Source organism: Pseudoalteromonas sp. MM17-2 (genome assembly GCF_022347945.1).
Classification (GTDB): domain Bacteria; phylum Pseudomonadota; class Gammaproteobacteria; order Enterobacterales; family Alteromonadaceae; genus Pseudoalteromonas; species Pseudoalteromonas ruthenica.
The window spans coordinates 57,672-115,342 of record NZ_JAKRFV010000011.1 but is presented as its reverse complement, the minus strand read 5'-3'; the positions used below and the strand labels follow the sequence as shown (position 1 = coordinate 115,342).

Sequence of the window (57,671 nt, the reverse complement as noted above, 5' to 3'; positions counted from 1 at the left end):
CCAAACGGTTTCTAAATTCTGGCGTAAACACCTTGTTGATTTCCGCTAACGCATCATGCGATGAGTCTTGCGTGGCAAAACCAATGGAATTTTTCACCGTTTCTTGTACACCCGCGTTGGTGGTCATCACTAAAATAACATTACGGAAGTCCGCCTTGCGGCCGTTGTTATCGGTTAGTGTGCCGTGATCCATAACCTGCAACAAGATATTGTAAATATCGCTGTGTGCCTTTTCGATTTCATCGAGTAGCACAACGGCATGTGGCTGCTTGATCACCGCATCAGTCAATAGCCCTCCTTGCTCGTAACCAACATACCCAGGCGGTGCGCCTATCAAGCGACTTACGGCATGGCGCTCCATGTACTCAGACATATCAAAGCGAATAAATTCAATCCCCAAGCACTTGGCTAACTGCTTAGTGACTTCGGTTTTCCCTACCCCGGTCGGACCGGCGAACAGGAATGACCCCACGGGTTTATCTTCATTGGCAAGGCCTGAGCGCGACAAACGTATCGCAGAAGATAAAGCCTCAATTGACTGATCTTGACCGAACACCAACATTTTGAGGTTGCGGTCGAGGTTTTTAAGCACTTCTTTGTCGCTTGAAGACACACTTTGCTGCGGAATGCGCGCTATCTTAGCGATAATTTGCTCAATATCGGCAACATTAATGGTTTTCTTGCGCTTAGATACAGGCTGCAAGCGTTGATTTGCACCCGCTTCATCAATGACATCAATGGCTTTATCAGGCAAATGACGCTCATTGATATATTTTGCACTTAGCTCAGCTGCCGCACGCAGTGCCTTTTGCGTGTAGCGTATGCCGTGGTGCTCTTCATAACGTTCTTTCAGACCATTAAGAATCTTTGCAGTGTCTTCAACGCTTGGCTCGCTCACATCTATTTTCTGGAAACGACGCACTAAAGCGCGGTCTTTTTCAAAAATGTTCTTAAACTCGTTATAGGTCGTCGACCCCATGCAGCGAAGCTCGCCACTTGAAAGCAATGGCTTAATTAAATTCGATGCATCCATGACGCCGCCCGATGCTGCGCCGGCACCAATAATGGTGTGAATTTCATCAATAAAGAGAATAGCCCCAGGTTCTTTTTGAAGCTGTTTGAGCAAACTCTTTAGACGTTTTTCAAAATCACCCCGGTACTTAGTACCAGCAAGCAAGGCCCCCATATCAAGGGAGTAAACCACGCCATCGGCGATAACCTCAGGGACCTCATTGTGGATGATACGATAGGCCAGCCCTTCGGCTATGGCCGTTTTACCCACGCCGGCTTCGCCGACCAACAACGGGTTATTCTTTTTGCGCCGGCACAACACTTGAACAGTACGCTCCACTTCTTGATCGCGACCGATCAGCGGGTCTACCTGCCCTTTTTCTGCCTGCACGTTGAGGTTAGTGGTGTATTTGTCGAGAATATTTTGCTCTTCCGACGCTTCACCACCCATCTCTTCGTGAATTTCTTCATGATCACCGAGTTCTTCACCCTCGTCGTCCATGCGCGAAATGCCGTGGGAGATAAAGTTCACTACATCAAGGCGATTAACGTCGTTTTTCTTCAATAAGTAAACGGCTTGGCTCTCTTGCTCAGAGAAAATAGCGACCAGCACGTTGACGCCTGTGACTTCACTTTTCCCAGACGACTGCACATGAAACACGGCACGCTGTAAAACACGCTGAAAACCGAGTGTTGGCTGGGTTTCCCGTTCTTGTTCAAGATCTGAGATGACCGGCGTTGTTTCATCAATAAACTCAGATAATTCGTTACGCAACAAACTCAAGTCAACACCGCAGGCAATGAGGGCTTCATTCGCGGATGGATTATCTAGTAATGCCAGCAGCAAATGCTCCACCGTCATAAACTCATGGCGGCGTGTGCGGGCTTCTTTGAACGCGTTGTTCAAGGTAATCTCTAGATCTTTATTTAGCATTGGCAACCCCCAAAACTTTCAAACTTTTATTCCTGCTCACAACTGCAAAGCAGTGGATGCTCATGGTCACGGGCGTAGCGGTTAACCTGCTCTGTTTTGGTATGGGCAATATCTGCAGGGTAGATACCGCAAACCGCTTTACCCTCGTGATGGACCTTGAGCATCACGTCTGTTGCTCTTTCGCTATCCATATTGAAAAACGTTACTAACACTTCAATAACGAAGTCCATGGGCGTGTAGTCGTCGTTATTTAAGATTACCTTAAACTTGCGCGGTGGCTGCAGCTTCTGCTTTTGCTCGTCACGACTACGTTCTACAACACCTGAATCTTTCATTCCACTCATATCTAAATATAGTCTTGTCTCTAGATCTCAAGCAAACCTGAAATCAAAAATAAATAAACTGTTAAAAAAATGCACAAAAAACTTGACTGAATGACCAAATAAACTACAGTCAAACGTGGACTGGCTATTCATTCGCCAGTCTAACAAACTATCAGGTTTAGATTAACTAAATTAGTCAACTTATAGAAGGATGTAGAAGTATGGCTTGTGGAAAAGTCAAATGGTTCAACAACGCCAAAGGGTTCGGTTTTATCCAGGAAGATGGTAGCGAAGAAGATATCTTTGCCCACTATTCCACTATTCAGATGGACGGATATAAAACACTGAAAGCTGGCCAAGATGTTACGTTTGAACTGCAACAAGGGCCTAAAGGCCTGCACGCAACCAATATTGCACCAACTGATGGCTCTGAACCGCTTTAATGCGGAAAGACCTAAGTGCTTTTGAAGCGTACGCAGACATTAAACAGTACATCGAAGAGCGGGCTTTGCAGTATTTCGGCTCGCTTTGATTTCCCCCTGACCCCTCCCTCATTTTTATTTACCGTAAAATTCGTTCATTTGTGTAAACATTACTTGAATTTTTTCTAATCGCCCTAACGTCTAGGTGAATGGAGCTTTTCTGTTTAGCTTGTTACACTGCCATACAGTAACAGCACGAGTTGGCCGCGCTAAACTAGACTTTAAAAGCGGTCGATACGATACAACGATAAATTAGGACACAAAATGACCTCGAAAATCATTTATACAAAAACTGATGAGGCGCCAGCCCTGGCTACCTACTCACTCCTACCTGTTATTGAAGCCTATTCCAAAGCTGCGGGCGTTGAGGTAGAAACCCGTGATATCTCGCTAGCGGGGCGCATCATTGCGCTATTTCCCGATTTCCTAAACGAAGATCAGCGCATTGGCGATGCACTTGCCGAATTAGGTGAGTTGGCAAAAACACCTGAAGCAAACATTATCAAATTGCCTAACATCAGTGCCTCAATTCCACAGCTGAAAGCGGCTGTTAAAGAGTTACAAGCGCAGGGTTATGCCCTTCCAGATTACCCAGATGAGCCAAAGAACGAGCAAGAACAAGACGTTAAAGCACGTTATGACAAAGTAAAAGGCAGTGCGGTAAACCCTGTATTACGTGAAGGTAACTCAGATCGTCGTGCGCCTTCTTCTGTAAAAGCATACGCTCGCAAAAACCCACATTCAATGGGTGCATGGAGCAAAGATTCACAGTCACGTGTCGCGTCAATGCAAGACGGCGATTTCTTCGGCTCTGAGCAGTCAGTGACCGTTGATAAAGCCACTAGCGTGCGTATCGAGCATGTTGACGGTGCAGGTAACACCACCGTATTGAAGCCGGAAGTAAAATTACTTGATGGCGAAATTATTGATGGCTCACGCATGAGCGCAGCAAAATTACAGGCCTTTATTGGCGAACAAATTGATGCTGCGAAAGAGCAAGGCGTGTTGTTCTCGCTGCACATGAAAGCCACTATGATGAAAGTGTCTGACCCAATTATCTTCGGCCACGCGGTTAAGGTGTTCTACAAAGACGTTTTCGACAAGCACGGTGAGCTCTTCAATGAGTTAGGCGTAGACGTCAAAAACGGTATTGGCGATGTATATGCACGTATCGAAAACCTTGATGAAGCCAAGCGCAAAGAAATTGAAGCGGACATTATGGCCGTGTATGACAAGCGCCCACGCGTAGCCATGGTTGACTCAGACCGAGGCATCACCAACTTACATGTACCCAGCGATGTGATCATTGACGCGTCAATGCCAGCTGCTATTCGTTCGTCAGGCCAAATGTGGAACGCCGATGGCCAGTTGCAAGACGCCGCATTTGTTATCCCAGATCGCAGCTACTCTGGCGTATACGATGCAACCGTTGAGTTTTGTAAAAAGCACGGCGCATTTAACCCAAGCACCATGGGCAGCGTACCTAACGTCGGCTTGATGGCGCAAAAAGCAGAAGAGTATGGCTCACACGATAAAACGTTTGAGATTAAATCAGCCGGTAAAGTACGCGTTGTCGATGCGAACGGTCACACCTTAATCGAGCACGATGTTGAAGCCGGTGATATTTGGCGTATGTGTCAGGTTAAAGACGCGCCTATCCAAGACTGGGTTAAACTAGCAGTGAATCGTTCACGCGCGTCAAACACCCCTGCGGTACTCTGGTTGAATGAAAACCGTGCCCATGACGCAGAGCTAATCAAAAAGGTGAACACCTATTTACCTCAGCACGATACTGACGGCCTAGATATTCGTATCATGGACCCAGTCGCGGCAACGCAGTTCTCATTAGAGCGTATCAAAGACGGTAAAGACACCATTTCCGTTACCGGTAACGTATTGCGTGACTACCTAACTGACCTATTCCCGATTCTAGAGTTGGGAACCAGTGCTAAAATGCTGTCTATCGTTCCATTAATGAATGGCGGCGGTCTGTTTGAAACTGGCGCCGGCGGTAGTGCACCTAAGCACGTGCAGCAATTCCAAAAAGAAAACCACTTACGTTGGGATTCTTTAGGTGAATTCCTTGCGCTGGCAGCATCATACGAGCACCTAAGCGGTCGCTTTGACAATGCCAAGGCACAAGTGCTCGCCGATACGTTAGATGCAGCAACAGCGAAGTTCTTAGATGAAAACAAATCACCGTCTCGTAAAGTGGGTGAAATCGATAACCGTGGTAGCCACTTCTACCTAACGCTGTTCTGGGCCGAAGCGCTTGCAGCTCAAGATGACGATGCTGATCTAAAAGCACGTTTCACAGAAATTGCAGGTGATTTGCGTAGCAACGAGCAGAAGATTATGGATGAGCTTAACGGTGCCCAAGGTAAAGCCATGGACATTGGTGGTTATTACCAGCCAAATGAAAAACTTGCCTTCGGCGCGATGCGTCCAAGCGAGACATTTAACGCGATTCTAGCTAAACTTAAGTAATCGCCATTAATGCATTGGAAGGCACCCATAATGGGTGCCTTTTTTATTGGAAAAACTAACATTGATGAAACAACCACGTGGATTTAAAAGCGCAACCGGCCATGCGCGCACGCGCCCGAAAAAAGCCAGTAAGCCCCCGTTGCCGAAAGAGCAAGTAAAAGTCGTGCTGTTTAATAAGCCTTTCGATGTGCTTAGCCAATTCACCGACGCTGAAAAACGGCAAACCCTGGCGGATTTTATTCCAATTAAACATGTGTATGCCGCTGGTCGCCTAGATAGAGACTCTGAAGGCCTGCTACTGCTGACTAACTGCGGTAAGTTACAACATCAACTGGCCAATCCGAAAAAAAACACCTTTAAAACCTATTGGGCCCAAGTCGAAGGCGCAGTCAGTAAAGAAGCGCTCAAGGCACTACGAACCGGGGTCGAATTAAAAGATGGTCTGACCCGCCCTGCCAAGGTAAGTGTGATAGCCGAGCCACCTCACCTTTGGCCTCGCAACCCGCCTATTCGTGAGCGCAAAAGTGTGCCCACTACCTGGCTGCAAATTGCTATCAGTGAAGGGCGTAACCGCCAAGTAAGGCGTATGACCGCCCATGTGGGCCACCCCACCCTTAGGTTGGTAAGAGCCAGTATAGGTGAGTATCAATTGGGTGAGTTACAACCCGGCCAGTATCAGGAACTGCGCCCTTATGCATAAGCCAAATGTCACGGTCGCCATGATCGTAAAGTGCGCAGAGCGCTATTTACTGGTAGAAGAGCGCGATAAAAGCACCGGCCAGCGTGTATTGAATCAACCAGCGGGCCATTTGGAAGCGAACGAAAGCTTAATTGCAGCAGCGCAGCGCGAGTTATTGGAAGAAACAGGGCTCAACCTCGCGCCGCAAGGCCTGGTGGGTATTTACAGTCTACAAGCGCGCAATGGCACCCATTATTTGCGATTTTGCTTTTTTGCTGAGCTCGATGAAGCAAGTGAAACCGCTCCCCAAGATAGCGATATTATTGCCTGCCACTGGCTGAACATAGCGCAAATCAAGGAGCAGCCATTGCGTTCGAGCATCGTGTTAACATGCATTGATGACGCCCAAAACCGCCCTGTTTTACCCTTAGAATATCTGCGTCATTGTCAAGACTAAGCGCGCAGCAGTACTTCAAGCCCTTATGTAAGCGTGGTATAATCCGCGCCTTAGTAGCAACGTGATAGTTATTTTCAGTTTTTATGACCGATAACAGCCAAATAAAAGTCATCGTCGGCATGTCCGGCGGTGTGGATTCCTCCGTCTCAGCATACCTATTAAAAGAGCAAGGCTACCAAGTGGAAGGCTTGTTTATGAAAAACTGGGAAGAAGACGACAATGACGAATATTGTGCCGCCGCCGAAGATTTAAAAGATGCGGAAATGGTATGTGAAAAGCTGGGAATTGAGCTGCATACGGTCAACTTCGCTGCCGAATACTGGGATAACGTGTTCGAGTACTTCTTAGCCGAATACAAGGCAGGACGTACCCCGAACCCAGATATCATGTGCAATAAAGAAATCAAATTTAAAGCCTTTTTAGAGTTTGCTGCAGAAGCCTTAGGCGCCGATTATATTGCCACAGGTCATTATGTGCGCCGTGAGCAACGCGGTGATAAGTTTGTTATGCTGCGCGGCGAAGACGACAATAAAGACCAAAGCTACTTTTTGTATACGTTGAGTCATGAACATATCGCGCAAACCCTCTTCCCGGTCGGTGATATTCCCAAGCCACAAGTGCGTGCCATCGCTGAGCAACAAGGCCTAGTCACCCACGATAAAAAAGACAGCACCGGTATTTGCTTCATCGGCGAGCGCAAATTTAAAGACTTTCTACAGCGTTACTTGCCCGCCCAACCCGGTAACATTGAAGACACCGAAGGTGAAGTTGTCGGCGAGCATGAAGGGTTGATGTATCACACTCTAGGACAACGTAAAGGTTTGCATATAGGCGGTTTAAAAGAAGGTTCAGGAGAGCCTTGGTATGTGGTCGATAAAGACATTGAGCGCAACGTGCTTATCGTTGGCCAAGGCAAAAATCATCCACGGCTATTTAGCAACGGCTTAAACGCCAATCAACTGCATTGGGTTGATCGCATCGGGCCTAAGGGCACATGCCGACTTACGGTAAAAACCCGCTATCGCCAACAAGATATCCCCTGCACCGTGGTCGCTGGTGAAGACGGCGTCGCACGCGTGCTGTTCGATGAGCCGCAAAAAGCGGTAACACCCGGTCAATCGGCGGTCTTTTATGACGGAGATGTGTGCCTAGGTGGCGGCATTATCGACTCGGTGATTAAATAATATGAATGCCAATCAGATCATGGCCCTAGCCGCTATGTGCCAAGTGGCCATTCAAGTACAAAAGCTCGCTAAGTATGGCCAAGCCCAGCAAAGTGATATCGAACCCCTGCTCAATTCGCTGGTAGTTACCGACCCGGATAACGTCGAAGATGTATACGGCTCTCGTCGCGAGCTATACAGCGGCTATCGCGCCCTGGTGGCTCAGCTAAGTGCCGGCACCGAGAAAAATGTCGAACTCGTAAAATATGTCGGTGGCTTAATTCAGCTCGAGCGCATCTTAGCCTCCAAGCCTGAGGCGTTGAATAAATTGGGTAGTGAAATTCAAACCACTAAAAATAAGCTGACTCACTTAGAGCTAATGGATGAGTCCATTATTGCCGCTTTTGCCGAGACATATGCGACGGTAATAAGCCCCCTTGGGCAACGTATTCAAGTATTTGGTCAGCCTCAACTACTCAAACAAAGCAGCATCCAAAGCCGTATTCGCGCCCTGCTATTAGCCGGTATTCGCGCGGCGGTGTTGTGGCGCCAGTTAGGCGGTAAACGGCGGCATTTTATTTTTGCCAAGCGCAAGATGTTGGCATTGGCCAAAGAACAACTTTAAACCCCAGCGCCGCCCCGGTGGCGTACACATAGACATTATCGTTCAAACGTAAAACTTAGGAGTTAATATGGAGCTTTCAGCGTTAACCGCGATCTCTCCGGTAGATGGGCGCTACGGTAGCAAGACCAGCGAATTACGTAGCATTTTTAGTGAATACGGCCTGATCAAATACCGCGTACAGGTAGAAGTACGTTGGTTACAAGCTCTTGCTGCTGCCGAGCAGATCACTGAAGTTCCGGCTTTAAGTAGCGAAGCCAATGCACTCCTCGATGGCATTGTAGCCAATTTCAACGAGCAAGACGCACAGCGTGTCAAAGATATCGAGCGCACCACCAACCATGATGTTAAAGCCGTTGAATATTTACTAAAAGAAAAAGTGGCTGATAACGCTGAGCTTAACGCCATCAACGAGTTCATCCACTTCGCCTGCACCTCGGAAGACATTAACAACCTATCTCATGGTTTAATGCTGCGTGAAGCCCGCGATACCGTATTACTCCCTTACATGGATCAACTGCTTGAGGCTATTAAAGCCAAAGCGGTTGAGTACAAATCGGTGGCGATGATGACCCGTACTCACGGTCAGCCTGCTTCGCCTTCGACCATGGGTAAAGAGTTTGCCAATGTTTATATGCGCTTAAAACGCCAACGTGATCAGGTTGCGAGCATTGAATTGCTTGGCAAGATCAATGGCGCAGTCGGTAACTATAACGCTCACTTAAGTGCTTACCCTGATTACGATTGGCACAGCCACGCCGAGCGTTTTGTTACAAGCTTAGGCCTAAGCTGGAATGCCTTTACAACACAAATCGAACCGCATGACTATATTGCCGAGCTGTTTGATGCCGTTGCCCGCTTCAACACCATTATCATCGACTTTGACCGTGATGTGTGGGGTTATATTGCTCTAAACCACTTTAAGCAAAAGACCATTGCCGGCGAGATTGGCTCATCAACCATGCCGCATAAAGTGAACCCGATTGATTTTGAAAACTCCGAAGGTAACCTTGGCATCGCCAACGCGATTTTCGCCCACCTAGCGCAAAAACTACCAATTTCTCGTTGGCAGCGTGACCTCACCGACTCAACCGTATTACGTAACTTAGGTGTGGGCATGGGTTATACCTTGATTGCCTACCAAGCAACGTTAAAAGGTGTAAGCAAGCTAGAAGTGAACGAAGAGCGCCTATTGGCTGAGCTCGACCAAAACTGGGAGCTGCTTGCTGAGCCGATTCAAACCGTAATGCGTAAATACGGCATTGAAAAACCGTATGAAAAGCTTAAAGAGCTGACTCGAGGTAAACGTGTAGACCAAGGCGCTATGGCCGAGTTTATCGACACCCTAGCGTTACCTGAGCAAATCAAAGCGCAACTAAAAGAATTAACACCGGCAAATTACATTGGCCGTGCCGTTGAATTTGTAGACAACCTATAAATCCATCGACAGTGATAACATAAAAGCGAAAGGGCTGCCCTTTCGCTTTTTTATTGGGAGAAACTATGTATAGCTTAACAATCAATGAGCTGACTCAAGAACAGTTTTTGCAACACTACTGGCAAAAGAAGCCCTTGCTGATAAAAGCGGGCTTTACTGATTTCAATGACCCACTTTCACCCGAAGAGCTTGCCGGGCTTGCTATGGAAGAAGGGATTGAATCACGGATTGTCACCAATGATGGCAGTTGGCAATGTCAAAATGGTCCTTTTGAAGACTTTAGCGCCCTTGGCGAGTCTGACTCAACCTTGCTAGTGCAGGCGGTGGATCACTGGCATCCTGAGGCAAGTCAATTGCTGGAACCATTTCGATTTATTCCGAACTGGCGTATTGATGACTTAATGGTTAGTTACTCTACCCCAGGCGGCGGTGTTGGTCCGCATTTAGATCAGTATGATGTGTTCATTATTCAAGGGCAAGGGCAACGCCATTGGCGCGTTGGCGAGGTCAATAAGAACCTACGTCAATTCAGTGCTAATAAGGGATTATTACAAGTCGACCCCTTTGAGGCCGTTATTGATGTGCAACTAGAGCCTGGCGATATTCTCTATATTCCCCCGAATGCACCGCACGAAGGCTATGCCGTGGCCCCCTCACTGAACTACTCGGTGGGTTTTCGCGCTCCCAACCAAGTTGATTTAATGAGTGCCTTTGCCGATCACCTTATCGATCACGACCTAGGTCAACATCGCTATGGCGACCCAGAACTGGCAATTCGTAGCAGCCTAGGCCAACTTCAAACACACGAGCTCGACACCCTACGTGCGCTAATGCATCAGGTAATCGATGACGATAAGGTGTTTTTGCGCTTTATTGGCGAAACGTTGAGCCAACCTAAACATGACAAAGACTTACTCCCTGTTGAACCCGCCATGTGCGCAGATACTATTTGCGACTATGTGAGCGATTATCCGCATTTATACAAGGCAGGAGGCTTACGAGCCCTATACATTACTCGCGATAACGCGGTGATATTATTTGTCGAGGGGCACAGCTTTTCCCTTCCAATTGAGCATCTAGGCGTTATACGAGCCTTGTGTGATCAGCAAAGCATCTGCACATCTGTACTTGAGCCTGCGTTAAATTGTTTACTTTTTCGACAAACCTTGTCTACACTGATCAATGAGGGATACTGGTACAGTGAATAGGAGGGTGTATGTCCTATCAGATCCACCAAGTCGACTGGGGATCACAAGACAACCCAATAAGGCAAATTCGCGAAAGGGTTTTTGTGTGTGAGCTGAATATACCAAAGGCCATCGAGTTTGATGGCCGCGATACAACCGCCCTGCACTTTATTGCCTATGCAGATAACGGCGAACCCGTTGCCACTGCGCGGCTATGTAAAGATGGCTTACTTGGCCGAATAGCCGTGCTACCGCCCCATCGGAACCGAGGCATTTACTCGCAAATGCTCACTTTCATACTGAGCAACGCGGCCAGTAATGGTTTAGAGTCGATATGCATTAACTGCTTACTCGATGAAGTCGAGCGCTTTAAGAACAAGGGTTTCTCGCCGTGTGGGTGCGTGTTTATGGAGGCGGGCATTCCAAGGCAACGCCTGCAATGCCCTATTGCACAATGTGATTCAAGCCCTTTTACGATGGTTCATTAACCCATAACGCGTCTTTGTCACACAGCTCATACAAGCCGTGAGCGCGCTTGATTAGCAGTTGTGCAAAGTCGTGTTGGGTTTTATCTAAGTTTTGGCTATTGAGTAGCTGCTCAGCTTGCATTTGCCACTGCAACGAGAAATAGCGCATTGCTTCACGTGCGTTGGTGGCTGCTGTAACCTCAACATGATCAGCAGGCAAGCGCCCTGTGATCACCCAATAGGTTTTGCCGTTTTGCGCTCTAAATTTCCACACTGCACACAAAGGGGCGAGGAATCGACTGTCTTTGTCGACAACCGATTTAGGCATAATGCCCTTCTCTGCTAAGTGCTTTTGCGCACTTTGGAAACAGTGGCGTTGGAATTCGCGAATTTCTTGTTCTTTTTGCTGTTCTTGTTGTTCTGACATGTTACTACTTTTTTATCTGTTAACGCTGGCTTCACTTTACGAATTACCACTGCGTGTTGCAAGAGCTACGACGGATTTTGCCGTTAATTGCCAAGTACTTTAGCTGGGTCCACTTTGCTGGCCTGCCAAGCTGGGTATATAGAGGCTAAAACAGTGATCACAAGGGCAATCACAGCAATAGCAACAATATCCTGCCAATGGATTTGCGAAGGTAAAAAGTCGATAAAGTAGACCCCAGCCAGCTTGTTCTCACCGATAAAGGCACTCCACCAAGCAAAAAGTTCGGTGATGTTCATGGCTAACAGTACGCCGATAACAATACCCACTATAATCGCGAACAGCGCTGACACCACACCTTGCAGCAAAAATGCATGCATAATCACAAAGTCACTGGCCCCCATGGTGCGCAATATAGCGATGGCGCTTTGTTTTTCTTTTACTTCCATAAACAGCGACGAAACGATATTAAAGCTCGCCACCGCGATGATCAAAAAGACGCTTAAATACACAATAGTGCGAACCATTTGAATGTCCGCATAGAGGCTGCCTTGGGTTCTTATCCAGCTATTGACGTACACATAATCACTGAGTGTACGGCCTATGGCCATTGCCTGAGTTTGCGCGGCAAAGACATCATGCAGTGTTACTCTTAGCCCTGTGACCTGATGGTCGGCCATTGAAAAAGCAGACTGCAACCTAGACATAGGCAGGTAAATCAATTGCTTATCAAGCGGCCCATGGCTGTTTAGCATGGCCACTACCCGACCTTGTATGCGGATCGGTGCAGACAGTCCTTTGCTTTTATTCGTCACATCACTCATTAGCAAAGTGATATCATCACCAATATTAACCGCCAGTTGTTTTGCTAGCTGCTGGCCGATAATAAGCTCATTGCCTGCGAGTTGTGCTAAAGGTTTACCATCAATAAAGTCATCGGCGATTGATACTTGGCTTTCAAACTCCGGCACAATCCCCCGAAGCTGAGCGGCGGCAAGTTCACCTCGATATTGCGCCATAGCATTGGCAGCAACAAAAGGCGCCGCGCTGGCTACCGCATCCTGCTCTGCTAGTTGCTTGCGTTTCGCTTGCCAGTTATCAATAGGGGTATCAGCGGCGACATACTCTACATGGGGCACCAAGGCTAGCAGCCGCTCTACCAACTGCAGCTGAAACCCATTAACCACCGAGAGCGCTAATATCAGTACCGCCACACCGAGGATAATGCCAAGACTGGAGCTTTTCGCCATAAAGCCCATAAATCCAGAGTGATGCTGAGATTTACGAAACCGCCGCGCAAGTTGGTAGCTTAGCTGTAGGGCATTCATTGTGCTTTGCCCACCACAGATTCATGAAGCACCCCTTCATCAAGTTCCACCTGGCGACTCAACTTCCCTGCTAACTCCAAATCATGGGTTACCACCACAAAGCTGGTTCCTAAATCTTGTTGTAACTGAGCAATAAGTTCATAAATACGCTGGGCATTATGTTTGTCTAAATTACCTGTGGGCTCATCGGCCAAGACTAAGGCAGGCTCGTTAACGATGGCCCGAGCAATAGCAACTCGTTGGCGCTCTCCGCCGGATAGCTTGGCGGGCTTGTGGCTCAAGCGGTGTGAGAGGCCAACGCGCTCAAGCATAGCTGCTGCCTTTTGCTGGGCTTGTTTAGCGTTGACCCCAGCGATAAGCAGTGGCATAGCGACATTTTCAAGTGCGGTAAACTCCATTAATAGGTGATGAAACTGATAAATAAAACCGAGGTGCTTGTTACGAAATTGGGCCTGTTGCTTACGGCTAAGCGCCGCAACATCGGTATCACAAATACGTAATTGGCCGCTACTTGGTACATCTAAGGTGCCAAGAATATGCAGCAAAGTGCTTTTTCCAGACCCAGAGGCGCCAACAATGGCAACACTTTCGCCGCGCTCTAAAGATAAATCGATGCCTTTTAAAACAGTAATCTCTTCTGCTGCATCGGCATATGTTTTGATTAGGCTTTCACAGCGTAATACTGCATTACTCATATCGTAGAACCTCTGCCGGGCGGACCTGCGCCGCTTTTTTTGCTGGGTATAGCGTTGCTAAAAAGCTCATAAAAATTGCTCCGGCAACAATCGCTAATAAATTAATAGAGGATACCACCACGGGCAGCTCCTGCTGCCCTAGAAGCTGGATTCCTATACTCGTTAAAAGGGTATTCAAATTACTCACCACCAACAGTGCCAATACGGCGCCGATAATGCTACCCACTACACCGTTGTACATACCCTGAACCATAAACACGCGAGCCACTTGACGATAGTTAAGCCCTAATGTTTGCAAAATAGCGACTTCACCTTGTTTTTCTCGCACCATCATGGTCAACGACGAAACAATGTTAAACACTGCCACCAATATAATCAGTCCTAGCAGTAGGCTCATAATACGCTTTTCCATTGCCACTGCTGAAAACAGGCTTCCCTGACTTTGCCGCCAGTCGGTTATGCCTTCACGCTGGTCGATGGGGAGTTTACGTAGCACCTCATCCACTAAGAAAGGGTCCTTGAGCATCACTTCTAATGGCGCGTGCGCTTGCTCTCGGATGCGCATCACGCGTTGTAATGATTCGCCGGAGGTAAATAAGGTATGCATATCAAGCTCAGATCCGGTGCGATAGATGGCGTTAATGGTAAACAATCGCTGTGCGGGAATGCGCCCCATGGGGGTATAGGTCGAGACACTGGGAATGGTCACGCGCAACGTGTCTCCTAGCCCCACTTGTAAAGAACGAGCAAGGTAACGGCTAATGGCGATGGTGTAGCGCTGGGCAAAAACCTGCCTACTATCGCCTACTTCAACATGTTCAGTGACATGCTCGGGAAGCGCTTCATAGGGAGCTTGCAGCAATACACCTTGGATATCGGCGCCACTTTGCACAATCGCCTGCGCTTGATGGTAACGGTTGATAGCCTTAACTTCAGGCATTTGCTGCAACCTTGTCAGCAGTGCTTGTTGCTGCGCTTCATTGCGTTGCTGCATATCGATTTGCAGATGAGGGATCATCGATAACATTGAGCGTTTGAGGTTGTTTTCAAAGCCATCCATCACCGACATAACCGTAAACAAGGCGGTGATCCCTAAGGCGATGCCAGCGATGGAGAAAAACGACACAAAAGACACAAAGGCACTGCCTTTGGAGAGTCGCGAATATCGCAGGCCAATAAATAAACTGACAGGCTTATACATCAACAGGTTAACAGTCCAATTGCAAAGCGATGATGCTAACACAGGGGCCAGCGAATAGGTATCCCAACGCGGCCATCGCCTGTGTTTACACAGAGCTGGGCTTAAAAATTAGGCTTGAGCGTTTCACTGAGGTGATCGGCAAAGTAGTCTAGCAAGGTTTTGGTGGCATTCGCCAAGTAAAGGTTAGCCGGGGTGACGGCCCAAATGGGCTCTTTGCGTATCGCAAATGGTTGCAGTACCTCATGCAAACGCCCCTGTTGTAAATCGCTGCGCACGTAGTAATCAGGCAGTTGCACCAATCCTAGTCCTTGCTTGGCGGCATCCGCTAGTGCCCAACCGCTATTACAACGCAGCCGGGTTTTACTGATTTTCACATGGCGCGCCCGTTGTTGCTCAGCAAAGCGCCAATAATCCGAATGACCAACCAGGCAGTGATGATAGTTGAGTTCGCTTAAAGCATAAGGCTCCCCCTGCTGCTCAAGGTATGAAGGTGCGCCACAAACCACTACAGCGCGGGCACCAATGCGCCGTGCGGTGAGGTTGGAATCAGCCAGTTCACCGATACGGATGGCCAAGTCGATATGTTCTGATATCAAATCTAGAGATTGGTTACTGAGCATCATATTGACGCTCACTTTGGGGTATTTAGCCATAAATCGATGCACCAAGGGCATAATAAATTGCTCACCAAACATCACCGGTGCGGTAATTTTAAGTTGCCCACTGGGCTGCGCTTGTTGCTCTTTGAGAGCCCACTCCCCTTGCTCCAGTACCGCTTGCGCCTTTTTAGCATGATGCAACAACAGCTCACCTTGCTGCGTTAGCACCACTTTACGTGTGCTGCGGATAAACAGCTGAGTATTGTAGTACTCCTCCAAAGCACTTACCGAGCGGCTTATATGCGCCACGGATGTGCCTAGTTGTTTGGCTGCTTGAGTGAAAGAAGCCGCTTGCGCAGCAGCGACAAACTCGACCATACCTTGCCAGCGCATTATTACCTCTGTGTAAAAGTATATTAATCTGGGCCAAAAAGTATCATATTGTGTAATAATTTCACCACTTTTACATAAACGGGAACACAAAAATGGCCGAATTTATTAAATCAAAAGCTGCTGTAGCCTGGGGTCCAAAGCAACCACTTAAAATTGAAGAAGTGGATGTCATGATGCCCAAGGCCGGTGAGGTGCTGGTTAAAGTCCATGCATCTGGCGTATGCCACACTGACGCATTCACTCTTTCTGGTGAAGATCCAGAAGGTATATTCCCTGCCATTTTGGGCCATGAAGGAGGCGGTGTTGTTGAAGCCATCGGCGAAGGAGTCACCAGTGTGGCGGTAGGCGATCATGTTATTCCACTTTATACGCCAGAGTGTGGTGAGTGTAAATTCTGTACTTCTGGCAAAACCAACCTATGTCAGAAAATTCGCGAAACCCAAGGTAAAGGCCTGATGCCAGATGGCACCACACGCTTTTATAAAGACGGTGAGCCAATTTATCACTACATGGGCACCTCTACCTTTTCGGAGTACACGGTTTTACCGGAAATCTCATTAGCAAAAGTGAATAAAGAAGCGCCTTTGGAAGAAGTGTGTTTACTTGGTTGCGGCGTCACCACCGGGATGGGTGCGGTGCTCAATACTGCAAAAGTACAGCCGGGTGATACCGTCGCTATTTTTGGTCTCGGTGGCATTGGCTTGTCAGCCATCATTGGCGCGAAAATGGCCGGTGCAAGCCGTATTATCGGCATTGATATCAACGAGAGCAAGTTCGCCCTGGCAGAAAAACTGGGGGCCACTGACTTGGTTAATTCCAATGATTACGACAAGCCTATCCAAGAAGTCATTGTCGAGATGACCGACGGCGGCGTTGATTTCTCGTTTGAGTGTATTGGTAACGTCAATGTTATGCGCAGTGCTCTAGAGTGCTGTCATAAAGGCTGGGGTGAGTCCGTAGTTATTGGTGTTGCCGGTGCTGGACAAGAGATTTCTACCCGTCCTTTCCAATTGGTTACCGGTCGTGTATGGCGCGGTAGTGCCTTTGGTGGCGTTAAGGGACGCTCAGAGTTACCAGAAATTGTAGAGCGTTACTTAAACAACGAATTTGCTCTCAATGATTTCATAACCCACACCATGGGCCTTGAGGATATCAATGAGGCGTTTGATCTGATGCATCAAGGCAAGAGCATTCGCAGCGTCATCCATTTTGATAAGTAGAGGGTACTATGAGCCTTGAACTGATCTCAAAGAACAAGGTTCACGGCGGTTGGCATAAACGCTACCGCCATGAATCTGCCGTCAACAACTGCACGATGACGTTCGCTATCTATTTACCACCCGGAGTGGATGAAAGTCAGCGCGCGCCTGTGCTGTATTGGCTTTCCGGTTTAACCTGCAGCGATGAGAACTTTATGCAAAAAGCAGCAGCATTCAAAAGTGCTGCTGAGCTTGGTCTTATTATCGTTGCCGCTGATACCAGCCCTCGTGGCGAGCAAGTTGCGGACGATAAAGAAGGGGCCTATGATTTCGGCCTGGGTGCTGGGTTTTACGTTAATGCCACGCAAGCCCCTTATGATCAGCACTACCAGATGTATGATTATATCAATGAGGAACTACCGGCGCTTATTAACGAGCATTTCCCGGTTAGTGGTAAGCAAAGCATCAGCGGCCACTCCATGGGCGGTCACGGCGCCTTGGTATTAGGGCTGCGTAATAGCGATAAGTTTGCCAGTATCAGTGCCTTTGCACCGATAGCGAGCCCCACTCGGTGTCCTTGGGGTGAAAAAGCCTTAGCCGGCTATTTGGGCAATGATAAGCAGACGTGGCGCGAATATGACAGTAGCTTACTACTGGCAGATACTAACGCCGAGCAGTGTCCCCCGCTCCTGATCAGTCAGGGGTTGGCGGACGATTTTCTGCAACAGCAGCTTAAACCTGAGCTGCTGCAAGCAAGCGCTGATGAAGCGGGCATTGAGCTTATTCTCGAGCAACATCCCGGCTACGATCATAGCTACTTCTTTATTAGCAGCTTTATTGATCAACATTTGCGTTTTCACGCCAAGCACTTAGCTTAATTCCAACCCTCTCCTGAGTGTCATTACTCGGGAGGGTGTTGCTGCGAGTCGTCAAGCAACTCTTGGGTAAAGGCGCGAATAAACCCCACAAGTTGCACAATAAAGATCAGTAAAAAAGGAATACCACCAATCACCGCAATATTGCGGTTAAGCGGTTCATCGGCAATAAGCAGCAATGCGAGGCTTATCACCGCCATCGCTGATGACCATAAAATAAGTGAGGCGCGCGAGTGCACGCTTTCACAGAGCTGGCGGATCACCAGCAGCGCAGAATCGGCACTGGTGGCCACAAACACCATGAGTAATAACAAACTGAGCCACGCCAATAGTTCACCAACGCCACCGAGTTGCGAGAAGAAAATAAACACACCTTGAGTGTAATCGGCGCTGATCACGGCAGCTAAATCCGCTTGGGTCTGGCTATCCAATGCCAGTGCTGAGCCCCCTAATACGCTGAACCACACTAAGCTGACCATAGTTGGGATAATAGTCACACCGAGAATGTATTGCCATAGCGGTCGACCTCGAGATATACGCGCTAAAAACAGCCCTACAAAGGGCCCCCACGCCAACCACCAAAAATAGTAATTATAGGTCCAGGTTGAGGCCCAATCAGCATCTTTTAATTGCGAGTCAAACTGCCATGCACCTGAAACCACCAGCAGCAGGTACTCTTTTAGACCATTCCACAAAGTGCTCAAAATAGGCGTTAGCGGCACCGTCAATATTACCAACGCCATCATAATAAACGCTAGATAGACATTGAACTTACTGAGCACCTGAATACCACGGCGCAGCCCAAAACGAGCTGAAGTAACATACAACGCGGTGATCGCGAGCAGCATTAAGGCACCGACCCAATGTGCGTTTAAACTCAAGCCGTAATGCTCAAGTTTAATGGTGACGCCATTTTTCAATAACATACTGGCATTGGCAATGGTGCCCACCACGCCAAAAAAGATAGCGATAATGGCAACAAAATAAATAACTCGTTTGATGCGTACTTTATGCTTCACTCCTAAAGAGCCCGGTAAGGCGTGTAATACCGGAGCACTGAGATCATCGGCGTTTTTTATCGCCCGCGTGACACCGCCGAGCATCAAACCAAATACCGCGTAAAGTGCCCATGCATGAAAGCCCCAATTGAGCATAGTTAACGCCATACTGGCGGCGACTGGCTCGGGATACATGCTGTGCTTAAGAGGCATTTGATGACTGTGCAATACCGGCTCAGCGACGCCCCAAAAAACCAACCCCGAGCCCATGCCGGCGGCAAACAGCATGGCCAACCAGCCGAAAGTGGAAAACTCTTTTTGGGCATCAGCCCCACCCATTTTCCTTCCCGCCAAGGGGCTAAAGCACAACATCAACAAAGCAAGCAGGAGCGCGTTTACAAACAGAAAGAAGCCACTACCTAAGTAGGCAATCGCTGTTTGAATGGCAGGTTGAATTAACGTTTTTAGGCCCTGGGGCCATAACGCGGTGATCGCCGCAATAGCGACACACACCACCAGCGCTTTACGTTCTAGGGAGTTTTTCACTACGCACCGAGCAATAAAGACAAACGCGTATTTTAGCTAGAGGCTGCGCCCAGGGCAATTGCTTTACCGTGATAAAGCAGGCCACCTGGGTGACCTGCTGGTATATTGCGCAAATTTTCAAGGGTTATGGCAGCAGCCCGTAATCAATGAGTAATAGTTGCGCTATTTCATATCTGCAAAAGGGTTCTCAATGTTAAGTTTCACCGAGTTTGTAAACCCGGGAATGCGCATTTGCTGCTGATCAAAGTGAATATCTGCCTCATCGATTAGTCCTTCACCAAAGCGATAGATGATGTTGAATTCACCTTGCTGTGCTTGTTGCCAGTAAATTTGCTGCTGAGCAAGGGTACTTTGCAAGCGCCCGTGGTGTTCGCTCATCGCCTGCTCTCCATGACGTTTAGCCAACATCTTTTTGGTCAATTCGGGGCTTAGCACGGGCGCAGTAGCGTTGTTACCACCAAAGCCCTTCGAGTTAATAAAGGCAACGTCCTGCGCCTCACAGTGACGATGGGTCAAACTGATATGTAAGCGGTCATCGTGCACATCATCAGCCACTTTATCGATGGTCGTGATCCCCGGCATGATGTTAGTATCAAACACCCCCAATGCAAAGGCTAGCTGATCGCCACTGGCTGGCGCGATGGTATGGCCCACATAGGCTTTCGGGGCTACGATAGGCCATTGCTCAATACCATAGGCGCTGGCAATACGGTCGTAAATAGCAGACTCAGTGACGCGATTTTGCGGCGTACTTGAGCCATGGGCCAATACAAAGCTGCGCTGTGTTAAAGATTCATCGCCGACCATGGCTTGGGCTAGGGCCACAGATTTGGCCATAGTGATGTAATTACCCGGCCCTGGCGCAGTTATTGACTTTTTATACCCATCGGCATTTACAAATACCTCTGGCACACTGCCACGTATTTGCGCCCCCAGCTCCAAGGCTAGGGCATCATCCATAAGAATGGTGACTTGTGCCCCCTCACCTATGGTGAAACCGCAGTTGTCTCCGAACGGGCGGGAAGTACGGCGATAATCAACTTCATCGCTGTTATCAAGCTTTTTCAAATTATCATCGTTGGCCAAAGCGCCCATATTCCCGAAGCCTTCAATAATCTCCGGCTCGATGGCACATTCACTTGAAGCAACAATGGCCACACGCGTACGCCCAGCGGTAATATCATTCACTGCAGCGCGCAGATTGTATAAAAACGTGGCACAGGCACCCGAGGTGGTAAACGTCGTGCCGACACTGCCGGTTACGTAGGCATTGATAAAATCCGTCGACATGGTGTTTAAACCAAGCGCTAGCTGCTTAGTACTGACGCGATCACCTTGTAAACGAGAACGAAATAGACCGCCTAAGCCTTCGCTATTGACCTGCCCCGCTACCGAGGCACTGTAAGTACCAATTTGATCCGGCGCTACAGCACTCATTACTTTTTGCCAATCAAGGCCACTGGAATGGATAGCATCACTGGCTGCAAAAATTGTCGCTTGCAGCCCCCGAGGCTGGTAACGGCTGTTATATAACACCGACGGATCAAAGCCCGTTGGCAATTGCCCTGCCGCTTTAATCGGGTTATCTCGGAAACTATCGTGCTTAAAGGTAAATTCGCCGTTGATACGTACTTCAACTTGACCTTTTTCTAGCTCAGTTATTTGCCAGTTACTGGGCACTGGCGAAGGTAGTTGCCGTGCTCGCGTGGTAAAGGTGATCGCTTGTTCGCTGTGGCCAGTTAACTTTTGCTGCCAGTGAGTCGCATCCACATCAAAGTGCGTCGCCTCAATGCGACGTATAAGCGTACCCGATAAAATTTGTTCGCCAAGCTGGCTCTCAACATTGTCAAGAGTAATGGTATTTCCATCGCCATCAACTAATTGCTCTTCTTGCTTACTCACCAAATTCATAAGCGCAGCAAGACCAAGCAAGGTTTCTTGGCGCTGTTGCTGCCCTAAAGCATCGAGGACAACACGACGAAACCCTTGGTTAAACGAAGTACGGCCAGCGGCATTGATGCCGCCCATAGCGACAATAACAGGTAATGCTTTCATAATAACTCTAAGACGTTAAGACTTTATATGTCTCTAGTGTAAGTGGAACTACACCTAGTCTTTGTGCTTTAATGGCCATATATTTATTAAAAATAGCCAAATTTAAGTGGTCGGAGCTTTGTATGCCCCCTTACAACGTCATGATTGCCCTGTATCCGCATATGCTGGCCACCAGCTTAACCTTGCCGTTTGAGATGCTTCAGGCTGGCTACGCCTATGCTAAGCGCCATGTGCCAAATTGCCGGGCACTGAGTATTGAGCTGCTTAGCCATAACCGAGAGCCGGTTACCGCACACAGCGGATTGCCGTTTTTTCCAGGCCGTAACTATGATGATATTTCGCATTGTGATTTATTGATTTTACCGAGCCTGTGGCGTAACCCCAGACCAGTATTGCGCCAACAAAATGCATTGGTAACGGCATTACGGGCGATGAACTGCAAGCACACAGCCATGATAGGGGTGGGTACTGGCAATTGCTTTTTAGCAGAGGCTGGGTTGCTGGATGGTCACCCTGCCACCACGCACTGGCATTATGCTGCGCAGTTCAAACGTGACTACCCCAAGGTTGATCTAAAACCGGAATACTTCATCACCCAAGCCGAAGGGCTATACAGTGTTGCCAGCCTTAACGCGCTCGCAGATGTGATTGTTCATCTATTAGAAAGCCTTTACGGTCGCGCATGTGCTTTACATGTGCAGCGTAACTTCTCACATGAGGTCCGTAAGCCCTATGAACAGCAGCGTTATTTAGAAGGGATGAATGAACGCCACCCTGATGAGCTAATAGCGCAAATCCAATTTTGGATGAAAAACAACTTAAGCGCTGAGCTGAGTATTACAGAACTTGCAAGCTCCTTTGATATTTCTCAGCGTAGCCTCACCCGGCGTTTTAAACAGGCCGCAGGACTCAGCCCCAACCAATATTGGCGTAAACTGAAAATTCAAAGCGCTCAAGAGCTGCTCGCCAGCTCGAACTTAACGATTAACGACATCGCAATGGAATTAGGCTTTGGTAATCAAGCTCTTCTTAATCGACTATTTCGTCAAGAGCTGGGGCAAAGCCCCAGTGAGTATCGAGCCTTGGTGCGCAAAAAGCTGTTCGACAGCAGTGGCTGAGACATTGTTACGAACGCCCGTTAAATTCATTGCGAGGCAAAAACTCTAACACCGTCGCGTTGATACAATAGCGCGCCTTGCCATCAGGCCCCTCATTGGGAAACACATGACCTAGATGAATGCCCGACGACTTGGAGCGGATCTCGATGCGCTGCATACCGAAGCTATTGTCTTGATGACGAGTCACTTGCCCTGCCACCGGCTGAGTGAAAGACAACCAACCGGTGCCGGAATTGAAGCGGTCGCGAGTATCGAACAGTGGTGCCCCTGATAGTTTATCAACAAACACTCCGTCCGGTGTGTTTTTGAACACCTCATATTGCTTACAAAATCGGCTGTCTGTCCCTTTGGCGAATGCCACCCGGTACGCTTCTGAATCACCCAGTTTAAAGGCGCCGAGTGCTTTGTAGAATAGCTCAGGTGACATATAACCTTGGTGCGCAGCTACTTCTTGACCATTTTCTATAAATAAAATGGTGGGGGTGGCGTAAGTCTCGGAAGTAATGGTAAGGCCTTGAAGCTGCGAAGCGTAACGTAAATGTACGTCAATCGTGCCCTGATAACTTGCCAACACCTCTTGTTTAAACTTTTCACAATAAGGGCAATAGTTTGGTGAGTCTAAAACGACAATGTGTTTGCCCTCAAGCAGCTGAGTGTTGTCTTGGTGCTCTATCTCCTTGGCGTTAAACACCACACCGGTGGAGTGATCCGGACAGTATCCATTGGGATTCTTACGCAAGTAGTCTTGATGATAGCGCTCAGCCATATGGAACTTATCGAGCGGCTTGATGAGCGTAGCTATCTTGCCGTAGCCCGCCTCGCTCAATAATGCTTGGTATTGTGCTTTTACTCGCTGCGCAAGCTCAGTTTGCTCGTTGCTGTAAGTGAGTATGGTCGAGCGATATTGCGTACCTCGGTCGTTCCCTTGGCTATTGACTTGGGTGGGGTCATGTTGTTCAAAATAAAACTGTAAAATACGCTCTAATGAGATGGCATTGGCATTAAAGGTCACCCTAACCACCTCAGCATAGTTGTTCTCATCATAGCGCCGCTTAGCGGCAATGATATTTTTGTATGTAGGTTTGAAACCACGCCCATCGGCATAGCCTGACTGAGCATCGAGTACTCCAGGGAGCGCTTCAAAGCGTTTTTCAACCCCCCAGAAGCACCCTGCCCCGAGCACAACGCGCTCTTTCGCGACACTCATTTGCGCGTCATTGTTGTCTGCGCCCATGGCTGCTGAGCTGGTCACGAGAAAAATAAGAAGAAAAAACAACTTGTTAAACATGCTGGCCTCATTAAACTAAATGATCATAGATGCCCTGTAAGTACGTAGAGTGAATACAACGGTACCGCCAGACCTATGCTATTGCTTTACGCAGTAGCGTGTCTTTTAGTTGACCGTTCACACCAATAAATTTATTCATTGAGTACACGCATGAAAAACAAACTGACCAAAGAAGCCATATATGAACGCCTCGCCAACGTCGAAGATGCACGCGCTTGTAAAGCCATCGACGAAAATGCCTGCAAAGTGGTGCCCGGCAATTACTTGACCTTGCTACTGGCGCAAATTCTCAGCAAGTTTGCTGATGCGCTGCTCAACCCTAAAGTCACCCTACCGTGGTTGATGCAAAGTTTGCAGGTCTCCAGTGCACTGATCGCGTGGCTGGTGCCTATTCGCGAGTCTGGCTCGTTATTACCGCAGCTAGCAATTGCCGACTTTATTCGTACTTTAGCGGTGCGCAAGTGGGTGTGGGTGCTCGGTGCCATAGTGCAAAGTCTTTGTATATTTGCCATGGTCGCAGTGGGGTTAACCTTGCAAGGCACCACAGCGGGGCTTGCTATCATCGCTTTGCTGGTGGTGTTTTCCTTAGCGCGCGGGTTTAATTCCGTCGCTGCGAAAGATGTACTGGGCAAGGTCATCCCCAAGCAGCAACGGGGCAGTTTATCGGGTTTTGCGGCAAGTGCAGCTGGGCTTGCGACCATTACCTTTGGCCTTGGTTTATGGTTTTATCAACAACAAGGGGATAAATCAGCGGTACTCATTGCCTTAACCTGTGGTGCCCTTGTATGGCTAATGGCCGCCCTCACCTATGGTCGTATTCGGGAATACAGCGGCGCTACAGAAGGAGGTCGAAATGGCCTTCGCCATGCGCTGGGCAAGCTCTCTTTACTTAAGACTGATAAACAATTTGCGCACTTTGTGCTAACCCGAGCATTGCTATTGTGTTCGGCGTTAAGCGCCCCTTTCTATATTGTGTTGGCCAGTGAGCAGCAGTTCGACTTTTCATTACTGGCATTATTTATGGGAATTTCCGGCGTCGCCAGCTTAATCTCAGCACCGATTTGGGGGCGTCTCAGTGATTTATCCAGTAAGCATGTGCTCGTCTTAGGTGCCACCTTAGTGAGCATCAATGGTTTTGCCGTTTATCTGGTCGCGACCTATTACCCTGGTTTGTTGAGTCATATTGCCTTTTTGCCAGCAATGTATCTGGTATTAACTATTGCCCACCAAGGCGTGCGTTTAGGACGCAAAACCTACGTGGTTGATATGGCAGAGGGCAATAAACGTACAGATTATGTGGCGGTAAGCAACACGGTTATAGGGGTCTGTTTATTGGCGTTTGGCAGTTTGGGCTTGTTAAGCCACTGGCTCAACAATGCTGAACTCATTTTAATTTACAGCATTCTCGGCATTGCAGGAGCTATCAGTGCTTTGATGTTGCCACGGGTTTAACTTTATCGCACGCGGTACTTAATTATCCGCATTTATGCTAATTTGCTAGCACAATAACAACAACTCAGTGAGGAGTTTATGGCCACAGCGAGACCTGATCCGCGCTTTTATCATATTGATACCCATACCTTGGTACTCGATTGCAGTGCCATAGACAGCATTGAGCATCAACACAAGCAGCGCATGGTCAATCACTTGGCCAACACGTATATAAATCAAGGCGGTTGTATTGATGTGGTCAGCGCCCATCAATGTTTGACTCTGTATTGCGCTCACGGCACTGATATTGTGCAGTTGCAACAGCAATTACTCACAGCGTGGCATCAGCTTGACGAAACGACGCTCAGTCACGCACACCACGACATCCCCGTGCGCTATGGGGGCGAATACGGAATTGATTTAGAAGCCGTAGCTGAGGCCAGCAAGATGAGTGTTAAGGAAGTCATAGAGCTGCACAGTAGCGCCTTGTACGAGGTCGACTTTCTTGGTTTTCAACCCGGCTTCGCTTATATCAGTGGGCTCCCCAAAGCGCTACATTTACCGCGCCTAGACACGCCCCGTACTGAGGTGAAAAAAGGCACCGTCGCCATCGCTCACGATAAAACCGCCATTTATCCTGCTCAATCCCCGGGGGGATGGAACCTGATTGGCTACACTGATCTGTGTTTATTCGACAAACATAACACCCCCCCTGCTTTATTTGCACCCGGTGATACTATTCGCTTTGTGGAGGTAAACCATGATTGAAGTGATAAAAAGCGGCCCACAGTTAAGTATTCAGGATTTGGGGCGATTCAATTATCGCCATTTGGGTGTATCGCAAGCCGGCGCTGCCGACAGTGACGCCCTGCGTATTGCCAACCGATTGGTGGGCAACCCAGATAATACGCCAGCGCTTGAGGTGACCTTAGGCATGGCACAGCTAAAATTTTGTAGTAGCCAGTGCTTTTCACTCAGTGGCGCCGACATGAGTGCTAATCTCAATGGTGCTCGAGTTGACCCAGGTTGGAGTTATCAAGCCCAGCCTGGTGACATACTGACTTTCGCTTCCAGCGCACTGAACCTGCGCTGTTACCTTGCCTTTGCCGGAGGCATTGCCGCCACGGCAGAACTGGGTAGCTACAGCACCGATATCATGGCCGGTTTGGGCGCCAATCACGGTCGTGCACTCAGTGCGGGTGAGCGAATAGCTATCCACTCTAGCAACTTTCACCCGCAGGGTTTTGGGGCACGCTTACCGACCCGCCAAGGGCCTATTCATTTTATCCCGGAACAACGCGATCATGGTTTAACCGCATCAATCAAAAGCGCTTTTATTGAAGGCCAATGGCAAGTTGCACCGCAAAGTAACCGCATGGGATTGCGGCTGCATTGGCCACAGCATGAGCGCCTAAGCCACTACCTCGGGATCGCCAGCACGGCGGTGAGCCCCGGTACCATCCAATTACCTGGCAATGGCGAGCCCATTGTGTTGCTCAATGATTGTCAGACAACGGGCGGCTACCCTATTCTCGGTCACGTGATCAGTGCAGACTTGCCCCGCTTAGGGCAGGCTCGCGCCGGCGGCGAGTTGCAGTTCGAGGCCGTGAGCCTAGCACAAGCAGAGGCGATCAATGCAACCCACCAGCATGAACTTAACCGCCTTGAGATTGCCATGCGGGGGCGCCAACACGCTCACTAAGGTATCGCGCTTTGGTTTTCGACAAAGTGCACCCCTCACTCTATCTAAGGCGCACCACCTTGGTGCGTCGCAATTACACCTATCGACCGAAAACGTGCTAAAGCTGTTGCTTTTTCCCCGCAACAAACTTACTCCGACCTATTATGGTGCATAACAGCTTTTTTATGACTTATTTCAGTGCATTAAATTTGCATTAAAGAGGTAAATTGCGGTGTGACTTGGCAAATTTTTTCTGATACAACAAAGGTGAAGTAACAGGAATGAGGAAAAACCATGTGTTCAATCTTTGCCGTGCTGGATATAAAATCTGGCGCACAAAAGCTGCGCGAGCAAGCCATAGATATGTCCAAGCTATTACGTCATCGGGGCCCCGATTGGTCTGGTGTTTACAGTAGCGATAATGCCATTTTGGTGCATGAACGACTGGCTATCGTCGGTGTTCAAAGCGGTGCTCAACCTTTGTATAACGCCGATCGAAGTCATGTTTTGGCAGTCAACGGCGAAATTTATAACCACCAACAGCTCGCTGAGACGCTAACAATCGATTTTGACTTTCAAACGCAAAGCGATTGCGAGGTGATCTTAGCCTTGTACGAACAACAAGGCAGTGACTTTTTAGATGACTTAAACGGTATCTTTGCCTTTTGTTTGTATGATGAGCGCAAAAATAAATACCTGATTGGCCGCGATCATATCGGTATCGTGCCCCTTTACACAGGTCGCGATGAGCAAGGCAATTTTTATGTTGCCAGTGAGCTTAAAGCACTCTCACCTATTTGCAACCATATTGAAGAATTCCCTCCGGGCCACTACCTTGACAGTGATATAGGAGAGTATCGCCCTTACTATCAACGCGATTGGCAGCACTTTGACAACGTCAAGAATAACCCCGCAGAAGCCAAAGCCGTACGTGAAGGTTTGGAAGCAGCGGTAAAGCGCCAGTTAATGTGTGACGTTCCCTATGGCGTATTGCTATCTGGCGGGCTCGATTCGTCGGTGATCTCGGCAATCACACAAAAATTTGCCAGTAAACGCATAGAAGACAATGACGCCAGTGATGCATGGTGGCCTCGCCTACATTCATTCTCTATTGGTCTAGAAGGGTCGCCCGACTTAGCTGCCGCAGAGCAAGTTGCCAAACAAATAGGCACTATTCATCACCCCATTCACTTTACCGTGCAACAAGGCATTGATGCCTTAAAAGAAGTGATCTATCACTTAGAGACCTATGATGTCACCACAGTACGCGCGTCCACGCCCATGTACCTAATGGCTAGACAAATTAAAGCCATGGGCATAAAAATGGTGCTCTCCGGAGAAGGCGCCGATGAGCTATTTGGTGGTTATTTGTATTTTCATAAAGCCCCCAATGCGCAAGAGTTCCATGAAGAACTTAATCGTAAAGTCTCTAAATTGCATATGTTCGACTGCCTGCGAGCGAATAAATCAATGGCAGCATGGGGGGTGGAAGCCAGAGTGCCGTTTTTGGACAAAGAATTTGTCGATACTGCCATGCGCATTAACCCTGAGGCGAAAATGTGTAAAGACGGGAAAATAGAAAAACACATTATTCGCCAAGCCTTTGAAGGCTACTTACCGGACGATGTGCTGTGGCGACAAAAAGAGCAGTTCTCCGACGGCGTTGGCTATAGCTGGATAGACTCACTCAAGGACTATGTCGATACCCAGGTCAGTGATATTGATATGGCCAATGCCCACTATCGTTTCCCACTAAACACGCCACAAACCAAAGAGGCGTATTTCTATCGCAGTATTTTCAGTCAACACTTCCCAGGAGAAGCGCCAACCCGGTGTGTGCCTCATGGCAAATCCGTGGCTTGTTCAACCCCTGAGGCTTTAGCTTGGGATGCATCTTTTGCCGATAACGCTGACCCGTCAGGTCGAGCAGCCAACACTCACCAAGCGGCCTATGCAACGCCCAAAGCATAGGCTCTATCCGGCAAAATCAAAGCTTGCGCTGCGCTTGAGTAAACGCTTTGGCTGCAGCGCGCTTTACTTTGCCAAGGTATTCAGTCAGCTATCGGGCCGGGGGGCCAACCCCAGTTGGGTGTTTGATGGGCCACGCTTACAAGCCCATCACTGCCGTCATATTTCAATGCGCTTAGCGCCTGTGATGTGCACCTTTGTGACTAACCACGCTCGTTCACAAGTGATCCAATGGTGGCAAAATGGCCATGCTGTGCGCCGCTGCGGTCACGGCACTCTCGCTCACATTGCGTGCAGCGCCAATGGCAAATCAATGTGCTCCAAAACAGAGCCTCTTAGCGGCGGACTCGCTGTCAACTCTCAAGCGATGTTAACCTTTGACGCGCTCGAAGCAAGCCCTTGCAATGATAACAGCTTATCAAAAATCGTAAACCTGCCTTTGAGCTTCACTGGCAGCGAACCTTTTGGCTATGATTTCATGCAATGCGATAGCGACGATCTTCGCTTCCTTGAAGTGGATTTAGAGCACCTTGCTACGCGCCGCAACGCGCTGATCGTCATCAATAAGCCAAGTCACGTTCAACGACATTGGCAATGTCGCTACTTTGCGCCGCAATTCGGTAACCCGGAGGACTTGGCAACCGCATCTGCCCTCGCTGTGATAGCGCCCTGGTTGCACCGTCATTATGGTCTTAATAGCGCAGTCATCCACCAGGGTTCGAGTCGCCTAAACTATAAGTTATCGGGTCAATATGTGCGTATTTTTGCCAAGGTGTTAGCGCTGCGGCTTCACTAAGCACAGCGCAAAATCCCCTTGCGAATCGCACCAACTATCTACCAGGGTCAATCCGGCATTGCCAATCAAGGAACTAAAGCTCGCTAACGTGTACTTGTGCGAATTTTCGGTATGAATGGACTCTCCTGCACGAAGCGTAAAACGCTGATCTCGCACACTGATGCAGGTGTCTTGATTCGCCACCAAGTGCATTTCAACGCGGTGTTGTTCACTGTTGAAGCGGGCCTCATGGCGAAAGTGCTCTAAGCACAGATGTGCGCCTAGCTCGCGCGCAATACGCGTCAGTAGATTACGATTAAACGCAGCGGTCACCCCTTCTTTATCATCATAGGCGGCCAATAATCGTGGTGTCGCTTTAATTAAATCAATACCAATGAGCACACGGCCATTGTGACCACACAGCGTACGTAAATTATGCAGCACTTCAATTGCATGGATGGGGGAAAAGTTGCCTAAGGTTGAGCCTGGGAAAAACACCACATTATTGCTGCCATTCAGGCCATGCTGTTGCACTAACGCCTTGATGGTCGGGCCATGGGTAAAGTCACCATGCAGTGGGTGGATGTTGACGTGGGCAAAGCGCTGGCGCAAACGCTGCTGAGTATACAGCAACATTTCTGTGGAAATTTCCAGTGGTATAAAGCCATTTACGTCAGGCATGTTATCCAGTAAATACGCGACTTTCTGGCCCGAGCCGCAGCCGGGTTCGATCACGGTTGCCTGTGTCGGCAAGTGCGCGACGATGTCCTGCGCATACTGTGCCAGCAAGGCCAATTCTGTGCGCGTAAGATAGTACTCTTGCAGCGCCGTGATCTGCTCAAACAATTGCGCGCCAAAGTCGTCGTACAGGTATTTGCATGGCAGCGTTTTTTGACTTCGCGATAGGCCATCAATAACGTCATCCAAAAAGCTCTGACGGCAGGTGAATGGCAATGCATGGTTACTCATAGATTCTGTCCTTGGCGAGGCGAATGCCACTACACATCCACCGTTGATGGGGGTAAAAAAAGTTGCGATACGTTAATCGCGTATGCTGCTTGGGGGTGAAATACGACCCACCTCTGAGCACCTGCTGATTCACCATAAACTTTCCGTTATATTCCCCGGCATCGCCCGCAAATGGCCGAAACCCAGGGTATGGCTGATAGCTACTTAAAGTCCACTGCCAAGCGCAGTCATCGATTTGTGCGATATCACAATGACCTGCTTGAGCTTGCTCCATGGCCCACTCCCACTCAAACTCACTTGGCAACCGCGCACCTTTAAATTGGGCGAAGGCACTGGCTTCATAAAAGCTGATGTGACGCACTGGTGCATTCATCGCAAGCGGGATTAATCCTTGGGGGGTGAATTCATACCAATTGTTATTCTGGTAGCGCCAATACAGCGGCGCTTTTATCTGCTGGCGTTGTAGCCAACTAAAGCCATCACTGTGCCAAAACTCACTGCGCTGATAGCCTTGTGCGTCGATAAAGGCCAGATAGTCTGCGTTGGTGACAAGATGTGATGCGATGGAAAACTCATTAATATGGACGCGGTGACGGGGCCGCTCATTGTCAAAACTAAAGCCTGCTTGCGCCCCTATTTGCGCATCTGTGTTAGCAAAGTCCAGCCACTGCCTGGGTTGCTCGTTCGAGGGGCACACTAAGTGCTCGTCTAAAGTCGGGTACAGCGGATTAACACTGAAGTTATAAAGCATATCCATGCGCATTAACTCTTGGTGCTGCTGTTCATGCGCAATCCCTAAGTTGACCCACTCTGCGCATCCACCGCTATCATGCTCAAGGGCAGCAACAACGTGGTTATCAACCCAGTGGCGATAATCCATCACTTGGCGCAATGAAGGACGAGATAATACGCCCCGTTGAGGGCGTGAGAACTGCTCACCGATACCTTGATAATAGGAATTGAACAGCACCTTGAAATCAGGATGGAAAGGCTCAGAAATAACCTTTTTTGGCGCAAGTAAAAATGTCTCAAAGAACCAGCTGGTGTGTGCCAAATGCCATTTCATTGGGCTGACGTCAGCCATTGCTTGAATTTGACAATCTTCAGCACTGAGGTTTGCCACCAAGGCTTCGCTGTTCTCACGACACTGGCGGTACTGCTCTATCAACGCATGGGTTGTTTTGGTCACGACACGCACACCTTAAATTATTGTTGTTGTGTTTGAGCTTGGTTCCTAAAGCCTAGACGAGCCTCAGTAATTTTCCATTCCCTTGTTTGTAATCGATTATTTACACATCAGATATGAACTTAGCAGCAAAAAGTTGCACCGAGGTGGCAGCTAAGAGACACTTTTGTGGCACTAAAATAACAACTAGGAACTCTTGATTATGCGTTTTCGCTCTCTTAGCGCCCTCGCCCTCGCTGTTGCTGCCTCACCGGCACTGGCAGACGAAGGTATGTGGCAACCTCACCAGCTTCCGGAATTGGAATCTGTATTAAAGCAAAAAGGGTTAGAAATAGACCCTAAGAACATCTCTAAGCTCACCGAATTCCCGATGAATGCGGTCATCAGCTTAGGGGGTTGTACAGCCTCATTTGTGTCGCCTAAAGGTTTAGTCGTCACCAACCATCACTGCGCGTACGGCTCCATTCAATATAATTCCAGTGCCGATAATAATATTCTGGAAAACGGCTTTTTAGCGAAAAAGCCTGAACAGGAATTACCTGCCGCCCCAGGCTCTCGAGTGTATGTAACCGAGCAAGTTACTAATGTCACTGACAAGGTGAACGCCCAGTTAAACGATGATATGGATGGTAATACTCGCTACAAAGCCATCGAAAAAGCAGAAAAATCGCTGGTGGCTGAATGTGAAAAAGACATCGGTTACCGCTGTAACGTCTATACCTTCCATGGTGGATTGGAATATTACCTGATTAAAGCACTGGAAATTAAAGATGTGCGTTTGGTTTATAACCCAGCCATGGGCATCGGTAAATATGGCGGTGATATTGATAACTGGATGTGGCCACGTCACACCGGCGACTATTCTTTTTACCGTGCCTACGTCAGTAAAGATGGTCAACCTGCTGAGTACAGTGAAGATAATGTGCCGTTCACTCCAGATTCTTACCTGAAAGTCAGTGCCAAAGGCGTTAAAGAGGGTGATTTTGTGATGGTTACCGGCTACCCGGGGCGCACCAATCGTTACCGCACAGCCTCCGAAGTGGCACACCAATTTACCCATGTGTACCCTACTGCTAAAGCCTATCGTGAACAAAGCATTGATATCATAAAGGCGCAGGCTCCGGAAGGCTCACAAGCACGTATAGCCTACGAGAGTACTTTGGCTGGACTGGCTAATTATGCGAAAAACTATGGTGGCATGATTGACTCCTATCAAAACACTGATATGCAAACACGCAAAGATGCTTTGGCGCAAAAACTTGCGACTTGGATCAAGGCGGACAGCGCGCGTCAATCGCGCTACGGCGATACCCTTACCCAGCTCAATGAGCTGGTAAAGCAATCGCAGGCAACCAGTGAGCTGGACTTGATTTTAGGCTACATGGGCCGCAGTGCTATGCTCTCTAGTGCGCAGCGTTTATACCGCCTAGCCAATGAGAAGCAATTGCCTGATGCTGAGCGTGAGCCTGGCTACCAACAGCGCGATCAAGCTCGTTTTGAAGCGCGCATGACCAGCCTATCTCGTCGTTACGACGACACTGTGGATAGCGCCATCCTCGCCCACTTTATCGACCTTTATGCACAACTGCCGCAAGCGCAGCGTATTGCATCTTTAGATAAAGCCTTAGGAATTGATAAGGGTTATGATAGCGAGGCCATGCGCCAGCGCATCGACTCCTGGTATGCCAAGACCGGGCTTAACGAACAGCAAGCTCGTATCGATTGGATGAACAAATCAGTATCAGAGTTCAAACAAAGCGACGATCCGTTTTTGGCAATCGCTGTAGCCACTTATGATGATATGCGCAGCCGAGAAAAGGCGAAAAAGGCGCTCAGCGGTGAACTGGCTAAAGTACGTCCGCAATATATGGCGGCCATTATTGCCTTTTACCAAGAGCAAGGGTTACCCGTCTATGCCGATGCCAATAGCACCTTACGCGTGACTTATGGCACAGTGAAAGGCTACTCACCTAAAGACGCGCTGACCTATACGCCGTTTACAACCTTAGAGGGCATCGCACAAAAGTACACTGGCGAGGCGCCTTTTGACGCACCGAAGAAGCAAATGCAGCTAATTGCCGACAAACAATATGGTGAATACCAAATGTCGTCGCTTGGCTCAGTGCCGGTCAACTTTTTAAGCACCGTTGATACCACAGGTGGTAACTCAGGCTCACCGACATTAAATGGTAAAGCTGAATTAGTCGGCCTGCTGTTTGACGGCGTAAGTGAGAGTATTATCGGTGATTGGGACTATGATCCTAACCTCAACCGCTCCATTCATGTAGACACTCGCTATATGCTGTGGGTCATGGAGCATGTGGATAATGCCGATAACCTACTTGCTGAAATGGATATCGTTCGATAATTTGCAGTGAAATTATTTTTACTCATAAGCGCCTTCGGGCGCTTTTTTGATCGCCCCTTGAAACACTCCCGTAATGTATAAGATTCAAGCTGTTAGACAATTGGTGATTTACATTTACATTTTTGCTTCTAAACTAGTGTAAGTGATATGGGGCCTATTTTAGTTAGTCTACAAACCACCTTTTTTGTGCGCTGGCACGCAGGGTAACTCACATAGGTCTAAGCTCTAAGGGCATTATGACAATAACTAGAGGTATGCATGAGTGAACATCATGATAAGTATAGTATAGAAAATACCGACTACACCGTCGGCCAGGACAACGTGCAAAAATGGGGATTTGATGTCCATAACCCTGTTTTTGGCGTCAGTGCTGGCCTCATTTTGGTGTTTTTAATCGCCGTTTTAGTGACCGACCCGGCCACCGCCAAAGGGGCGCTAGATGGTATCAAGTTAGATATTATCAACAATTTTGACGCCTTATTTATGTGGGCTGCAAACATTTTTGTCATCTTCTGTTTGGCTTTAATCGTCTCTCCTTACGGAAATATCCGCTTAGGTGGTGAAAGCGCCAGACCAACTCACTCACGTATTTCATGGTTAGCGATGTTATTTGCAGCCGGCATGGGGATTGGTTTGATGTTTTGGGGCGTTGCAGAGCCGGTTGCGTATTTCACAGGCTGGTATGAAACTCCCCTTGGTGTTGAAGCAAACACACCCGAAGCAGCTAAGGTCGCTATGGGGGCAACCATGTTCCATTGGGGTTTACACCCTTGGGCTATCTATGCAGTTGTCGCGTTATCTTTAGCTTTTTTCGCTTACAACAAAGGCTTACCCCTCTCTATTCGCTCTATTTTCTACCCGTTACTGGGCGATCGCGCTTGGGGCTGGCCTGGTCACATCATTGATATTTTAGCTGTTCTTGCGACTTTATTCGGTCTTGCTACCTCTCTAGGTTTAGGCGCTCAACAAGCCTCAGCAGGGATTAACCATGTGTTTGGCAGCGACGGCGATATTGGCATGCAAGTGGCCGTTATCGCGGGCGTGACCTTTTTGGCTATCGCCTCTGTGGTACGCGGTATTGATGGCGGTGTAAAACTGCTCAGTAACGTCAATATGGCCATCGCCTTTGCATTACTGGTGTTCGTTGGTTTGGTGGGTTTTGCCGCAGCAATGGGCAATGTGCCTAATACCATTATGGGGTATGTTGAAAACATTATTCCACTTAGTAATCCGCACGGTCGTGAAGACGAAGCTTGGATGCATGGTTGGACTGTGTTCTATTGGGCATGGTGGATTTCTTGGTCACCGTTTGTTGGTATGTTCATCGCACGTGTATCCGAAGGCCGTACAATTCGTGAGTTCTTAACAGCGGTACTGCTGATCCCCACGCTCGTCACCGTATTGTGGATGTCTATCTACGGTGGTATTGCTATTGAACAAGTTATTGATGGGGTTGGTACCTTAGGTGAAAAAGGCTTGACTGAAGTTCCCCTGGCGATGTTCCAGATGTTTGAACAACTGCCTATGGCAAGTGTCCTTTCTTTTATCGCCATTGTTTTAGTATTGGTATTTTTCATCACCTCATCTGACTCTGGCTCATTGGTTATCGACTCGATTACCGCCGGCGGTAAAGTAGATGCGCCTGTTCCTCAGCGTATATTTTGGGCAACCGTGGAGGGTGCCATTGCCGCTGCACTGCTATGGATTGGTGGTACAGAGGCCATAGAGGCGCTGCAAGCTGGAGCAGTATCGACTGGTTTGCCCTTTACCATTGTGCTACTGCTAATGTGTGTAAGCTTAATTTTAGGCCTGCGCACCGAGCCCCGCCCTGGTAAGTAGTTAACCTTAACCTAAGTAAAACGCCGCAATATTGCGGCGTTTTTTATATCTAGGGTGTCACTTCCATAACTGCGACAGCGGTGTGTCAGGACGATAATGATAACGCAACTGCGCTTGCAGTAATTCGGCGGTCGCAAGAGCATCTGTCAATGCATTATGACCCTGATAGGCCGGCAGGTTATAGCGCAGCCGAGTGTCCCCCAAACGCAAAGAGCCAATCTTATCTTTAAATAGCCGACCTAATAAGCCACGACGTGCTAGTAGCGCTTGGTGCTCAACATCCATGGTATCAATTAACGCAAACTCGATCCCCTCACCTATGCGCCGCTCTAATGCATTAAAGAAAAACGGCCGCTCAATCGCATGGTAATGAACCACGGCTACATGCCCGGCGAGAGCATCAAGTACAGGCTCTAATACGGCGGTTAAATCCGGAGCATTGGCAATTTCAGAATGAGTTATACCATGAATAACAATGGACGATTCTGCTAGTTGCTGGCTTGGCTTAACCAACCAATGCCCCGACCGTTGGCAATAAATGCGATGCCAACTAAACGGCACCACACCAATACTGACAATATCATCGTTGCGAGCATCTAAACCTGTGGTTTCAAAATCTAAAGCCGCAAAGGGCACATGTTCTAAAGGGGTATCTCCAGCGGGGATACCAGCTTGATAAAACTGCCTCAGTTGCGGCGACTGGCATTGCTTCGCTAGTGCTTGATAGCGTGATGGCCAATCAAGCAAAGACGCTTTGTTAGCCATTACTTCAACCCTGCGCCGTTTTGATAGCGGAATTTTAAGAAGCTTTGTGCTTTTTCTAAAATCGCAAAAGCCTCTTTGAGGTTTCGTTGCTCGAAAGGCGACAGCAAATGCGGGTCTAGGTGGTTATCCGGTGCTTCGCCTTGCTCTATTTGCCACGCTTGGTGACGAATACGGGTCATGGCAATGTATTCAAGTGCATCGCGCAGATCCTGTGCCTTGCCCTCAGGCAATAGCTTGGCTTCGATAATATCTTCTAGGCGTTCAAAGGAGTTTTGCTTACGCGAGCTGACCGCTAAGGCATGGACCCGCACCACGTCAGTCAACGGCGCTGTACCACGGCGTTTAAGGTTAATCGAGCGCTTGTGCTCGCCATCATGTTCGAGTACGAACCCTTTAAAGAACCCCAGTGGGGGGGTTCTATTTCGCGCATTGGAGGCGATGTTAGCAATGAAGCGACGGTTTGCTTTGGCTTCTTTAGCAATAAAGGATTTGAGTGCGTCGGCCCATTTAGTTTTGCCCCACACGCCATCGAGGTCGAAAAAGATAGAGCAATGCAATAGCGCCTGAGGTTTTGGCTCAGCTATCCACGAGGCAAATGTGTCTCGCCACTGCGAGCGTGTAAGGCGCCATTTTTTAAACGATGCCATAATTTCACCCTCGCAATAGCTGTACCCGCACGCAGCGAGCCCATCACAGACGGAGTCCGCCAGCGCTTGAAAGTACTCGTCATGTTGCGCTTCATCAAAGCTGTCATCAAGAATAATGGCATTGTCTTGGTCCGTCACTATCAATTGCTCATCTCGAGCCATTGAACCTAACGCGATAAAACAATAAGGGATAGGAGGAGGTCCTAGCTTTTCTTCTGCTAATGCTAACAGCCGCTGTTTAAACGTACGACCAATCACCGCCATCGCAGTGCCTATCATATGTGAATTGGCATCTTCATTAACCATACGCACAAATACAGAGGGTAATTGCCGAGCGTAATGAGTGAGGTCTTCAACGCTTTGCTGCGCGAGGATACCGCGCACTAACAATAGGCTACTTTGCGACTCATAGCGCAAAATATCAGAAAGTGAAATGACACCGATTGGCCGACGTTTATGCAATACCGGCAAATGGTGCAAGTTATCACGCAGCATCGCTAACACGGCTTCAAAGACATAGTCATTGGCATCTAACAGCGTAAGGTTAGTCGACATAACTTGCTCAGCAGCGATGTCTAAAGACTGCCCCTGCGCCACAACCTTAGTGCGTATATCGCGATCTGTAATAATACCCACGACTTGCCCATCATCTTCTTCTGGGTCATCGCTAAGAGGCTTGTTGGCATCAGTGACCAACACACTGGATACGCTCTCTTGGGTCATCAAAGCCGCAACCTCCTGGACACTGGCAGTGGTGCTTACAGTAACCACATCACGATGTAATAACACCTTGAGTTTGGCGGTAGTCAAATCATTACTATCAGCTTGCTCAACAACGGCTTGGTGCAAACGAACATTGCCATCTGCTTCAAAATAATCCGCAAATGGCTCAAATTTATCGCAATAGTCACTGAATAGCTCAACACTAATGCAATACACCAGGGTGTCTTCCATTGCTTTGACGGGAAAGCGCACTTTGCGGTTCATCAGTAAGCCCATTTGGCCAAAGATCCCCCCTTCGTCCATACGGTTGTACAAGTCCCCATTGCGCCGATACGACTCCACTGAGCCACTGCGGATCACGTATAAATCGGAAATGTCATCGCCATAATTGAGAATGTCAGAGCCGGCGCGGAAATACGCTACCTCGACCTGTTGAGCAAGGTTATTAAGGGCATCTTCGGGGAGATCGTCAAAGGGTGGATGGGCACTCAAAAATTGTGCAATTTCGATTTGCTCAGCTTGCATAGTGCTGCCTTTAAAGGTGCTAATATACTGAGCTTAATACAAAATTGCTGAAAAAAAAATGTCCGCACCGGGTGCGGACATTTATTTATTAATGCGCTTGTTCTAATTCCTGCGCCAGTTGTTTGCTTTCATCACCTCGGGGCGAGGTGAAACGCGCCAGTCCTAAGTAAATCACCGGAGTGAGGAATAAGGTAAACAGCACCGCTAACGCCAAACCGCCGAAGACCACCCAACCGATGGCATTGCGCGCTTCCGCCCCTGCACCGGTGGATAAAATCAGCGGTAAGGCCCCCAATAAGGTGGACACTAAGGTCATCGCAATGGGACGTAAACGCACTAGCGCAGCACGCTCAACCGCCTCTCGCACAGGGTGTCCTCGGTCACGCAGTTGGTCGGCAAATTCCACCAACAAGATTGCGTTTTTAGCAATCAAGCCAATCAGCATCACTAAACCAATCTGCGAATAGATATTCAGCGATGTACCGGTTAGATACAGTGCTAAAATCGCCGACGTGATACCGAAAGGCACTGTGATCATCACCACCACAGCACTGTTAACACTTTCGAATTGCGCTGCCAGTACCAGTAACACTATGACAAAGGCCAATACATAGGTCATCAGTACTTCATTGGCCGTTTCTTCAAAGGTCAATGCTTCGCCTTTGAATGCCAAAGTGATGCCACTGGGCAAGTGCTGCTGAGATAAATCCCGCAATTGCTCAACGAGCTGCGCCATTGGCATTTCCGGTGGCAACTCCATATCCATTTCTATGGCGCGGCGCTGCGCATGGCGCTCCAGCTCTGCAGCCACCCCTTCTTCGCTGATATTAGCAACGGAGCTCAACGGCACCAATTGACCATTGCTGGCGCCAACATACAGGTTTGCTAAATCGCTAGGAGAATTGATAGTACGATTTTGTGCTTGCAGCATAATCGGGATAGATTGGTCACCGACATTTAAATCCGCCACGTCGTCGCCATTGATGGCTGCGCGTAAGGTGATGGCAATGTCACTTAGATCAACACCCAGCTCTTGTGCACGACGGCGATCGATATTAACTCGCAGCTGCGGCTGCGACGGCTGATAAGAAATGCGTACTGGCGCCACTTGTGGGATAGCCTTTTCTATTTCAGCGGCGAATTGTTGGGCAGCAATAAAAATTTGCTCATAATCTTGGCCCAATAATGCCAGCTCAACCCCACCCCCTTGACCGCGCAAATTCAAACTATTAGAACCAAATGCGCGCGCAGGTGCGCCGGGTATATCGCCTAATGGCCCGCGAATTTTGTTAATAATTTCCTGTTGGCTAAAATGACGCTCATCCCAATGCTTTAATGGCACAGTGATAAAAGCAATATTCGGATCCCACTGCCCAACCACGGTATAGATAGATTCTATTTCGCCACTTTCGACGTAGGGCAACAGAATGTCTTCCATTTGCTTGGCTTGGCGGTCCATAAAATTGAGACCGACGCCATCTGGTCCACGAGCAAAAATACGGATTTTACCTCTGTCTTCACTCGGTAAAAGCTCATTTTCTAATTGCGAATAAAGTGCCCCCGACGCCACTGCCACCAAAGCACAGGCAATTAACGTAAGCCAAGCATGGTTAAGTACTTTGTGAATACACCACTTGTAAACATTAGCCAGCGCCAGCCCTACTTTACCAAACACATGTTTGCCGCCGCTTTTTAGTTTTAGTTTCGATGTCAAAGCAGGCACTAAGGACAACGCCACAAAGCTGGATATAATCACTGCCCCAGCTAATACACCACCAAATTCACGAAATAATTTTCCTGCCGTAGAGGGCAAAAATGCGATAGGTACGAAAACAGCGGCTAACACGGCGGTTGTTGCCACCACCGCAAAGAACACCTCGCGCGTTCCCACTACAGCAGCCGCACGACGCCCAAGGCCCAAGCTTCGTTGGCGCTGAATATTTTCACTGACAACAATGGCATCATCGACTATCAACCCGGTCGCTAATACCAAGGCCAGCAAGGTTAAAATATTAATAGAAAAGCCCAGTGCCCAAATTAGCGCTAACGACCCCACCAGCGCCACAGGAATGGCGAAGGCCGGAACTAAGGTGGCACGCCATGAGCCAATAAACACCCATAAGGTAATGACCACCAAAATGACGGTGAGCACTAAGGAATTTAACACCTCATCCACTGAGCTGCGGATAAACTGAGCATCATCCGAGGTCAGCGTGAATGTCATCTCAGGGAAACGCTCACGCATTTGAGTTAATAGCGATAGCACTTCATCAGAAATTTCGATGGTATTAGACTGGGCTTGGCGGATCACTTCCATGCCTATTACAGGCTGGCCATCTAAGCGCACCATGGAGCGTGGGTCGGCCGGGCCAAAATAGACCGCTGCGATATCGGCAATGCGGGTATCATCGCCGACGATAATATCGCCCACTTGCTCGGCCGTGACTGAAGTGGCATCGGCGCGCACAATTAATTGCTGATCATTCGATTTTAAACTCCCCGCCGGCACATCAAAGGGCGCTTGGCGCAGGGCATCAGCAACATCGGGGACAGTCAGGTTAAAGCTGCTCAGTTTAAGCGGGTCGATACGCACTCGCAGCACCCGCTCTCGGTCGCCATTGAGGCGCACATCAGCGACACCGGGAATGGTCAGAAATTGCGGTGCTAAGTCAGTCTCAACTCGCTCCGTTAGTGCTTCCAGTGACAACGCCTCACTGCTGACCGTCAATGACACCACCGCCTCGGCGTCATTATCGGCTTTGATTATTGAGACACGCTCGACCTCTTCTGGGAGTTCGCGTTGAACCCGTGCCACCGATTCTCGCGTTTCGTTGGCGGCATCATCAAGGTTCACACCTGGGCGAAACTCGACCACGATACGAGAACTGCCTTCCTCACTTTGCGCGCGAATCGACTTTACGCCGCTTACGCGGGCTACTGCGCCCTCAAGCTTGCTCGTCACTTCCGTATCGACCGTTTCCGGAGAGCCACCAGGAAAAGACGCTGACACAGTAATACGGGGGCGGTCGACATCGGGTAGCTCACGCACTTCAACGCCTGCAATAGCGGCAATGCCGGCAATGATAATGAGTAGGTTGAGTACAACAATGAGGACCGGCCGGCGAATCGCCATCGACGGCAAGTCTTGGATATGGGCAGATGTTTGCTCGCTCATCACTTACTCCTTGCGTGCCAATGCGGGTTGCTCAAAGCGCACACTTTGCTGAGGTCGCAAGCTTTGTACCCCTTCTACTATGAGGTAATCACCGGCACTTAAATCACCGCTTACGAGCAACCGCCCGGATAACCGTTGTGCTATTTTTACATCAACGCGAGTGGCTTTGTTATCGACGCTTTTCCACACATAAGGGCCCGTTGCCCCCCATAAAAGAGCGGCTTCTGGGACAACCGAATAAGCCTGCCCTTGCATGTTTAGATTGACACGAAAACCCATGCCCGGGATAAACTGTTCATTGTCGTTGGCTATTTTTGCTTTGACACGAATGGTGCGGTTTTGCGCATCGATTCGTGAGTCCATATAAGCGATATCGGCACTGAGTTGTTTTTGCGTGTGCCATGGTACCACGGTGACACTGGCACCATCGCGCAGCATAGGCACAGCTGCTTCTGGGGCTTTAAAGTTGATATACAACGCACTGATATCATCAATACTCGCAATCGCGGTTTGCTCGGTGATGCGATCGCCGACTTCCACGTCGGTCAGCCCCATTACTCCACTGAAAGGAGCGCGCACTTGACGGTCTTGCAACTCTGCTTTTGCCACTTGCAGCGCCACTTTGGCTAAGTCTCGCTGCGTCAGCGCATCGTCACGTTCGCTTTTAGGGATAGCACCTTTAGCGAAGCTGTCTTCTAAGCGTTTTAATGTTCGCTCTGCATCAGCTAATTGTATTTGCGCTTCTTGAAGCGCCGCGCTTTGCAAGCGTGAATCAAGCTCCAATAGCAAGTCGCCAGCCTGCACTTCATCCCCAGGCTGAAAATACACACCGGTGACGCGGTCCCCCACTGCTGGGTAAAGCACGACCGAGCGAATCGCCTCCGTACTGCCGACCGCCTGAACTTGCTGCTGTGCTCGCTCTTGGCTTACGGCATTGACGACCACACGCTTGCCCTCAGCGGCCAGCGCATTGCTAGATACTATGAAACTACAAATTAATGCACAAAATACCTGCTTCAAGGAACTCCACCTTCATTATTGTTGTTGGCCACAACCATTGGCCGCTTTAAATTAATACTCTGTGTACGTAGTGTAACAGCTCTGTGATCAGCCTTGACGCTAAGCTCGGTCAGTGACCACTGTAATGCGACTAATCGCTTCCCCTTTTTGGGAAATACAATACATAGCGTTATTTAATCACACATAGCTGCGGACTCATGCTGACTTTGCATATCTTTACTTTGTGGATAATCAAGGGGTGGTTGTTAGGCTCGACACCAGGTGGATGCGGAAATAAACGCTACTTTGAGCCAACAACTTAGCTCAAAGCACGTCCTCTTTTGTCACTGGCTTTTGCGCCGCTATCTCCTGCGCTTGTTGCTTATCTTGTGCATCTGCGTCTATTCCCTGCTGCTGGTGGCCCTGCTGCGGGGAGAAAGTAAGTGAAGCGTACAATGGGAAGTGATCTGAGCCAATATTAGGCAGTGGCCGAATCTCATTTAAGGTGAAATGGCGAGAGTGAAATAAGTGATCCAACGGCCAGCGCACCAAGGGGTAATCAGCATGAAAGGTATTAAATAACCCTCGACCTATACGTGGGTCTAACAGGCCACTGACTTTTCTAAATAACCGTGTAGTACGCGACCAAGCGACATCGTTTAGATCGCCGGTTATAAGCGTCGGTATCGATTGCTCAGCCACACGTCGAGCCACCACCAATAATTCAGCATCACGGGGAGTAGAATGGCTATTTTCAGTGGGGCTCGGTGGCGCTGGATGAAGGAAATGCACCCGCACTTTGTTCCCTGAGCGCAGTACCAAGTCGCCATGAATAGATGGCACATCATCCTCGACTAAATAACGTATTTCACTGTTTTCTATGGCGAAGCGCGAATAAACATGCATACCATAGAGGTTATCCAGCGGACATTTTATACTGTGAGGTCTTTGCGTTAACAACACATCAAGTTGGTCCTGCCACCATTGGTCAGACTCCAAAGTGATCACCACGTCGGGGTTATGTTCATGAATAAGCGCAAGCAGAGCTTTGCTATTGCGGTTGGTCATGAGCACGTTAGAAACTAAAATACTTAGGCTGTTGTCACTATCTTGGCTCTGACAACTATGCACTTCTTTACGCCACACTGGCGTATACGGTAACACCCACCATAATTGCCATAGCAAGCAACCGAGCGTCGCAGTGACCATGAGCCAGGATGCAATGCCTGCAAAAGAAAGAAAGTATGCTTGCAGTATTAGTAAAAGAGTCGCGATAGCCGCAAACTGTAAACGCGGGAAATCAAAACCCCGAACACTCCAATGACCGATAGGTAATAGGGGTAAACAGGTCGCTAAAACGAGAAACAAAGTGACTGCCCCAAGCGCCTCAAACATGGCCTTTCCTTCTAATTGTTTTAATTCGGCTTTGCGCCCTGCACAGCTTTTTATAAAAGCACATAAGCTTATGAAAAAAAAGTGTGTTGTATATAGTTGATGGTGATAGGTAGGTCGTTGTAGTCGTCACAACGATAAAGACTGCTCATTGATTAATAGGCTCTTTACTTTATGTGCTTTTTCAAAATGATCGAGCCGATGGGTGTGAATCCACCAAGTAGCCGCCTCCATCAGCAGCTCTGGGTCATCATTTTTATTTTTGAAAAAAGTATAGAAAGATAACCCTACCTGCTCTCCTTTGCGCGCTATTTGTTGCTCGCATTTAGCTATCATTGTGCTGCGTAGTGTCGCTCTCATCATCCTTGCTCTTTAAAACAAAAAAGGAAGTGTTAAACACTTCCTTTTCGGTGGCTAATTATTTGCTCGCGGCGCGTTGCTGTTCTTTGAGCTTTTGCTTTTGCTCTTTGCGCTTTTGTAACATTTCTTGGGCCTCATGGCCAATATGACCCTCACCACGCTGCTTCGCCAAATCGATTTGCTTTTGGCGCTCTGCAAAACGTTGGCGCTGCTCCTCGCTCAAACTGTCATGACAGTGATGACAAGACACACCCTGCATGTACTGCGGCTTTTGCTTATCGCCTTCAGTAATAGGCATACGACAAGCATGACATTGGTCGTATTGACCCTTGTTTAGGTCATGATCCACAGCAACACGGTTGTCGAATACAAAGCACTCACCTTCCCACATGGTCTCTTCCTTAGGCACTTCTTCTAAGTACTTAAGAATACCGCCCTCAAGGTGGTAGACCTCTTCAAAACCCTGCTCTTTCATATAAGCTGTGGATTTTTCGCAGCGAATACCGCCAGTACAGAACATGGCTACTTTTTTGTGCTTTTTCGGGTCAAGGTTTTGCTCGGCCCAATTTGGAAATTCGCGGAACGTTTTTGTTTGCGGATCAACGGCATTTTTAAAGGTACCAATTTCTATCTCGTAATCGTTACGGGTATCCACCAACACCACTTCAGGGTCGCTTATCAACGCGTTCCAATCCTTGGGTTTCACATAGGTGCCCACCACTTCTCGTGGGTCAATACCTTCAACACCCATGGTGACTATTTCTTTTTTCAGCTTCACTTTGGTGCGGTAGAAAGGACATTCATCGTCAAAAGACTCTTTGGTAACGATATTAGCGAGGTTAGGTTGCTTATCAAGCCACCCTAGTAAAGCATCAATCCCTTCGCGTTTACCCGCGACCGTACCGTTGATACCCTCTTCGGCAAGCAGTAACGTACCACGTACGTCATTAGCAAGCATGACATCTAAAAGAGGTTGGCGAAGTTGTTCGAAATCAGGCAGCGCAACAAACTTATACAGCGCGCACACGACGTATTGATCAGACATAGTAACTGTTACCTTCAGTGCTTTTAAAACGAAACCGAATCGTAAATCCGGCGCAATGGTCGGCGTATTTTACTGATTGTGGTGAAAAACGCAAAATTCACTGCCAGTGAACTGTCTCATTACGTTATAATAGCGGTGGATAAACTGTAATTTTGGAGAGTTAATTTGCAATTTAGTGATTTGGGTATCGATTCTCGACTGTGTGGGCAACTAACGCATCAAGGTATTACCACGCCCACCGATATCCAAGCGCAGGCCATACCCTTGGCACTCGCTGGCCATGACTTATTTGCGCAATCAAAAACCGGGTCAGGTAAGACGCTTGCCTTCTTATTGCCTGCTGTACAACGGGTTATGAAGCAACGGGCCCTATTAAAGCGCGACCCCCGTGTAGTAATTGTCACCCCGACTCGCGAGTTAGCGTCGCAAGTATACTCACAGCTACGTTTACTGATAGCCGGAACGGCGCTGTCGGGAACAAAAGTGATTGGCGGTGAGAACTTTAACGACCAAGTTAAGGCGCTGCGCAAGAATCCACATTTTGTGATTGGCACGCCAGGGCGAATTGCCGACCACCTTGATGGCCGCTCATTACAATTAGGCGGCCTGGAATTGCTCATTTTTGATGAGGCCGACCGCATCCTTGACCTCGGTTTTACCGAGCAAGTTGAGCGTATTAATGCGGCCGCAGATCATCGTCTTCGCCAAAGCCTTTTGTTTTCAGCTACTTTGGAGCACGCTCAGGTCGGTGCGCTCTCGCGTAACCTATTACGCAACCCTAAGGGCGTGACCATTAGTGCCGCCACTGATGAGCATAGCGATATCTCGCAGCATCTGTATTTAGCGGATCACCTCGACCATAAAGAGGCGTTGCTCGATCACTTTATTGCCCAAGAGAATGTTGGTCAGTGTATTATTTTTACCGCTACACGAGATGATACCGAGCGCTTGTGTAACAAGCTCACGGCGCAAGGTTTTAAGGCCGTCGCTCTCGCGGGCACGCTGGCGCAGAGTAAACGGCTGGATATTATGGATGCCTTTAGCCGTGGACTATATCAAGTGTTGGTTACCACCGACGTGGCGTCACGGGGCCTCGATTTGCTTAACGTCACCCACGTAATCAATTTTGACTTGCCAAAACATGCGGAAGAATACATTCACCGTATTGGTCGTACTGGTCGCGCGGGCTTTAAAGGTCATGCCATTTCATTAGTGGGGCCGAAAGATTGGCAAAGCTACCTGGCGATAAACCAATTTATGCGCCGTCCTTTGCCGTTCAGTGAAGTAGAGGGGCTAGTCGGCAAGTTTAAAGGCTTTACTCGTCCAAAGCCGCCAGCGAATGCAAAGAAAAAGCCCCAGGATAAAACTAAGCCAGTGACATCTAAAAAACCTCTTGCTAAGCGCAAGAAAAGTAAACCCATGCAAGTAAAAGTGGCGCAACCCGCACCGTTTGACCCGAACAGCATGGGCGTAAAACGCAAGCCTAAAAAAAATAACGACACAGAGAGCGAATAATGAGTGAATTAGGTCAATGGCAAACGCTGTTTGTTGAGGAAGTCGCAGGCGAAGGCGCGTATTTGCGACGCACCGAACTCGGTGAAGTATTTTTACCTGCCTCTGAGCTGCCCGATGATTTACAACAAGGTGATAGCTTAGGCGTATTTGTCTATTTAGATAGTATGGGCCACGCCACCGCAACTCGAAAAAAACCATTAGCGCAAGTAGGCGATTTTGCTTTTTTACAAGTTAAACAAGTCAACAAAACCGGCGCCTTTTTAGATTGGGGTCTGGATAAAGACCTGTTGGTTCCCTTTAACGAACAAAAACCTCGAATGCGAGAGGGGAATAGTTATTTAGTAAAGCTCTACTTGGACAATGCCTCTAAGCGTATTTGTGCATCCAGTAACCTCAATAAATTCGTCGGCCATGCAAAGCCTCGTTACCAGTTCAACGATGCCGTTGATATTATGGTGGCTGCTAAAACCGACTTAGGCTACAAAGTGATTGTCGATGATAGCCATTGGGGACTTATTTTTCATAATCGCGTACATCGCCCGCTGTACGTTGGTCAACAGCTTAACGCGTTCGTCTTACAGTGCCGCGAAGATGACAAACTTGATATTGTCTTAGAAAAGCAAGGGATAGCAAAGCTAGACCCGCTTAAGGAGCAAATACTGCAAGCGTTAAAAGACGGTGGTGGCGTGTTGCCGCTTGGAGATAAATCTGCGCCGGAGGCCATAAAACGCCAGTTTGGCACCTCAAAAGCGAACTTTAAAAAGGCTATTGGCGGTCTGTTTAAAGATCAACTTATTGATATCGAGGCCACACGAATCACATTAAAAACGCGACCTTAAGTCGCGTTTTTACGTAGATTAGTAGGATTGATAACGAAGGTCATCATAAGGCAATGCGCAGCGTACATAACGCTTAGAATAATCAAGCAACTCTGAGCGGTTACTAATACTCAACGGAGCAAGCCGAAAGATACGCCCTTCACACTCTACACGCTTAATATCATGGCCTTCCATACAATTACCCACTGAACGCCCAGACTCCAACAGCATTGCTTCATTATTGGCGCAAATCGCATAGACACGTTTTGCCAGCGCCTCTTTCAGAGCAAATAGATCCACATCTTGGTATTCTACCTGTTCAATCAACAGCGCCAGTGCGCGCGCATTACTTTCTGCGGTGCTCTGGCGATGATAATAGTAACCTGCGGCCACAATGAGGGCTATCAGCAGAATGTATTTCACCTTAGTCTCCTAGACTCTCATTAATCTCAGTTAATACCGCAACTGGATCAGCAGCTTGCGTAATTGGACGACCAATAACCAGATAGTCGCTGCCGCTCGCAACGGCTCGCTCTGGTGTCATTATACGTTTTTGGTCCCCGGCATCGCTTCCTGCTGGGCGGATCCCTGGTGTCACCAGTGTAAACTCTGACCCCAACTGTGATTTTAATAACTGCGCTTCTTGCGCTGAACAAACTACACCATCAAGACCAGCCTGCTGTGCAAGCTTGGCTAGATACAATACTTGTTCTTGTGGGGATTTATCAATACCTAATTGTTTTAATTGTATTTCATCCATACTGGTAAGGACGGTCACCGCAATCAGTAACGGCGCTTTGTCACCGAAAGGAGTCAATGCTGCTTTCGCCTTTTCCATCATTGCCACACCGCCACTGGCATGCACATTAACCATCCATACCCCTAATTTTGCAGCCGCAGTCACCGCTTTAGCAACAGTGTTAGGAATATCATGGAATTTCAAATCGAGAAATACATCGAAGCCCAAATCCACCAATTGTTTGACAAAATCGGGACCAAACAACGTAAACATTTCTTTGCCTACTTTTAAGCGGCAAGTGCTAGGTGATAATTGCTTTACAAAAGCTAAGGCTTTACCTTGGTCGTCGTAATCTAAGGCGATCAATACTTTTTTAGAATCAACAGAGCTCATTTTTTTCCTGTTTAAAAACCATCAAGCCCACGGCTTGGCTGTATAGACTCCCAGTGTCGACATGAAGGACATAACCAGTAATGGCTATGGCTTTCAAAACCACAATGCTGACATTGATAGTCTGCCTTGGTGTCTATATATGATTGGATCAGTTTATCTATGGGGTTTAATGCCTCATCGAGTTGGGCATTTTGACCAGCCAATAATTGTAACAGAAAACGAAAGCCACGGATATTCGGCTGTTTCTTCAAGCTTTTGGTGAGAAACTCCATAGCCGCTTGGTTTTCGCCTCGTGTTAATAAATGCTGGCAATAATGAATTTTAAGAAGGACACCGCCTTGCTCTACCAGCTCACTCAACAATTGCTCGAACTGTTGCTGTAAATTCAAATGATGATAGGCGTTGGCTAGCTTATCAATCACTAACGGTGAGCAGCGGGTAAATTGAGTGACTAAGTCACGCCAATAGTGAATTGCTTGCACATAGTCTTCCCGTTGATAAGCCTGTAAGCCCAGTTCATATAAGGGGCGAATACTCGGCTCGCCTACTCCTAAGGCTTGTGACATCAACTCTGTTTGCTGACTGTTAAGGGCTGCCTCACAGTAAAAATTAGCAATCGCAATACGTTGTTGGCTGTGAATGAATAAATGGACATGACGTTGGTATAACTCAACGCCTTTTTGCCACTCTCGCGTTTGTGAGTATAAGGTGATCAGCGGTTCAATGGCCTGCTGACGCTTCCCCTTAACGAGGATAAGTAGATGCTCTTCTGCGCTATCAAGCAATCCAGCCAAGATATAGTCCTGTGCTAACTCTAAGCGACTTTCAGTGAGCTGATCTTGATTTAAGTTAGGGTGCTCAAGTAATAACTCATGAATCTTGATGGCGCGGTCAAGCTCGCCGCGCTTGCGAAATAATGCCGCTAAGGTCAAGTAGTGCTCGACCGAGTCCGCAGAGACCTCGAGTAACTGAATGAGGTGTTCAAGGCCTTGATCCTCTTCCCTATCAAGCAGGTACTTAAGGCCTTTACTGTATTCGGCGGTTATTTTGCGATTATGTTGATGGGCTTGGTTTTTGGCACTGTTTTTACCCATTATCCAGCCGTAGCCCGCAGCTACAGGCAAGAGTAAAAACAACAGTTCAAGCATGGCTAACCGTCATTTTCAGTGGCAGGCTCAGGGCCTATGTCATTGTTGGAATCACGGGCTAGCTTGGTATTGCGTCGCTGCAAGCGGTAGTTTTGCCACTTTAACTTGGAAAGCACACGGAAACTTACAAAGCAACCGACTAATAGGCCAATCACAAAACACACGCTGATAAGGGCAGCAAGTGGTAGTTGAGCGCTAGCAATAAGATAATTTACTTGAACAGACTGTGGATTTTGCGAACCCAATACGAAGGCAATAAAAACACACAGTACAAAAAGAACGATTTTTACAACCTTCACTCGGTAACGACTCCGTTGTTATTATTGTATGCTCTCGTTAACGCGATCGCGCAATTCTTTGCCTGGTTTAAAATGAGGGACATATTTACCGTCTAGTTCAACGGTTTCGCCGGTTTTTGGATTTCGGCCTGTACGTGGTGCACGGTAATGAAGGGAAAAGCTACCAAAGCCGCGAATTTCGATGCGCTCGGCGCTAGAGAGCGAGCCGGCCATCTGTTCTAGAATTTCTTTTACGGCATTTTCAACATCACGTGCTTGGATGTGTGAGTGTTGTTCTGCAAGCTGTTCTATTAACTCTGACTTGGTCATAATGTTTCCTCAAGTGCTTACAAAAGGAAGGGCTTGCGCCCTTCCTAGACTCGACTAAAGCTTAGTCTTTTTGTGCATTTTTAAATGCAGCAGCCATAGCGTTTTCGAACTGAGGCTCATCTGCCTTCAGTTTCTCAAGCGCTTCTTTCTCTTCAGCTTCGTAAATCGCTTTTACAGAAAGGCTGATAGCGCGGTTCTTACGATCTACGCCAACAAACTTCGCTTCGATTTCGTCGCCTTCAGAAGCAACTGCAGTTGCATCTTCTACACGCTCTTGAGCGATGTCTGCTACACGGATGTAACCTTCAACGCCTTCAGCAAGCTCAACTGTTGCACCTTTAGCATCAACAGCTGTCACTTTACCTTTAACAATAGCACCTTTTTTGTTTGCGTCTAGGTAGTTATTGAAAGGATCCGCTTCGATTTGCTTAACGCCTAGAGAGATACGCTCACGCTCTGGGTCAACTTGAAGAACGATAGCTGTGATCTCGTCACCTTTCTTGTATTCACGTACAGCTTCTTCGCCAGGCGTGTTCCAAGAAATATCAGATAGGTGTACAAGACCGTCGATGCCGCCTTCAAGACCGATGAAGATACCGAAGTCAGTGATTGACTTGATCTTACCAGTAACTTGGTCGCCTTTGTTGTTAAGACGCGCAAATTCCTGCCAAGGGTTCGCTTTACACTGCTTAAGACCTAGAGAAATACGACGACGCTCTTCGTCGATCTCTAGTACCATTACTTCAACAGTATCACCTAGTGATACTACTTTAGATGGGTGGATGTTCTTGTTAGTCCAATCCATCTCAGAAACGTGTACTAGACCTTCTACGCCTTCTTCGATTTCAACGAAGCAACCGTAGTCAGTTAGGTTAGTTACACGACCAGTTAGCTTAGCGCCTTCTGGGTAACGGTTAGCAATTTCTTGCCATGGATCTTCGCCAAGCTGCTTAAGACCTAGAGAAACACGTGTTTTCTCTTTGTCGAACTTAAGTACTTTAACGTTGATTTCGTCGCCAACATTTACGATTTCTGAAGGGTGCTTAACACGCTTCCACGCCATGTCAGTGATGTGTAGTAGACCGTCTACACCACCTAGATCTACGAACGCACCGTAATCGGTAAGGTTCTTAACGATACCTTTAACTTCTTGACCTTCAACAAGGTTAGCAAGTAGCTCTTCACGTTCAGCTGAATTTTCAGACTCAATAACAGCACGACGTGAAACAACAACGTTGTTGCGCTTCTGGTCAAGCTTGATTACTTTGAACTCTAGCTCTTTACCTTCAAGGTGAGTGGTGTCACGTACTGGACGAACATCAACAAGTGAACCAGGTAGGAAGGCACGGATTGAATCTACTTCAACAGTGAAGCCGCCTTTAACCTTGCCATTGATAACACCAGTAACTGTTTCGTTTTCTTCACACGCTTTTTCAAGGCGAATCCACGCTTCGTGGCGCTTCGCTTTTTCACGAGAAAGAATAGTTTCACCGAAGCCGTCTTCGATAGCGTCTAGTGCTACATCTACTTCGTCACCAACGGCAACTTCTAGTTCACCAGCAGTATTTTTGAACTGCTCTGCAGGAATGGCACTTTCTGACTTTAGGCCAGCGTCTACAAGAACGATGTTGTTCTCGATAGAGATTACGGTACCTTTTACGATTGAGCCCTGTTGAGCTTCAAAATCCTGTAGGCTTTCTTCAAATAACTGCGCAAAATTTTCTGACATACTTAATACGTCTCTATAAGTTAAATTCTCCACATCGCGTCACTGCTCAGCGGGGTTATTAGTAAAACATCAGCATCCTGCCAATGTGAAATAAATTAGTCTTTTATACTCGTATGCGGGAGTTTGCCGGCTAAGACCGCATCTTCTAGGATCTTATTAACCTGAGCGAACACCTGTTCGGCATTGAGCTGCGTTGTATCAACAGTGATAGCATCATCCGCTGGCACAAGGGGTGCCACGCTGCGATTCATATCACGTTCGTCACGTGCTTTAATGTCCTCGAGTAGACCACCTAGTGTAACATCCAGGCCACGCTCCTTCAACTCTTTAAAACGGCGCTCGGCGCGCGCTTCGGCACTGGCAGTGAGGTAAATCTTCACCTCAGCATCGGGGAATACCACCGTCCCCATATCTCTGCCATCGGCGATTAAGCCATTTTCGCTGCGAAATGCGCGCTGACGGCGTAGCAATGCTTCGCGTACACGCGGCAGCGCGGCAACTTTAGACGCCGCAGCGCCGACTTCTTCGTTGCGAATGCCATGGGTGACTTCTTCACCCTCAAGGATAATCTTGCTCGAGTCGGTCTCGTTATCAAACTCGAATTGCACATCTAAATTCGCCGCCAGAGGAACAAGGGCCTCTTCGCTATCTAGGGCTATTTGGTGGTGTAACGCCGCGAGCGCTAACACCCGGTAAATTGCACCACTATCAAGCACATCCCAGCCTAATTTTTGTGCAAGTAAGCGACACACCGTACCCTTGCCTGAGCCACTTGGCCCATCAATGGTGATCACCGGCATTGATGCCTGCATTCAAACCTCCTGCATGCACAGCAAACATTAAAATCGGCGGTATTATACGCGAACTTTTCTGCAAATTCGCGTCATTACAGTAGTTTTTTAATATTGTTTTGTAACAGATCAAGTATCAGCCTGCTCGCGAAAAAGCGTAAACAGGCTGCAAAGGCTAGTACTGACTGACGTGTGACAGTGTATCAAAATAGGTAGGGAAGGTTTTCGCGGTGCAATTCGGGTCGTTAATAGTGACAGGCCACCCGCCCACTGCAACCAATGAAAAGCACATCGCGATACGATGGTCGTTATAAGTATCGATAGCGACATCATTAAGTTCTGTTACCGGGGTGATTTCGATATAGTCTTCGCCCTCTATGACCTCAGCGCCCAACTTTTTCAACTCGGTTGCCATGGCATGTAACCGGTCGGTTTCTTTGACTCGCCAATTATAGATATTACGAATTGCCGTTTTGCCCTTTGCAAACAGTGCGACTGTTGCCAGGGTCATTGCTGCATCGGGAATCGCATTGGCGTCAATGTCCACGCCTTTGAGTGTACCTTTGCGCACAACCAACTTGGTATCATGCCAATCAATGTCAGCCCCCACCTGCTGCATGACCTTCGCAAAGCCGATATCTCCTTGTACACTTTGCGAGCCAACACCATGAATGGTGATTTCACCGCCAGCAATAGCTGCCGCCGCAACAAAGTAAGATGCTGAGGAAGCGTCGCCTTCAACCATTATGCGTCCAGGGCTTTGGTATGTTTGTCCGCCTTTGACATAGAACCGCTGATAATTGTCATGTTCAACATGGACACCAAATTTCGCCATCACTCCAAGGGTGATATCTATATAGGGCTTAGAAACCAACTCGCCCTTAATGCTGATGTTGGTATCCCCCTGAAATAGCGGAGCGGCCATCAATAAAGCGGTCAGAAACTGACTGGAAATACTGCCATCAATGCTTACTTCACCCCCGCTGAGTCCTTGACCCTGAATCACCAACGGCGGATAGTGGCGCTGTTTGCTGTAGTGAATATCGGCTCCCAGTGACTGTAGCGCATCCACTAAGTGGCCAATCGGACGCTCTTCCATGCGCGGCTCGCCTGTCAGTGTGAAAGAGCCCGAAGTTGCTGCTAGCACCGCAGTCAGTGGTCGAAATGCGGTGCCCGCGTTACCAAGAAACAAAGCATCATCTGGGGTATCCAGTTCACCGCCCCGCCCGTGCACCACAGCCTGCGTTTTATCATCGCTCAATTCAACCTTAACCCCTAAGGCCGAGAGCGCTGCAAGCATATGACGAATATCATCGCTATCGAGCAGGTTGGTCACCGTGGTGTTGCCCTGTGCGAGCGCTGCCAGCAATAAGATGCGGTTAGAAAGGCTTTTTGAGCCTGGGAGGGTGATCTCGCCATTGATGCCTTTAATTGGCGCTAATCGTAATGACTCCATCACCCATGCTCCTTGGCAAACTCATCCATAAAGGTCACTAGCGCTTCAATACCGGCAACCGGCATGGCGTTATAGATACTCGCGCGCATTCCGCCAACAAAACGATGCCCTTCTAACGCCAGCAAGCCCGCTTGTTTAGACAGTGCTAGAAAGCGTTCATTATGACGCTCGTCATTCAACCAAAACGGTACATTCATTAATGAGCGGCAAGCTTTGTCCACTTTATTATTGTAAAACGACGAGCTATCGATGTAATCGTACAAGATTGCCGCTTTATTTTTATTATGGCGCTGCATAGCTGGTACACCACCATGCTCTTCAAGGTACTTAAACACCTCATCAGCCAGATACCAAGCGAAGGTCGGCGGCGTGTTATACATACTGCCCTGCTTGGCCTCCACCGCGTAATCCAGTATTCCTGGGCGCGGCAAACCTTGACGTTCAAGCAGCGTCTTTCGGACAATCACAATAGCAAGGCCCGAAGGACCAATATTTTTTTGCGCACCGGCGTAAATAACATCAAAGTCATCAACATTGATTTCTCGCGATAGAATCATCGACGACATATCGGCCACGATAGGCGCACTAGGGTGGCGAGGCACATCAAATAATTCAACACCATCAATGGTTTCATTAGGGCAATAATGAATGTAGCTGGCTTTTTCAGGCAATGGCCATTGCGCCACCGGTGTGACGCCAAACTGACCATCACGGTCATCACGTACATTCAGCTCAACCACATCGGTGTACTTACGCGCTTCTGTCGCCGCGCCGTCAGACCAAATACCGGTATTAACATACACCGCTGGTGCATCGTCCAAATGCAGATTCATTGGCACAGCGGCAAATTGACCACGACCGCCACCATGCATAAAGAGCACAGCAAAATCATCGCTAATGTTCATTAACCGGCGCAAACGCGCCTCGCACTGTTGCGCCATAGTTAAGAACGGTTCAGCTCGGTGACTCACTTCCATCACCGATACTCCGAGATTTTGCCAATCTAAAAATTCACTCTGTGCCTTTTTCATAACCTCGGGTGGCAACATGGCAGGGCCTGCACAAAAGTTGTATACGCTCATTACTTCTATTTCCTCATTCCATATGCGTATGGATAACACCTAGGACGCTATGCACCACGATTAGGTGCTCGAGAGGTGTTATCAACAAATAAAAAAAGCGGCTGAAGCCGCTTTCATATACTAAGAGATTTACTCAGGCGTGTCATCGCCTGCAGAGGGTGCCTGTGAATTTTCTGGCACCTCATTTTGCTCTATGTCGACTAGGTCTTCATCATCGATTTCTTCGATACGTTGTAACCCAACCACAGCCTCACCGTCAATGGTGCGGATCAAAATGACCCCCTGCGTGTTACGGCCAACGCGAGACACTTCATTAACACGGGTACGTACTAAGGTCCCGCGATTAGAAATGATCATGATTTCATCATTGTCATCGACCTGCACCGCGCCGACCACCGGGCCATTACGCTCGCTCACTTTAATTGAGACCACGCCTTGTGTCGCTCGACTCTTAGCAGGATACTCTTCTAATGGTGTGCGTTTACCATAGCCATTTTCAGTCACGGTCAGGATAGCGCCGTCCCCTTGCGGTACAATTAACGATACCACTTTGACGTCGTCTGGTATCTTGATGCCACGAACACCTGTCGCAGTACGGCCCATAGGACGCAGAGCGAGCAGTTCTTCGCCCGTTTCAGGGTCACGTTTAACTTCACCCGTTTCAGCATCGCGTTGTTTCTCATTGAAACGCACTACTTTGCCGTGCTCGGTAAATAGCATGATGTCGTCTTCACCAGTGGTGATACGTGCACCGATTAGGCTATCCCCTTCATTCAGGTTAATCGCGATGATGCCGCTGGCGCGTTGACGGCTGTAGGCCGTCAGTGGCGTTTTCTTAACAACACCGCTGGCGGTCGCCATGACAATAAACTTGTCTTCTTCGTATTCACGCACAGGTAATATCGTGGTGATACGTTCATCAGCTTCGAGCGGTAGCAAGTTAACAATCGGCTTACCACGCGCTGCACGGCTGGCAAGTGGCAACTGATAGACTTTCAGCCAATACAAACGCCCTGCGCTGGAGAAGCATAAAATGGTGTCGTGGGTATTGGCAACCAGTAACCGCTCGATGAAATCTTCATCTTTCATCTTCGTTGCCGACTTACCCTTACCGCCTCGACGCTGGGCCTCATAATCACTCAAAGGCTGGTACTTAACATAGCCTTCATGGGACAAGGTCACCACCACATCTTCTTCGTTGATTAAATCTTCTAAGCTGATGTCGTGAGCCGCAGCACTGATTTCAGTACGACGTTCATCGCCATAGGTGTCTTTAATCAATACTAACTCGTCACGGATCACTTCCATCAACCGTTCAGGTGAACCGAGGATATGTAACAACTCAGCGATAAGCTCAAGTAGCTCTTGGTATTCATCAAGGATTTTACCGTGCTCTAAGCCAGTCAGCTTATGTAAGCGCAGCTCCAAAATAGCCTGAGCTTGGGGCTCTGATAGGTAGTATTGACCATCGCGAATACCTAGGCCATCAGCAAGCCAGTCTGGGCGCGCAGCATCATCACCGGCTTTTTCCAGCATGGCTTTTACATTGCCGAGCTCCCACGGGCGAGATACTAA

General features: G+C 48.3%; 50 protein-coding genes (2 of these 50 cut by a window edge). 21 read left to right on the top strand and 29 right to left on the bottom strand.

What is annotated here, in order from left to right; all coding sequences use genetic code 11:
• Positions 1-1,945, bottom strand: the 5' portion of a protein-coding gene (gene clpA / locus MHM93_RS10880; protein ID WP_130145334.1) for an ATP-dependent Clp protease ATP-binding subunit ClpA. It extends 323 nt beyond the left edge of the window; the window shows 1,945 of its 2,268 coding nt (coding positions 1-1,945); its start codon is at positions 1,943-1,945; the stop codon falls past the left edge of the window.
• Positions 1,946-1,971: 26 nt separating this feature from the next.
• Positions 1,972-2,289, bottom strand: coding sequence for an ATP-dependent Clp protease adapter ClpS (gene clpS, locus MHM93_RS10875; RefSeq protein WP_053911292.1), 318 nt, complete (start codon positions 2,287-2,289; stop codon positions 1,972-1,974).
• A 200-nt stretch (positions 2,290-2,489) separates the two neighbouring features.
• Between clpS and cspD the strand changes: the two genes are divergently transcribed.
• From cspD to MHM93_RS10830, 9 genes are all read left to right on the top strand, one after another.
• A complete protein-coding gene (gene cspD / locus MHM93_RS10870) occupies positions 2,490-2,711 on the top strand; it encodes a cold shock domain-containing protein CspD (protein WP_022944168.1) in 222 nt (73 codons plus the stop codon).
• A 303-nt stretch (positions 2,712-3,014) separates the two neighbouring features.
• Positions 3,015-5,237 (top strand): NADP-dependent isocitrate dehydrogenase, encoded by a 2,223-nt coding sequence (locus MHM93_RS10865; protein ID WP_239449155.1) that lies wholly within the window; start codon positions 3,015-3,017, stop codon positions 5,235-5,237.
• 64 nt (positions 5,238-5,301) lie between these two features.
• Positions 5,302-5,937, top strand: coding sequence for a pseudouridine synthase (locus MHM93_RS10860; RefSeq protein WP_239449154.1), 636 nt, complete (start codon positions 5,302-5,304; stop codon positions 5,935-5,937).
• Positions 5,930-6,373: an NUDIX hydrolase gene (locus MHM93_RS10855; RefSeq protein ID WP_239449153.1), complete on the top strand. Its 444-nt coding sequence runs from the start codon at positions 5,930-5,932 to the stop codon at positions 6,371-6,373. The genes MHM93_RS10860 and MHM93_RS10855 overlap by 8 nt, the downstream gene beginning before the upstream one ends.
• A gap of 83 nt (positions 6,374-6,456) precedes the next feature.
• The gene (gene mnmA, locus MHM93_RS10850; protein WP_022944164.1) at positions 6,457-7,557 is read left to right on the top strand and encodes a tRNA 2-thiouridine(34) synthase MnmA; all 1,101 of its coding nucleotides are present in this window, start codon (positions 6,457-6,459) and stop codon (positions 7,555-7,557) included.
• Position 7,558: 1 nt separating this feature from the next.
• Positions 7,559-8,161 carry a high frequency lysogenization protein HflD gene (gene hflD, locus MHM93_RS10845; protein ID WP_239449152.1) on the top strand — a complete coding sequence of 201 codons (603 nt, stop codon included), beginning with the start codon at positions 7,559-7,561 and terminating at the stop codon, positions 8,159-8,161.
• A gap of 67 nt (positions 8,162-8,228) precedes the next feature.
• Positions 8,229-9,596: an adenylosuccinate lyase gene (gene purB, locus MHM93_RS10840; RefSeq protein WP_239449151.1), complete on the top strand. Its 1,368-nt coding sequence runs from the start codon at positions 8,229-8,231 to the stop codon at positions 9,594-9,596.
• A 65-nt stretch (positions 9,597-9,661) separates the two neighbouring features.
• Entirely contained in the window at positions 9,662-10,804 is a 1,143-nt protein-coding gene (locus MHM93_RS10835; protein WP_239449150.1) for a cupin domain-containing protein, read from the top strand.
• An 8-nt stretch (positions 10,805-10,812) separates the two neighbouring features.
• Positions 10,813-11,271, top strand: a complete 459-nt coding sequence (locus MHM93_RS10830) for a GNAT family N-acetyltransferase (RefSeq protein ID WP_022944160.1) — start codon at positions 10,813-10,815, stop codon at positions 11,269-11,271.
• On the opposite strand, the gene MHM93_RS10825 is transcribed toward MHM93_RS10830, so the two are convergent.
• The 5 genes from MHM93_RS10825 to MHM93_RS10805 all read right to left on the bottom strand — a co-directional run bounded on the left by MHM93_RS10825 (position 11,255) and on the right by MHM93_RS10805 (position 15,893).
• Complete coding sequence (locus MHM93_RS10825) at positions 11,255-11,677, bottom strand: DUF4826 family protein (protein ID WP_022944159.1); 423 nt, start codon at positions 11,675-11,677, stop codon at positions 11,255-11,257. The two genes, MHM93_RS10830 and MHM93_RS10825, sit on opposite strands and share 17 nt — an antisense overlap.
• Before the next feature lie 83 nt (positions 11,678-11,760).
• Complete coding sequence (locus MHM93_RS10820) at positions 11,761-13,002, bottom strand: lipoprotein-releasing ABC transporter permease subunit (RefSeq protein WP_239449149.1); 1,242 nt, start codon at positions 13,000-13,002, stop codon at positions 11,761-11,763.
• Positions 12,999-13,697 (bottom strand): lipoprotein-releasing ABC transporter ATP-binding protein LolD, encoded by a 699-nt coding sequence (gene lolD, locus MHM93_RS10815; RefSeq protein ID WP_235419050.1) that lies wholly within the window; start codon positions 13,695-13,697, stop codon positions 12,999-13,001. The genes MHM93_RS10820 and lolD overlap by 4 nt, the downstream gene beginning before the upstream one ends.
• Positions 13,690-14,898: a lipoprotein-releasing ABC transporter permease subunit gene (locus tag MHM93_RS10810; protein ID WP_239408004.1), complete on the bottom strand. Its 1,209-nt coding sequence runs from the start codon at positions 14,896-14,898 to the stop codon at positions 13,690-13,692. Before MHM93_RS10810 ends, lolD begins: the two co-directional genes overlap by 8 nt.
• A gap of 101 nt (positions 14,899-14,999) precedes the next feature.
• Positions 15,000-15,893, bottom strand: coding sequence for a LysR substrate-binding domain-containing protein (locus tag MHM93_RS10805; RefSeq protein ID WP_239449163.1), 894 nt, complete (start codon positions 15,891-15,893; stop codon positions 15,000-15,002).
• Positions 15,894-15,982: 89 nt separating this feature from the next.
• Here MHM93_RS10805 and MHM93_RS10800 point away from each other — a divergent pair, with 89 nt between their 5' ends.
• A complete protein-coding gene (locus MHM93_RS10800; RefSeq protein ID WP_239449148.1) occupies positions 15,983-17,110 on the top strand; it encodes an S-(hydroxymethyl)glutathione dehydrogenase/class III alcohol dehydrogenase in 1,128 nt (375 codons plus the stop codon).
• Between the two features lie 8 nt (positions 17,111-17,118).
• Positions 17,119-17,967, top strand: coding sequence for an S-formylglutathione hydrolase (gene fghA / locus MHM93_RS10795; protein ID WP_239449147.1), 849 nt, complete (start codon positions 17,119-17,121; stop codon positions 17,965-17,967).
• 23 nt (positions 17,968-17,990) lie between these two features.
• On the opposite strand, the gene MHM93_RS10790 is transcribed toward fghA, so the two are convergent.
• The gene (locus tag MHM93_RS10790; RefSeq protein ID WP_239383957.1) at positions 17,991-19,508 is read right to left on the bottom strand and encodes a BCCT family transporter; all 1,518 of its coding nucleotides are present in this window, start codon (positions 19,506-19,508) and stop codon (positions 17,991-17,993) included.
• A gap of 162 nt (positions 19,509-19,670) precedes the next feature.
• Entirely contained in the window at positions 19,671-21,563 is a 1,893-nt protein-coding gene (locus MHM93_RS10785; protein WP_239449146.1) for a beta-ketoacyl synthase, read from the bottom strand.
• A gap of 122 nt (positions 21,564-21,685) precedes the next feature.
• Between MHM93_RS10785 and MHM93_RS10780 the strand changes: the two genes are divergently transcribed.
• Positions 21,686-22,681 carry a helix-turn-helix domain-containing protein gene (locus MHM93_RS10780; protein WP_239449145.1) on the top strand — a complete coding sequence of 332 codons (996 nt, stop codon included), beginning with the start codon at positions 21,686-21,688 and terminating at the stop codon, positions 22,679-22,681.
• A gap of 7 nt (positions 22,682-22,688) precedes the next feature.
• On the opposite strand, the gene msrA is transcribed toward MHM93_RS10780, so the two are convergent.
• Positions 22,689-23,915, bottom strand: coding sequence for a peptide-methionine (S)-S-oxide reductase MsrA (msrA, locus tag MHM93_RS10775; protein ID WP_239449162.1), 1,227 nt, complete (start codon positions 23,913-23,915; stop codon positions 22,689-22,691).
• 204 nt (positions 23,916-24,119) lie between these two features.
• On the opposite strand from msrA, the gene MHM93_RS10770 reads away from it, so the two are divergent.
• The 5 genes from MHM93_RS10770 (at position 24,120) to MHM93_RS10750 (ending at position 29,845) form a co-directional block, all read left to right on the top strand.
• A complete protein-coding gene (locus MHM93_RS10770; protein WP_239449144.1) occupies positions 24,120-25,421 on the top strand; it encodes an MFS transporter in 1,302 nt (433 codons plus the stop codon).
• Between the two features lie 78 nt (positions 25,422-25,499).
• Positions 25,500-26,168, top strand: coding sequence for a 5-oxoprolinase subunit PxpB (gene pxpB, locus MHM93_RS10765; protein WP_138508415.1), 669 nt, complete (start codon positions 25,500-25,502; stop codon positions 26,166-26,168).
• A complete protein-coding gene (locus tag MHM93_RS10760; RefSeq protein WP_239449143.1) occupies positions 26,161-27,102 on the top strand; it encodes a biotin-dependent carboxyltransferase family protein in 942 nt (313 codons plus the stop codon). The genes pxpB and MHM93_RS10760 overlap by 8 nt, the downstream gene beginning before the upstream one ends.
• A gap of 273 nt (positions 27,103-27,375) precedes the next feature.
• Positions 27,376-29,052, top strand: coding sequence for an asparagine synthase B (gene asnB / locus MHM93_RS10755; RefSeq protein ID WP_138508413.1), 1,677 nt, complete (start codon positions 27,376-27,378; stop codon positions 29,050-29,052).
• Positions 29,033-29,845 carry a PhzF family phenazine biosynthesis protein gene (locus tag MHM93_RS10750; RefSeq protein WP_239449142.1) on the top strand — a complete coding sequence of 271 codons (813 nt, stop codon included), beginning with the start codon at positions 29,033-29,035 and terminating at the stop codon, positions 29,843-29,845. The genes asnB and MHM93_RS10750 overlap by 20 nt, the downstream gene beginning before the upstream one ends.
• On the opposite strand, the gene egtD is transcribed toward MHM93_RS10750, so the two are convergent.
• Both egtD and egtB read right to left on the bottom strand, forming a co-directional pair.
• Positions 29,825-30,793, bottom strand: a complete 969-nt coding sequence (gene egtD, locus MHM93_RS10745; RefSeq protein ID WP_138508411.1) for an L-histidine N(alpha)-methyltransferase — start codon at positions 30,791-30,793, stop codon at positions 29,825-29,827. The genes MHM93_RS10750 and egtD overlap by 21 nt on opposite strands.
• Positions 30,786-31,982 (bottom strand): ergothioneine biosynthesis protein EgtB, encoded by a 1,197-nt coding sequence (gene egtB / locus MHM93_RS10740; protein ID WP_239449141.1) that lies wholly within the window; start codon positions 31,980-31,982, stop codon positions 30,786-30,788. Before egtB ends, egtD begins: the two co-directional genes overlap by 8 nt.
• Before the next feature lie 199 nt (positions 31,983-32,181).
• On the opposite strand from egtB, the gene MHM93_RS10735 reads away from it, so the two are divergent.
• Entirely contained in the window at positions 32,182-34,347 is a 2,166-nt protein-coding gene (locus MHM93_RS10735; RefSeq protein WP_239449140.1) for a S46 family peptidase, read from the top strand.
• A gap of 258 nt (positions 34,348-34,605) precedes the next feature.
• Positions 34,606-36,186, top strand: a complete 1,581-nt coding sequence (locus MHM93_RS10730) for a BCCT family transporter (protein ID WP_239449139.1) — start codon at positions 34,606-34,608, stop codon at positions 36,184-36,186.
• Positions 36,187-36,243: 57 nt separating this feature from the next.
• Here MHM93_RS10730 and MHM93_RS10725 read toward each other — a convergent pair whose 3' ends face one another.
• The 7 genes from MHM93_RS10725 to MHM93_RS10695 all read right to left on the bottom strand — a co-directional run bounded on the left by MHM93_RS10725 (position 36,244) and on the right by MHM93_RS10695 (position 45,817).
• The gene (locus MHM93_RS10725; RefSeq protein WP_239449138.1) at positions 36,244-36,951 is read right to left on the bottom strand and encodes a 3'-5' exonuclease; all 708 of its coding nucleotides are present in this window, start codon (positions 36,949-36,951) and stop codon (positions 36,244-36,246) included.
• The gene (locus MHM93_RS10720; RefSeq protein ID WP_239449137.1) at positions 36,951-38,846 is read right to left on the bottom strand and encodes a DUF294 nucleotidyltransferase-like domain-containing protein; all 1,896 of its coding nucleotides are present in this window, start codon (positions 38,844-38,846) and stop codon (positions 36,951-36,953) included. Before MHM93_RS10720 ends, MHM93_RS10725 begins: the two co-directional genes overlap by 1 nt.
• Before the next feature lie 88 nt (positions 38,847-38,934).
• On the bottom strand, positions 38,935-42,021 hold the full coding sequence (locus MHM93_RS10715; protein WP_239449136.1) for an efflux RND transporter permease subunit: 3,087 nt from the start codon (positions 42,019-42,021) through the stop codon (positions 38,935-38,937).
• 3 nt (positions 42,022-42,024) lie between these two features.
• Entirely contained in the window at positions 42,025-43,041 is a 1,017-nt protein-coding gene (locus MHM93_RS10710) for an efflux RND transporter periplasmic adaptor subunit (protein WP_239449135.1), read from the bottom strand.
• A 303-nt stretch (positions 43,042-43,344) separates the two neighbouring features.
• Positions 43,345-44,415, bottom strand: a complete 1,071-nt coding sequence (locus tag MHM93_RS10705) for an endonuclease/exonuclease/phosphatase family protein (RefSeq protein WP_239449134.1) — start codon at positions 44,413-44,415, stop codon at positions 43,345-43,347.
• Between the two features lie 126 nt (positions 44,416-44,541).
• Positions 44,542-44,772, bottom strand: coding sequence for a DUF6500 family protein (locus MHM93_RS10700; RefSeq protein ID WP_239449161.1), 231 nt, complete (start codon positions 44,770-44,772; stop codon positions 44,542-44,544).
• A gap of 58 nt (positions 44,773-44,830) precedes the next feature.
• Positions 44,831-45,817 carry a rhodanese-related sulfurtransferase gene (locus MHM93_RS10695; RefSeq protein ID WP_239449133.1) on the bottom strand — a complete coding sequence of 329 codons (987 nt, stop codon included), beginning with the start codon at positions 45,815-45,817 and terminating at the stop codon, positions 44,831-44,833.
• 165 nt (positions 45,818-45,982) lie between these two features.
• On the opposite strand from MHM93_RS10695, the gene MHM93_RS10690 reads away from it, so the two are divergent.
• Positions 45,983-47,332: a DEAD/DEAH box helicase gene (locus MHM93_RS10690; RefSeq protein WP_239449132.1), complete on the top strand. Its 1,350-nt coding sequence runs from the start codon at positions 45,983-45,985 to the stop codon at positions 47,330-47,332.
• A complete protein-coding gene (locus MHM93_RS10685; protein WP_239449131.1) occupies positions 47,332-48,171 on the top strand; it encodes a S1-like domain-containing RNA-binding protein in 840 nt (279 codons plus the stop codon). Before MHM93_RS10690 ends, MHM93_RS10685 begins: the two co-directional genes overlap by 1 nt.
• 18 nt (positions 48,172-48,189) lie before the next feature.
• Here MHM93_RS10685 and MHM93_RS10680 read toward each other — a convergent pair whose 3' ends face one another.
• The 10 genes from MHM93_RS10680 to gyrA all read right to left on the bottom strand — a co-directional run.
• Positions 48,190-48,573 carry a hypothetical protein gene (locus MHM93_RS10680; RefSeq protein ID WP_022943841.1) on the bottom strand — a complete coding sequence of 128 codons (384 nt, stop codon included), beginning with the start codon at positions 48,571-48,573 and terminating at the stop codon, positions 48,190-48,192.
• A gap of 1 nt (position 48,574) precedes the next feature.
• Entirely contained in the window at positions 48,575-49,282 is a 708-nt protein-coding gene (pyrF, locus tag MHM93_RS10675) for an orotidine-5'-phosphate decarboxylase (protein WP_045978734.1), read from the bottom strand.
• Positions 49,283-49,293: 11 nt separating this feature from the next.
• A complete protein-coding gene (gene lapB, locus MHM93_RS10670) occupies positions 49,294-50,430 on the bottom strand; it encodes a lipopolysaccharide assembly protein LapB (protein ID WP_239449130.1) in 1,137 nt (378 codons plus the stop codon).
• Positions 50,431-50,432: 2 nt separating this feature from the next.
• The gene (locus MHM93_RS10665) at positions 50,433-50,729 is read right to left on the bottom strand and encodes a LapA family protein (protein WP_239449129.1); all 297 of its coding nucleotides are present in this window, start codon (positions 50,727-50,729) and stop codon (positions 50,433-50,435) included.
• A gap of 21 nt (positions 50,730-50,750) precedes the next feature.
• On the bottom strand, positions 50,751-51,038 hold the full coding sequence (gene ihfB / locus MHM93_RS10660) for an integration host factor subunit beta (protein ID WP_022943837.1): 288 nt from the start codon (positions 51,036-51,038) through the stop codon (positions 50,751-50,753).
• Between the two features lie 61 nt (positions 51,039-51,099).
• On the bottom strand, positions 51,100-52,767 hold the full coding sequence (gene rpsA, locus MHM93_RS10655) for a 30S ribosomal protein S1 (protein WP_022943836.1): 1,668 nt from the start codon (positions 52,765-52,767) through the stop codon (positions 51,100-51,102).
• 95 nt (positions 52,768-52,862) lie between these two features.
• Positions 52,863-53,579, bottom strand: a complete 717-nt coding sequence (gene cmk / locus MHM93_RS10650) for a (d)CMP kinase (RefSeq protein WP_239449128.1) — start codon at positions 53,577-53,579, stop codon at positions 52,863-52,865.
• Positions 53,580-53,733: 154 nt separating this feature from the next.
• On the bottom strand, positions 53,734-55,014 hold the full coding sequence (gene aroA, locus MHM93_RS10645) for a 3-phosphoshikimate 1-carboxyvinyltransferase (RefSeq protein ID WP_239449127.1): 1,281 nt from the start codon (positions 55,012-55,014) through the stop codon (positions 53,734-53,736).
• Complete coding sequence (gene serC / locus MHM93_RS10640) at positions 55,014-56,096, bottom strand: 3-phosphoserine/phosphohydroxythreonine transaminase (RefSeq protein WP_045978730.1); 1,083 nt, start codon at positions 56,094-56,096, stop codon at positions 55,014-55,016. The genes aroA and serC overlap by 1 nt, the downstream gene beginning before the upstream one ends.
• 129 nt (positions 56,097-56,225) lie before the next feature.
• Positions 56,226-57,671 carry the 3' portion of a DNA gyrase subunit A gene (gene gyrA, locus MHM93_RS10635; protein WP_239449126.1) on the bottom strand. It continues 1,227 nt past the right edge of the window, so the window shows 1,446 of its 2,673 coding nt (coding positions 1,228-2,673); its start codon lies off the right edge, out of view; the stop codon is at positions 56,226-56,228.

What these genes read in the sequence shown, in the direction of transcription:
- clpS (WP_053911292.1), bottom strand. Translation starts at nt 2,289, where the DNA reads ATGAGTGGAATGAAAGATTCAGGTGTTGTAGAACGTAGTCGTGACGAG.
- cspD (WP_022944168.1), top strand. Translation starts at nt 2,490, where the DNA reads ATGGCTTGTGGAAAAGTCAAATGGTTCAACAACGCCAAAGGGTTCGGT.
- MHM93_RS10865 (WP_239449155.1), top strand. Translation starts at nt 3,015, where the DNA reads ATGACCTCGAAAATCATTTATACAAAAACTGATGAGGCGCCAGCCCTG.
- MHM93_RS10860 (WP_239449154.1), top strand. Translation starts at nt 5,302, where the DNA reads ATGAAACAACCACGTGGATTTAAAAGCGCAACCGGCCATGCGCGCACG.
- MHM93_RS10855 (WP_239449153.1), top strand. Translation starts at nt 5,930, where the DNA reads ATGCATAAGCCAAATGTCACGGTCGCCATGATCGTAAAGTGCGCAGAG.
- mnmA (WP_022944164.1), top strand. Translation starts at nt 6,457, where the DNA reads ATGACCGATAACAGCCAAATAAAAGTCATCGTCGGCATGTCCGGCGGT.
- hflD (WP_239449152.1), top strand. Translation starts at nt 7,559, where the DNA reads ATGAATGCCAATCAGATCATGGCCCTAGCCGCTATGTGCCAAGTGGCC.
- purB (WP_239449151.1), top strand. Translation starts at nt 8,229, where the DNA reads ATGGAGCTTTCAGCGTTAACCGCGATCTCTCCGGTAGATGGGCGCTAC.
- MHM93_RS10835 (WP_239449150.1), top strand. Translation starts at nt 9,662, where the DNA reads ATGTATAGCTTAACAATCAATGAGCTGACTCAAGAACAGTTTTTGCAA.
- MHM93_RS10830 (WP_022944160.1), top strand. Translation starts at nt 10,813, where the DNA reads ATGTCCTATCAGATCCACCAAGTCGACTGGGGATCACAAGACAACCCA.
- MHM93_RS10825 (WP_022944159.1), bottom strand. Translation starts at nt 11,677, where the DNA reads ATGTCAGAACAACAAGAACAGCAAAAAGAACAAGAAATTCGCGAATTC.
- MHM93_RS10820 (WP_239449149.1), bottom strand. Translation starts at nt 13,002, where the DNA reads ATGAATGCCCTACAGCTAAGCTACCAACTTGCGCGGCGGTTTCGTAAA.
- lolD (WP_235419050.1), bottom strand. Translation starts at nt 13,697, where the DNA reads ATGAGTAATGCAGTATTACGCTGTGAAAGCCTAATCAAAACATATGCC.
- MHM93_RS10810 (WP_239408004.1), bottom strand. Translation starts at nt 14,898, where the DNA reads ATGTATAAGCCTGTCAGTTTATTTATTGGCCTGCGATATTCGCGACTC.
- MHM93_RS10800 (WP_239449148.1), top strand. Translation starts at nt 15,983, where the DNA reads ATGGCCGAATTTATTAAATCAAAAGCTGCTGTAGCCTGGGGTCCAAAG.
- fghA (WP_239449147.1), top strand. Translation starts at nt 17,119, where the DNA reads ATGAGCCTTGAACTGATCTCAAAGAACAAGGTTCACGGCGGTTGGCAT.
- MHM93_RS10785 (WP_239449146.1), bottom strand. Translation starts at nt 21,563, where the DNA reads ATGAAAGCATTACCTGTTATTGTCGCTATGGGCGGCATCAATGCCGCT.
- MHM93_RS10780 (WP_239449145.1), top strand. Translation starts at nt 21,686, where the DNA reads ATGCCCCCTTACAACGTCATGATTGCCCTGTATCCGCATATGCTGGCC.
- msrA (WP_239449162.1), bottom strand. Translation starts at nt 23,915, where the DNA reads ATGGGCGCAGACAACAATGACGCGCAAATGAGTGTCGCGAAAGAGCGC.
- MHM93_RS10770 (WP_239449144.1), top strand. Translation starts at nt 24,120, where the DNA reads ATGAAAAACAAACTGACCAAAGAAGCCATATATGAACGCCTCGCCAAC.
- pxpB (WP_138508415.1), top strand. Translation starts at nt 25,500, where the DNA reads ATGGCCACAGCGAGACCTGATCCGCGCTTTTATCATATTGATACCCAT.
- MHM93_RS10760 (WP_239449143.1), top strand. Translation starts at nt 26,161, where the DNA reads ATGATTGAAGTGATAAAAAGCGGCCCACAGTTAAGTATTCAGGATTTG.
- asnB (WP_138508413.1), top strand. Translation starts at nt 27,376, where the DNA reads ATGTGTTCAATCTTTGCCGTGCTGGATATAAAATCTGGCGCACAAAAG.
- MHM93_RS10750 (WP_239449142.1), top strand. Translation starts at nt 29,033, where the DNA reads ATGCAACGCCCAAAGCATAGGCTCTATCCGGCAAAATCAAAGCTTGCG.
- egtD (WP_138508411.1), bottom strand. Translation starts at nt 30,793, where the DNA reads ATGAGTAACCATGCATTGCCATTCACCTGCCGTCAGAGCTTTTTGGAT.
- MHM93_RS10735 (WP_239449140.1), top strand. Translation starts at nt 32,182, where the DNA reads ATGCGTTTTCGCTCTCTTAGCGCCCTCGCCCTCGCTGTTGCTGCCTCA.
- MHM93_RS10730 (WP_239449139.1), top strand. Translation starts at nt 34,606, where the DNA reads ATGAGTGAACATCATGATAAGTATAGTATAGAAAATACCGACTACACC.
- MHM93_RS10725 (WP_239449138.1), bottom strand. Translation starts at nt 36,951, where the DNA reads ATGGCTAACAAAGCGTCTTTGCTTGATTGGCCATCACGCTATCAAGCA.
- MHM93_RS10720 (WP_239449137.1), bottom strand. Translation starts at nt 38,846, where the DNA reads ATGCAAGCTGAGCAAATCGAAATTGCACAATTTTTGAGTGCCCATCCA.
- MHM93_RS10715 (WP_239449136.1), bottom strand. Translation starts at nt 42,021, where the DNA reads ATGAGCGAGCAAACATCTGCCCATATCCAAGACTTGCCGTCGATGGCG.
- MHM93_RS10705 (WP_239449134.1), bottom strand. Translation starts at nt 44,415, where the DNA reads ATGTTTGAGGCGCTTGGGGCAGTCACTTTGTTTCTCGTTTTAGCGACC.
- MHM93_RS10700 (WP_239449161.1), bottom strand. Translation starts at nt 44,772, where the DNA reads ATGAGAGCGACACTACGCAGCACAATGATAGCTAAATGCGAGCAACAA.
- MHM93_RS10695 (WP_239449133.1), bottom strand. Translation starts at nt 45,817, where the DNA reads ATGTCTGATCAATACGTCGTGTGCGCGCTGTATAAGTTTGTTGCGCTG.
- MHM93_RS10685 (WP_239449131.1), top strand. Translation starts at nt 47,332, where the DNA reads ATGAGTGAATTAGGTCAATGGCAAACGCTGTTTGTTGAGGAAGTCGCA.
- pyrF (WP_045978734.1), bottom strand. Translation starts at nt 49,282, where the DNA reads ATGAGCTCTGTTGATTCTAAAAAAGTATTGATCGCCTTAGATTACGAC.
- lapB (WP_239449130.1), bottom strand. Translation starts at nt 50,430, where the DNA reads ATGCTTGAACTGTTGTTTTTACTCTTGCCTGTAGCTGCGGGCTACGGC.
- ihfB (WP_022943837.1), bottom strand. Translation starts at nt 51,038, where the DNA reads ATGACCAAGTCAGAGTTAATAGAACAGCTTGCAGAACAACACTCACAC.
- rpsA (WP_022943836.1), bottom strand. Translation starts at nt 52,767, where the DNA reads ATGTCAGAAAATTTTGCGCAGTTATTTGAAGAAAGCCTACAGGATTTT.
- cmk (WP_239449128.1), bottom strand. Translation starts at nt 53,579, where the DNA reads ATGCAGGCATCAATGCCGGTGATCACCATTGATGGGCCAAGTGGCTCA.
- aroA (WP_239449127.1), bottom strand. Translation starts at nt 55,014, where the DNA reads ATGGAGTCATTACGATTAGCGCCAATTAAAGGCATCAATGGCGAGATC.
- serC (WP_045978730.1), bottom strand. Translation starts at nt 56,096, where the DNA reads ATGAGCGTATACAACTTTTGTGCAGGCCCTGCCATGTTGCCACCCGAG.